Source organism: Chimaeribacter arupi, from assembly GCF_002858805.1.
Classification (GTDB): domain Bacteria; phylum Pseudomonadota; class Gammaproteobacteria; order Enterobacterales; family Enterobacteriaceae; genus Chimaeribacter; species Chimaeribacter arupi.
This window is the reverse complement of record NZ_PJZI01000035.1, coordinates 1-57519: the sequence shown is the minus strand read 5'-3', so window position 1 is coordinate 57519 and position 57519 is coordinate 1. Positions and strand designations below refer to the sequence as shown.

49 protein-coding genes are annotated in these 57519 nt (G+C 62.6%); 25 read left to right on the top strand and 24 right to left on the bottom strand.

Translation table 11 applies throughout. The annotated features are described in order from the left end of the window. The first annotated feature begins 92 nt into the window (after positions 1-92). Together fhuF and CYR52_RS18135 are read left to right on the top strand one after the other, a co-directional pair. Entirely contained in the window at positions 93-824 is a 732-nt protein-coding gene (fhuF, locus tag CYR52_RS18140; RefSeq protein ID WP_072931196.1) for a siderophore-iron reductase FhuF, read from the top strand. Between the two features lie 154 nt (positions 825-978). Further along, the gene (locus CYR52_RS18135) at positions 979-1338 is read left to right on the top strand and encodes a hypothetical protein (protein ID WP_072931198.1); all 360 of its coding nucleotides are present in this window, start codon (positions 979-981) and stop codon (positions 1336-1338) included. 62 nt (positions 1339-1400) lie between these two features. Here the strand turns inward: CYR52_RS18135 and CYR52_RS18130 are convergent, their stop codons facing one another. Together CYR52_RS18130 and CYR52_RS18125 are read right to left on the bottom strand one after the other, a co-directional pair. Continuing rightward, positions 1401-2369, bottom strand: a complete 969-nt coding sequence (locus CYR52_RS18130; protein WP_101829116.1) for a sensor domain-containing diguanylate cyclase — start codon at positions 2367-2369, stop codon at positions 1401-1403. A 226-nt stretch (positions 2370-2595) separates the two neighbouring features. Continuing rightward, complete coding sequence (locus tag CYR52_RS18125) at positions 2596-3651, bottom strand: NAD(P)-dependent alcohol dehydrogenase (RefSeq protein WP_101829115.1); 1056 nt, start codon at positions 3649-3651, stop codon at positions 2596-2598. A 438-nt stretch (positions 3652-4089) separates the two neighbouring features. Here CYR52_RS18125 and CYR52_RS18115 point away from each other — a divergent pair, with 438 nt between their 5' ends. From CYR52_RS18115 to CYR52_RS18105, 3 genes are all read left to right on the top strand, one after another. Continuing rightward, positions 4090-5301 (top strand): FAD-dependent oxidoreductase, encoded by a 1212-nt coding sequence (locus tag CYR52_RS18115; protein ID WP_101829113.1) that lies wholly within the window; start codon positions 4090-4092, stop codon positions 5299-5301. Between the two features lie 182 nt (positions 5302-5483). Then, positions 5484-5852, top strand: coding sequence for an NlpC/P60 family protein (locus CYR52_RS18110; RefSeq protein ID WP_101829112.1), 369 nt, complete (start codon positions 5484-5486; stop codon positions 5850-5852). After that, a complete protein-coding gene (locus CYR52_RS18105) occupies positions 5852-6364 on the top strand; it encodes a DUF3828 domain-containing protein (RefSeq protein WP_101829111.1) in 513 nt (170 codons plus the stop codon). Before CYR52_RS18110 ends, CYR52_RS18105 begins: the two co-directional genes overlap by 1 nt. Before the next feature lie 665 nt (positions 6365-7029). Here CYR52_RS18105 and CYR52_RS18100 read toward each other — a convergent pair. Genes CYR52_RS18100 through CYR52_RS18080 form a run of 5 tightly spaced genes read right to left on the bottom strand, consistent with a single transcriptional unit; the run spans position 7030 to position 11412 of the window. Next, positions 7030-8112, bottom strand: a complete 1083-nt coding sequence (locus tag CYR52_RS18100; protein ID WP_146001351.1) for a LacI family DNA-binding transcriptional regulator — start codon at positions 8110-8112, stop codon at positions 7030-7032. Continuing rightward, a complete protein-coding gene (locus CYR52_RS18095) occupies positions 8052-8873 on the bottom strand; it encodes an ABC transporter permease (RefSeq protein ID WP_101829109.1) in 822 nt (273 codons plus the stop codon). The genes CYR52_RS18100 and CYR52_RS18095 overlap by 61 nt, the downstream gene beginning before the upstream one ends. Next, positions 8863-9651 (bottom strand): ABC transporter ATP-binding protein, encoded by a 789-nt coding sequence (locus tag CYR52_RS18090; protein ID WP_072933823.1) that lies wholly within the window; start codon positions 9649-9651, stop codon positions 8863-8865. Before CYR52_RS18090 ends, CYR52_RS18095 begins: the two co-directional genes overlap by 11 nt. Before the next feature lie 28 nt (positions 9652-9679). Further along, positions 9680-10396: a M24 family metallopeptidase gene (locus CYR52_RS18085; protein ID WP_072933821.1), complete on the bottom strand. Its 717-nt coding sequence runs from the start codon at positions 10394-10396 to the stop codon at positions 9680-9682. 2 nt (positions 10397-10398) lie between these two features. Then, positions 10399-11412: an ABC transporter substrate-binding protein gene (locus CYR52_RS18080; protein WP_101829108.1), complete on the bottom strand. Its 1014-nt coding sequence runs from the start codon at positions 11410-11412 to the stop codon at positions 10399-10401. Positions 11413-11700: 288 nt separating this feature from the next. Here CYR52_RS18080 and CYR52_RS18075 point away from each other — a divergent pair, with 288 nt between their 5' ends. Both CYR52_RS18075 and CYR52_RS18070 read left to right on the top strand, forming a co-directional pair. After that, a complete protein-coding gene (locus CYR52_RS18075) occupies positions 11701-12477 on the top strand; it encodes a glutamine amidotransferase (RefSeq protein WP_101829107.1) in 777 nt (258 codons plus the stop codon). Positions 12478-12542: 65 nt separating this feature from the next. Next, on the top strand, positions 12543-13076 hold the full coding sequence (locus tag CYR52_RS18070) for a hypothetical protein (RefSeq protein ID WP_101829106.1): 534 nt from the start codon (positions 12543-12545) through the stop codon (positions 13074-13076). 5 nt (positions 13077-13081) lie between these two features. Here the strand turns inward: CYR52_RS18070 and CYR52_RS18065 are convergent, their stop codons facing one another. Next, on the bottom strand, positions 13082-14104 hold the full coding sequence (locus CYR52_RS18065; RefSeq protein WP_101829105.1) for a zinc-binding alcohol dehydrogenase family protein: 1023 nt from the start codon (positions 14102-14104) through the stop codon (positions 13082-13084). A 152-nt stretch (positions 14105-14256) separates the two neighbouring features. On the opposite strand from CYR52_RS18065, the gene CYR52_RS18060 reads away from it, so the two are divergent. Beyond that, on the top strand, positions 14257-15183 hold the full coding sequence (locus CYR52_RS18060) for a GntR family transcriptional regulator (RefSeq protein ID WP_101829104.1): 927 nt from the start codon (positions 14257-14259) through the stop codon (positions 15181-15183). A 272-nt stretch (positions 15184-15455) separates the two neighbouring features. Continuing rightward, positions 15456-16685, top strand: coding sequence for an MFS transporter (locus CYR52_RS18055; RefSeq protein ID WP_241506134.1), 1230 nt, complete (start codon positions 15456-15458; stop codon positions 16683-16685). 28 nt (positions 16686-16713) lie between these two features. Here the strand turns inward: CYR52_RS18055 and CYR52_RS18050 are convergent, their stop codons facing one another. Further along, a complete protein-coding gene (locus tag CYR52_RS18050; RefSeq protein ID WP_101829102.1) occupies positions 16714-17457 on the bottom strand; it encodes an ArsR/SmtB family transcription factor in 744 nt (247 codons plus the stop codon). Positions 17458-17534: 77 nt separating this feature from the next. Between CYR52_RS18050 and CYR52_RS18045 the strand changes: the two genes are divergently transcribed. Both CYR52_RS18045 and CYR52_RS18040 read left to right on the top strand, forming a co-directional pair. Further along, entirely contained in the window at positions 17535-18614 is a 1080-nt protein-coding gene (locus tag CYR52_RS18045) for a cytochrome P450 family protein (RefSeq protein WP_146001350.1), read from the top strand. Continuing rightward, a complete protein-coding gene (locus tag CYR52_RS18040; protein ID WP_101829100.1) occupies positions 18611-18955 on the top strand; it encodes an antibiotic biosynthesis monooxygenase family protein in 345 nt (114 codons plus the stop codon). Before CYR52_RS18045 ends, CYR52_RS18040 begins: the two co-directional genes overlap by 4 nt. 33 nt (positions 18956-18988) lie before the next feature. Here the strand turns inward: CYR52_RS18040 and CYR52_RS18035 are convergent, their stop codons facing one another. Then, positions 18989-20392, bottom strand: coding sequence for an aminotransferase-like domain-containing protein (locus CYR52_RS18035; RefSeq protein WP_101829099.1), 1404 nt, complete (start codon positions 20390-20392; stop codon positions 18989-18991). A gap of 332 nt (positions 20393-20724) precedes the next feature. Between CYR52_RS18035 and CYR52_RS18030 the strand changes: the two genes are divergently transcribed. The 4 genes from CYR52_RS18030 to spy all read left to right on the top strand — a co-directional run bounded on the left by CYR52_RS18030 (position 20725) and on the right by spy (position 24105). Continuing rightward, positions 20725-22164: a cytochrome ubiquinol oxidase subunit I gene (locus CYR52_RS18030; protein ID WP_072928575.1), complete on the top strand. Its 1440-nt coding sequence runs from the start codon at positions 20725-20727 to the stop codon at positions 22162-22164. Continuing rightward, on the top strand, positions 22164-23174 hold the full coding sequence (cydB, locus tag CYR52_RS18025) for a cytochrome d ubiquinol oxidase subunit II (RefSeq protein ID WP_072928574.1): 1011 nt from the start codon (positions 22164-22166) through the stop codon (positions 23172-23174). The genes CYR52_RS18030 and cydB overlap by 1 nt, the downstream gene beginning before the upstream one ends. 9 nt (positions 23175-23183) lie before the next feature. Next, positions 23184-23345, top strand: a complete 162-nt coding sequence (locus tag CYR52_RS18020) for a DUF2474 domain-containing protein (RefSeq protein WP_394854010.1) — start codon at positions 23184-23186, stop codon at positions 23343-23345. A gap of 250 nt (positions 23346-23595) precedes the next feature. Beyond that, on the top strand, positions 23596-24105 hold the full coding sequence (gene spy / locus CYR52_RS18015) for an ATP-independent periplasmic protein-refolding chaperone Spy (RefSeq protein ID WP_072928573.1): 510 nt from the start codon (positions 23596-23598) through the stop codon (positions 24103-24105). A 162-nt stretch (positions 24106-24267) separates the two neighbouring features. On the opposite strand, the gene CYR52_RS18010 is transcribed toward spy, so the two are convergent. The 6 genes from CYR52_RS18010 to CYR52_RS17985 all read right to left on the bottom strand — a co-directional run bounded on the left by CYR52_RS18010 (position 24268) and on the right by CYR52_RS17985 (position 32842). Beyond that, positions 24268-25014, bottom strand: coding sequence for a glycosyltransferase family 2 protein (locus CYR52_RS18010; RefSeq protein WP_072928572.1), 747 nt, complete (start codon positions 25012-25014; stop codon positions 24268-24270). 149 nt (positions 25015-25163) lie between these two features. Continuing rightward, complete coding sequence (locus CYR52_RS18005; protein ID WP_317456484.1) at positions 25164-25847, bottom strand: ATP-grasp fold amidoligase family protein; 684 nt, start codon at positions 25845-25847, stop codon at positions 25164-25166. Positions 25848-25992: 145 nt separating this feature from the next. Continuing rightward, the gene (locus tag CYR52_RS18000) at positions 25993-27294 is read right to left on the bottom strand and encodes a flippase (protein ID WP_101829098.1); all 1302 of its coding nucleotides are present in this window, start codon (positions 27292-27294) and stop codon (positions 25993-25995) included. Positions 27295-27557: 263 nt separating this feature from the next. Further along, the gene (locus CYR52_RS17995; protein WP_079205223.1) at positions 27558-28520 is read right to left on the bottom strand and encodes a winged helix-turn-helix domain-containing protein; all 963 of its coding nucleotides are present in this window, start codon (positions 28518-28520) and stop codon (positions 27558-27560) included. Between the two features lie 691 nt (positions 28521-29211). Further along, a complete protein-coding gene (locus CYR52_RS17990) occupies positions 29212-30912 on the bottom strand; it encodes a chloride channel protein (RefSeq protein ID WP_072928569.1) in 1701 nt (566 codons plus the stop codon). 484 nt (positions 30913-31396) lie between these two features. Further along, on the bottom strand, positions 31397-32842 hold the full coding sequence (locus CYR52_RS17985; protein WP_175558146.1) for a YchO/YchP family invasin: 1446 nt from the start codon (positions 32840-32842) through the stop codon (positions 31397-31399). A gap of 350 nt (positions 32843-33192) precedes the next feature. Between CYR52_RS17985 and CYR52_RS17980 the strand changes: the two genes are divergently transcribed. The 4 genes from CYR52_RS17980 (at position 33193) to CYR52_RS17965 (ending at position 37623) form a co-directional block, all read left to right on the top strand. After that, positions 33193-33942, top strand: a complete 750-nt coding sequence (locus CYR52_RS17980; RefSeq protein ID WP_072928568.1) for a gluconate 2-dehydrogenase subunit 3 family protein — start codon at positions 33193-33195, stop codon at positions 33940-33942. A 13-nt stretch (positions 33943-33955) separates the two neighbouring features. Continuing rightward, entirely contained in the window at positions 33956-35722 is a 1767-nt protein-coding gene (locus CYR52_RS17975) for a GMC family oxidoreductase (RefSeq protein ID WP_072928567.1), read from the top strand. Further along, positions 35719-36948: a cytochrome c gene (locus CYR52_RS17970; protein ID WP_101829096.1), complete on the top strand. Its 1230-nt coding sequence runs from the start codon at positions 35719-35721 to the stop codon at positions 36946-36948. The genes CYR52_RS17975 and CYR52_RS17970 overlap by 4 nt, the downstream gene beginning before the upstream one ends. Before the next feature lie 111 nt (positions 36949-37059). Next, complete coding sequence (locus CYR52_RS17965) at positions 37060-37623, top strand: YbhB/YbcL family Raf kinase inhibitor-like protein (protein WP_394854011.1); 564 nt, start codon at positions 37060-37062, stop codon at positions 37621-37623. 1 nt (position 37624) lies between these two features. Here the strand turns inward: CYR52_RS17965 and cobA are convergent, their stop codons facing one another. The 8 genes from cobA to cbl form a co-directional block, all read right to left on the bottom strand. Next, entirely contained in the window at positions 37625-38428 is an 804-nt protein-coding gene (cobA, locus tag CYR52_RS17960) for a uroporphyrinogen-III C-methyltransferase (RefSeq protein WP_101829117.1), read from the bottom strand. A gap of 46 nt (positions 38429-38474) precedes the next feature. Further along, complete coding sequence (locus tag CYR52_RS17955; protein ID WP_101829095.1) at positions 38475-41084, bottom strand: nitrate reductase; 2610 nt, start codon at positions 41082-41084, stop codon at positions 38475-38477. After that, positions 41081-45214 (bottom strand): nitrite reductase large subunit NirB, encoded by a 4134-nt coding sequence (gene nirB / locus CYR52_RS17950; protein ID WP_101829094.1) that lies wholly within the window; start codon positions 45212-45214, stop codon positions 41081-41083. Before nirB ends, CYR52_RS17955 begins: the two co-directional genes overlap by 4 nt. A gap of 14 nt (positions 45215-45228) precedes the next feature. Beyond that, entirely contained in the window at positions 45229-46023 is a 795-nt protein-coding gene (locus CYR52_RS17945) for an ABC transporter ATP-binding protein (protein WP_072928606.1), read from the bottom strand. A 10-nt stretch (positions 46024-46033) separates the two neighbouring features. Continuing rightward, positions 46034-46909: a nitrate ABC transporter permease gene (gene ntrB / locus CYR52_RS17940; protein WP_101829093.1), complete on the bottom strand. Its 876-nt coding sequence runs from the start codon at positions 46907-46909 to the stop codon at positions 46034-46036. 9 nt (positions 46910-46918) lie between these two features. Then, entirely contained in the window at positions 46919-48172 is a 1254-nt protein-coding gene (locus CYR52_RS17935) for a CmpA/NrtA family ABC transporter substrate-binding protein (RefSeq protein WP_101829092.1), read from the bottom strand. 252 nt (positions 48173-48424) lie between these two features. Next, complete coding sequence (locus tag CYR52_RS17930; RefSeq protein WP_241522429.1) at positions 48425-49705, bottom strand: nitrate regulatory protein; 1281 nt, start codon at positions 49703-49705, stop codon at positions 48425-48427. A 48-nt stretch (positions 49706-49753) separates the two neighbouring features. Continuing rightward, positions 49754-50707 carry an HTH-type transcriptional regulator Cbl gene (gene cbl / locus CYR52_RS17925; protein WP_072928560.1) on the bottom strand — a complete coding sequence of 318 codons (954 nt, stop codon included), beginning with the start codon at positions 50705-50707 and terminating at the stop codon, positions 49754-49756. A 253-nt stretch (positions 50708-50960) separates the two neighbouring features. Here cbl and CYR52_RS17920 point away from each other — a divergent pair, with 253 nt between their 5' ends. The 6 genes from CYR52_RS17920 to CYR52_RS17895 all read left to right on the top strand — a co-directional run bounded on the left by CYR52_RS17920 (position 50961) and on the right by CYR52_RS17895 (position 56844). Next, positions 50961-51452 (top strand): hypothetical protein, encoded by a 492-nt coding sequence (locus CYR52_RS17920; protein ID WP_079205222.1) that lies wholly within the window; start codon positions 50961-50963, stop codon positions 51450-51452. A gap of 89 nt (positions 51453-51541) precedes the next feature. Beyond that, complete coding sequence (locus CYR52_RS17915) at positions 51542-51964, top strand: hypothetical protein (protein WP_072928558.1); 423 nt, start codon at positions 51542-51544, stop codon at positions 51962-51964. Positions 51965-52072: 108 nt separating this feature from the next. Beyond that, positions 52073-53542 (top strand): type VI secretion system-associated FHA domain protein TagH, encoded by a 1470-nt coding sequence (gene tagH, locus CYR52_RS17910; protein WP_101829090.1) that lies wholly within the window; start codon positions 52073-52075, stop codon positions 53540-53542. Then, positions 53542-54399 carry a PP2C family protein-serine/threonine phosphatase gene (locus CYR52_RS17905; RefSeq protein WP_072928556.1) on the top strand — a complete coding sequence of 286 codons (858 nt, stop codon included), beginning with the start codon at positions 53542-53544 and terminating at the stop codon, positions 54397-54399. The genes tagH and CYR52_RS17905 overlap by 1 nt, the downstream gene beginning before the upstream one ends. 47 nt (positions 54400-54446) lie before the next feature. Then, positions 54447-55403 (top strand): type VI secretion system-associated protein, encoded by a 957-nt coding sequence (locus CYR52_RS17900; RefSeq protein WP_241506131.1) that lies wholly within the window; start codon positions 54447-54449, stop codon positions 55401-55403. Positions 55404-55416: 13 nt separating this feature from the next. Then, positions 55417-56844 (top strand): serine/threonine protein kinase, encoded by a 1428-nt coding sequence (locus tag CYR52_RS17895; RefSeq protein ID WP_101829089.1) that lies wholly within the window; start codon positions 55417-55419, stop codon positions 56842-56844. Positions 56845-57519 lie beyond the last annotated feature (675 nt).

Here is a 57519-nt window from a genome sequence, read left to right as displayed (position 1 = left end):
GGCTCGCTTACACTGACCGACAGAGGCCGTGCCGGGGTATCTGCCGGGGCGGGAGGACTGATAAAAAGATTTCTGGTGCCAGGCGCATGACGATGCTGACAATTTTAGACTCCTTTGCCGATGGCCCGCTGGATTGGGTCAAAACCATGTTTATCCCTTATGACGCCGACGCCCCGCGGACGGTGCCTGCCGGCCGCCTGTTGACGCCGGGAGGTGCACGTGATGTGCTCGCCGCCTACCTCGCCGCACACGATGCCTCTGAGCACCGCGCCCGTGTCTCCATGTGGTCACAATGGTATTTTGCCCGCTTGTTGCCGGTCTGGATGATTGTGAACCTCTCCCACCACTGGCAATTGCCGATTAACGCTGACCGCGTCTGGTTCCAGCTCAATGAAGATGGCCTGCCGCTGCAATTTATGTTGCAGGGCGACGGCGAGCCGGTCACCGAGCCCGACCCGCTTGTGCGGTTTGCAGGCATGGTGCAGCATATTGCGCCGGTCTGCGGGATACTGGCGGATCTCGCCGGGCTGAAGCCGGGGATCTTCTGGAATAACGCCGCCGTGCGCATCCAGTGGGGGATTGAACAGGCTGAGCTGGTGAACGCGGATGTCACGCCCGGCCAGGCCCTGCTGGCCGCCCGCACCCTGTGCGACGGCAGCAAGAATGCGCTGTTCGAGCCTACCCGCCATGAAATCCCGACCGATGCAGAAAGCCCCTCCTTCCGCCGCCAGTGCTGCCTGCGCTATGAGCTGTGCGACCACGAAATGTGCCCCTCCTGCCCGCTGCTGCTGGCAGAAAAACGCCGTCGCCCGGCCACGGTGTGAGCAGAAAAAAGCCTGTTTACTCAGCCTGCTGCGCGCCCGGCATAGCTTATACAGAAAAAGAGTTTGATCTTACCCGGTTATAACTATAAATATGAGGGCGACCCCGCAACCGTTTCCCTGCGCGCGGGCCGACTCTGACCACGAGGTAACGATCATGAAAACGAGCAGCTCTGCCCGCGTCTCTGCGTCGTTGAAGGGGCTGGCCACCCAGGCCGCCCTGCTCTCTGCTGCGCTGCGCGCCTCTCTGCTGGCGCCGGTCTCGCAGACCTGGCGTACCCTGACCGGCCAACAGGCGCCGCTGGCCGCCCGTGTTATCCGCCGTTATGCCCTGCCCTCCACGCGCACGTTCAGTGTGGCGGAAGGCTTTTTTGGCTTTATCCCGATTGAGTCTTTTGAGAGTGAACGTTATGTGCTGGAAGTGATGCACGCCGGCCGCTGTTACCAGGTGGAAGTGCCGCTGCATGTCTACCAGCAGGCCGCCATCGGCGGGCATATTGATATCCATACCCACTGACGCCGCCGCATAAAAACAAAAAAGGCGCCGGGAAGGCGCCTTTTTTTATGGCGGCAACGGCATTATGCCGTGGGGGTGCCGCCGCGTTTTTGCGCATACATCAGGGCATCCGCCTGTGCCAGCAAGTCAGCCACCGGCACCGCCTGCCTGCCGTCATACTCAATCTGCCCCACGCTGTAACGTAATGCGTACCCGCGCCCGCTCCGGGCGTTATACCCGGCAATATGGTCCTGCAAACGCGCCAGCGCCTGCTGAGTCTCCTGCTGCCCGGCATTGGTCAGCAACACCGCGAACTCATCGCCGCCAAGCCGCCCTACCACATCGCTGTCACGCAGGCTGTCGCGCATCAGTGCCGCGAACGTTTTCAATGCCTGGTCGCCTTCGGCATGGCCAAAGGTGTCATTGATGGCCTTGAAGCCGTTCATATCAAAAAACAGCAACGACGCAGGCAGCGCCAGCCGGTGGCAGACGTCCAGCGCATGCTGGCCCAGCGCCTCAAAACCGCGGCGGTTGGAGATCTGCGTCAGCTCATCCATCGTCGCCAACTGCATGGCGGTGATCTCCTGCTCCGCCATGGCGGCCAGATCGCGCAGCAGCATCCGGTCTTCTTCATTCAGCGCGCGCGGGGCAGTATCAATCAGGCAGAGGGTGCCGAGCTTGATGCCGTCCGGCACCATCAACGGGCAACCGGCATAAAAGCGGATGCCCGGCTCGCCGGTCACCAGCGGGTTATCATGAAACCGGCTGTCGTTTTGCGCATCCGGCACTTCCATGATGTCATCCGCCAGGATGGCATGGCCGCAAAAGGAGACATCACGCGGCATCTCCTGCACCTCCAGGCCCTGGCAGGACTTGAACCACTGGCGGTTCATGTCCACCAGCGACACCAGCGCAATCGGCACATCAAACAGACGCCGCGCCAGCCGGGTCAGGCGGTCAAAGCGTTCTTCCGGCAGCGTATCGAGGATATTGTAGGCACGGAGGGTGGACAGGCGTTGATGCTCGTCAGTCGGTTGGGCGGGCGGTTGCATAACACTCTCATTCTCTGGTGGGGCTAAAGATGGGTAAAAAGGCATCAATGTGCTGACATTGCAGCCGAAAGCGCTATTCAAACATGGATAAAAGTGAAAGTCACCTTTCGCAAGACCGCGTATTCATTAAGGAAATAAGGGGGCAGGAAGGGGATCCGGCGCGCCGTCCGCCTGTCCGCCCCGGCATTGCACCGGAGGCGGGAGGGCTACGACGGAGTGGGCAGGGTTATTCTGCCCGGAGGGAGTTCATATCAATCACAAAGCGGTACTTCACGTCGCCACGGCTCATGCGGGCAAACGCCTGCTCAATTTCATCCATGCGAATTACTTCGACATCAGCAGTGATGCCATGTTCCCCACAAAAATCGAGCATTTCCTGAGTTTCTTTCATGCTGCCGATCGAGGTGCCGGCAATGCTCAGGCGTTTGAACACCATCGGTGTGATGTCAGGGGCCTGATGCGGGCTGTCCGGGATGCCGACCAGGATCAGCTTACCGTTGCTTTTCAGCGTCGCCAGATAGGGGTTCAGGTCATGCGGGGCGGCCACGCAGTTCAGGATCATATCCAGGCGGTTCGCCTGGGCGGCCATCTGGCGCGCATCGGTGGAGACCACCACCTGTTTTGCGCCAAGGCGCAGCGCATCCTCACCTTTGCCCGGCGACGTGGTAAACAGCACCACCTCGGCCCCCATCGCGGTGGCCAGTTTCACCGCCATATGGCCCAGCCCGCCCAGCCCCACCACGCCGATGCGCTGGCCGGGCTGCACATTCCAGTGGCGGAGCGGTGACCAGGTGGTGACACCGGCGCACAGCAGCGGGGCCACTGCGGCAGGGTCGAGCTGTTCCGGCACGCGTACCACGAAATCCTGGGCGACCACGATGTCCGTGGCGTACCCGCCAAAGGTGGTTCCGCCTGTCACGCGCTCTTCACCGTTGTACGTGGCGGTGAAGCCGGTGTCGCAATACTGTTCTTCGCCCTCATGGCAGGCGGCACACTGGCCGCAGGAGCCGACCATCACCCCCACGCCGACGCGCTGGCCGACCTTGAAGCGGCTGACGTTTGCCCCGGTTTCGGTGACGTGGCCGACAATCTCATGGCCCGGCACCAGCGGGTAGCGGCTCATGTTCCACTCATTGCGGGCCATGTGCAGGTCGGAGTGGCAAACGCCACAAAACGCGATCTCAATGCGGACGTCATCCGGCCCGGTGTCACGACGGTCAAAATGGAAAGGTGCGAGTGCCGCCTGGGCGGACTGGGCGGCATAGCCAAAAGATCGTTTCATCGGAATCCCCGTTTTTGAAGGGGGCGAACCCTAAAGCCTGCGGCATTTCACATCAAGTTTTCTGCCTGGGGAAATGTGCCAAAATGTGGCAGCAGCGAAAAGGCCTGCGGCCGCCGGGTGAACGCGGCACAACGCGCGCAAGCCCCCGGTTCACCCGCCCTGCACGGCCCGGCGCACACCGCGCCATCCGGGCATCTGGATGGCTGATCTCGTTACATCTTTTTACAAGCTTGTTGCTTTATCCGCCAGAAACCCGCCCTGACCTGGCCGGGGCACCGCGCTGCTTTTGCCTTATTTTTCAACTGCTGCCGTGGCCGGAAGGCGGGTTTGCCGCCGCTGCTGACGGGCAAACGGCGTGCTGAATGGCAGCGATAGTTTGACTCCCCGGTGCGGCGATGATAATCGTTATCACTCTTATTTAAAGCAGACGAGACCGTGATGACAGAGACTTTCCCCCTGCGCCGCACCCAGTGCTGTATTTCCGGCGGCGGCCCGGCAGGCATGATGCTGGGTTATTTGCTGGCACGCCGCGGCATTGAGGTCGTGGTGCTGGAGAAGCACGCCGATTTCCTGCGTGATTTCCGCGGTGACACCCTGCACCCCTCGACGCTGGAGGTGATTCACCAATTGGGCTGGCTGGAGGAGTTTTTGCAGCTGCCGCACCAGCGCATGGAACGCTTACAGGCGGAGATGGGCGGGCAGGAGATGACCATTGCGGATTTCACCCGGTTGCCGACCCGCTGCAAATTCATGGCCTTTATGCCGCAGTGGGATTTCCTCGACTTTCTCCAGCGTAAAGCCGCCGCCCTGCCCACCTTCACGCTGTTGATGGAAAGCCGCGTGACCGGCCTGCGGGTTGACGCCCAACAACGCGTCATTGGCGTGGACGCGATGACACCGCAGGGCGCGCTACAGATTGAGAGCGATCTGGTGGTGGGGTGTGACGGCCGCCACTCCACGGTGCGCGCCCTGGCCGGGTTACAGAGCCGGGGTTTTGGTGCACCGCGTGATGTGCTGTGGCTGAAAATCCCGAAACACGCGGATGACCCGGCGTGGTCGACCGGCCACCGCGGGCCGCGCAAGAATTTCATTATGATTGATCGGGGTGACTACTGGCAGTGCGGCGTGTCAATCGACAAAGGCAGCCTGCCGGCCTTACAGCAGGCGGGTTTACCGGCCTTCCTGCATCAGGTGGCGGCCGGCGCGCCGTTTGACGCCGACCGGCTGGCGTCGGCCATCACGGACTGGGAACAGGTGAAGTTGCTGAGCATCCGCATTGACCGGCTGGACCACTGGGCGCGGCCGGGGCTGCTGTGCATCGGCGACGCGGCGCACGCCATGTCCCCGATTGGGGGTGTCGGGGTAAACCTGGCGATTCAGGACGCCGTCGCCACCGCCAACCTGCTGGCCGCGCCGTTACAACGCGGCGTCCCGACGTTGCGCCAGCTCAGCCGCGTACAGCGCCGCCGCACCTTCCCCACCAAAGCCACGCAATTTTTGCAGGTGATGATGACGCGCCGGTCAGGCAGCAACAAACGCCCGCCGGCGATGATCCGCGCCCTCGGCCGCTGGTTGCGCCAACGCCCCTGGCTGCCGTTCCTGTTCGGCCGCCTCATCGGCGTCGGGTTCCGGCAAGAATTGCCGAAGTAACCCACGTTTCTCTGATGCTGCGGCCCGCGCAGCATCCCCCTGCACCCGCCCGCTAATCATCAATTTTTTATCTTTTAAATCATAAAACTATATCAATTTTCTATAGCCTATTTTGTCTACCCGCCTCCTTTCCCACGTGCTGGAATAGCCGCCGTTAATGGGCCACTTAAAAGGGAAAAACGATGGGATGGAATAAACACACTGCGGCGGTTTATATCAGACAACATGCAACATCATCCTCACAAGGAAGATGCGCAGCCTTTACCCGCCGGGCTATTAATGCAGGCGGCGTAAATATAGGACAGACGTTGCATGCAAAAGATTATGGTCGTTTACTCAGCAACGCAGGTTTTACGGTGATTGGTACAGGAGAAATGTTGCAAGAGGGTGATGTCGTCGTAATCCAGCCCTATCCGGGCGGTAACGAAAGCGGGCATATGGCGATGTATGATGGGCAGAATTGGTATTCCGATTTTCGCCAACGTGACATGTGGGGTGGCCCGGGTTACCGGTCAGCACGGCCCGCGTATAAAATTTACAGGAGACGCTGATGCGTGCACTTTTCCTGTTTGTGTTGCTGTTTGTGTTGCTGTTATCCGGCTGTGCTGCCTCTACGGCCACACCTGAGCAGCAGGTTGATGCGTTCTACCGGTTCTATCTGGATGCCTTTGTCAGCGGCAGCGTTGAGAGCACCTACAGTTCGCCCACCCTGCGACGTTATGTGGCGGCGGAGACGTTGGATCGGTTGAGTGTCATTGAAAAGATCGAGGAGCAGCAGATAGTCGGTTCTGATTATTTTATCTATGGTCAGGATTATGCCCCGGAATGGATTGCCGGGTTACAGGTGGGGCCTGCCGCAGACTACCTGGGCGGCAAAGTGCTGGACGTCCGGCTTGGTCGGGAAGCGGGGAAAACGCAGCGCCTGCGCGTCTACCTCCGGCGCGAACAGGGCCTCTGGAAACTTTACCGGGTCAGAAACCTCAGCGATCAGTATGAACAACCGATTTTTGACGACCACGCCCTCGCCGCCGCCCAAGCCCAGGCGGCGACGTTAGTGCAGTAAATACCCCCCTACTTTGTCTTTACATACCCAAAGATTTGCAGTCTGGTGGGGGTATTAAATTATTGCCGAACGAAGACACAGGGCCGGGTGAGCGCACAGAGCAGATAAAAATCGTCCCCTACTCTTTCCTTACATACCAAAAGATAGGCAGTCTGGTGGGGGCATTAAAATTATTGCCGACGAAGACGCAGGGCCGGGTGAGCGGGCAGGACGCCCTACTTTGTCCTTACATACCGACAGATTTGCAGTCTGGTAGGGGCGTAAAAAGCATTGCCGAATGGAGCCGCAGGGCCGGGTGAGCACACAGGACAAATTGGCCGGGAGCCAATTTGAACAACGCGCAGCGTTGGCCCCGAAGGGGTGAGCCCCAGGGATGGGGCGAATAATTCCGCGAGAGTCGCAGCCACGCTGGGAGCGTGTCTGCGGCGGCCCGGTTAGCCCGGAGGCGGAGTGAGGGCACCCGCGAGAGCGGGCAATGATTCAGCCAGGGTGCCCAAGGCGCGGGGATGCAAGGGGCGGGCGCCTACGCGCCCCTTGCGCGGTGGCGGCAGCGGGGTAACAAAGAGGCGCATATCGTATGCCAACGCAACCACCTCGATCTAAGTGGATAGTTCACCAACGCACCAACCCCGATCTAAAAAGAGGGCTTCCGCATGCCAATGCGATCATTCCATCTCCCTCACACTCCCCCTCAACATCACCGTCGCCGGGAACGCCTCCTGCGCCGGCGGCTCCGCCAGATACCCGAGGCGGTGCAGCAACAGATGGGCCGCAGCAGCGCCCATCTCGTGCCCCGGCTGGCGCACGGTGGTGAGCGGCGGTGAGATGCGCGACGCCGCTGAAATATCATCAAACCCGGTGACGCTGAGCACCTCCGGCACGGCGATGCCCTGTTGCTGGCAGGCACGGATCAGGCCAATCGCCATCAGGTCATTGGCGCAGAGCACCGCCGTCGGCCACTGGTCGCGCGGCTGCGCCAGGATCTGTTGCGCCGCGTGCTCGCCGCTCCGTTCGGTGTAATCACCTTCAATCAGCGGCAGGTGCGCCGGGTCCAGCCCCTGCTCACGGCAGGCGTCATGGTAACCGGCCAGCCGCTGCTCGCTGGTCCACAGCCCCGGCGGGCCGCCGAGCAACAACAGCTTCCGGTGGCCGCAGGCCAGCACGTGGCGGGCAATCGCCGCCGCGCCCTGCCGGTTCTGCGCGCTGATAAAGGGCGCCTCAATCCCCGGCAGGCACTCATCCACAAACACCATGGCACCGCGGCTGGCCAGTGCCTGCAACGAGGGGCTGGGGCGGCCGGTGCCGGAGAGGTAGATAACCCCGTCCAGCCGCTGGGTACGCAGCACCTGCGCATAATGCTCTTCACGGGCGGTGTCAGACCAGGTCAAACAGAGCACCAGCAGGAAATCGGACTGATCCAGCACCAGCTGGATGCCCTCCGCCACATCGGCGAAAAAGGCGTTCCCGAGATCCGGCACGATAAAGCCAATCGAGGAGATGCGGCGGCTCTTGAGGCTGCGGGCGGCATTGCTCGGCTCAAAGCCGAGATCGGCAATGGCCTGCAATACCCGTTCGCGGGTGCGGGCCGCCACCGGCCGCCCGCTGTTGTTGATTACCGCGCTGACCGTGCCGATCGACACCTCAGCGCGGCGCGCCACGTCACGGATGGTCGGGCGCGGCGTGTCTGTCATGGTGCATCGCGCCAGTAGCGGCGTGACCAGCGGCGGGCTTTCGACCCGTTGCGCCACGGCGTCATCAGGTACTCCGCACCGACCACCAGCAGGAAGCTCACCACCCCCAGCAGCGCCAGGAACACAATCGCGGAAAACGTCCCTGCCGTGTTCAGGCGCGAGTTGGCCTGAAGCAGGTAGGCCCCCAGGCCGCCGCTGGTGGAGGCTGTCCACTCCCCAATCACCGCGCCGGTGACGCTGAAGGTCGCCGACAGCTTGAGGGCGGAAAACAGCGGCGTGTAGGTGGCAGGCAGCTTCACATAGCGGAAGATTTTGGCGCGCGACGCGCCCATCGACTTCACCAGGTTGAGCATGTCACGGTCTACGGAGTTGAGGCCGTCCAGCACGTTCACCACCACCGGGAAGAACACCACCAGCGCCACAATCACCAGTTTCGGGGCCAGCCCGAAACCGAGCCAGATGGTCAGCGCCGCCGAGATGGCGATCACCGGCACCGCCTGGCTGGCGATCAGGATCGGGTAAAGCACGCTGCGCACCCAGCCGGACATATCCATCAGCACGGCGAAGGCAAACCCGCTGACCGCGCCGAGCAAAAAGCCCATCAGGAAGGTCAGGAAGGTGATGCGGAAGCCCTCCCACAGCGTGTCCCAGTCGGAGAGCGTGTGCTCGAGGGTGCGTTCCGGCGAGGGCAGCACGTAGGCCGGGATGTCAAACCAGCGGACGGCCAGGTCCCACGCGAGGACAACCAGCACCAGTGCCACCACCGGCCCGCCGAGGCGCAGCATCCAGCCGCGCCAGCCAAAGGGTTCAGTGTACATGGGCCTGATCCTCCGCCGTGGGTTGGGTCTCATCCTGGTAAATCAGGCTGAGGATCTGCTTTTTCAGCGCCATAAAGGGTTCACTGGTCAGGCAGGAGAGCGGGCGCGGGCGCGCCAGTTCCACCGGGAAGATGGCGTTCACCCGGCCGGGGCGCGGCGTCATGACCACCACGCGGTCCGCCAGGAAGATCGCCTCGTCAATATCGTGGGTGACGAACACCACGGTGCGCTTTTGCTCCTGCCACACCGTGAGCAGCCACTGCTGCATCGACAGGCGCGTCTGGGAATCGAGCGCGCCGAACGGCTCATCCAGCAGCATCACGTCATGCTGCATCGCCAGCGTGCGCATCAGCGCCACCCGCTGGCGCATCCCGCCGGAGAGGGCCGCCGGGTAGTGGTTGATAAAATCGCCGATGCCGTAACGGCGCGCCAGCTCGACCCCGGCGCGGCGTTGTTCGGCGGTGGCGCGCCCTTTGAGCGTCGCCCCCAGCACGATGTTATCGATCACCGTGAGCCACGGCAGCAGCAGATCTTTTTGCAGCATATAGCCGACGTGGCCGGTTTTGCCGGTCACGTCGTCGTTGTCGATCAGGATGCGGCCGGAACTCGGCGTGAGCACGCCGGAGATCAGGTTAAACAAGGTACTTTTGCCGCAGCCGGACGGGCCGACCACAGAAATGAACTCCCCCTCGGCGACCTGAAGATCGGTAGGGGCCAGCGCGGTCAGGTCACCAAACCGGCGCGACACCTGCTCGATCCTGAGTTTTGCTTGGGACATCGGGTATTCCTTTCATCATCAGCGGGCGTTACAGGATTTCACACCGCTCGCGGCCAAACCAGACCAGATCCTCAACTTTCACGGCAATATCACCGCGGGCGGCAAACGGCTCCACCGCCCACGCGCCCCACATCGGCGTGCTGTTACCGGCATCAATGAAATTGTGCAGGTACGCCGCGCCGGGGGTCAGCGAGTGGCCGATGTTCGCCAGCAGGTCGAGCAGCACAAAGCCCTCGGCCTCCAGCCGGCTATGGCACAGGCCGAACAGTTCGTTGGCCGGCATACCGGGGCGGCACTGCGCCAGCACCTCGTAGTGCAACGCCTCGAGATCGCGCAGCGCCTCGGTGGCCAGCGGATGGTCGCCGATCACCTTGCAGCGGGTGCAGTCGCCCCAGAACCCTTGCTGGGTAATCGGGTGCACATCAATCATCAGCACATCCTGCGCAGCGGCCGCACGGGTGGTCGGCGCATGGGTCGGGAAGCAGATGCGCGCATTCTCCCCCAGCCCCACGGTGGTGATTGTCCAGATCCCGGCTGCGCCCTGCTGTTCCAGCGCCTCACACACGGCCAGCTCAATCTGCTGTTCGGTGATGCCGGGCGCGGCGGCCGCCAACCCGGCGTCGGCGACGGCTTTCGCCATCTTTTGTGCATGGCGAAGACCGGCCGGTGCCTCAAAAGCGACATCCGGGCCGGGCTTGTAGCGCCACTCAGGCACCCAACGGGTGCCCGGTTCGCGTGTGCTCATCCTCAGTTCCCCTGCGGCAGGTAATCGTTGGTGTAGTACTGGTTCGCCGGCAGGGTCTCTTTCACGATCCCTTCCGCTTTCACTGCGTTCAGCAGATCAGTCCAGGCGGTGTCGCTGAGTTTCAGCTGATCCGCGCCGGGGTTGCCCAGCAGGGTGATGGTGTCCGCCCATTGCTGTTTGATGAACGCCGGGTCATAGGCTTTGCTGTAGAGTTTGGTGAAGGCCGCGGTGCCTTCGTCCGGGTGGGCGATGGCGTAAGCGATACTCTTCTCGGTGGCGCGCATAAAGGCTTTGGCCTTCTCCGGGTTGGCCTTCAGCCAGCGCTCGTTACCGGCCAGCATAAAGATCGGGGTGTTCGGCACGCCGTGTTCAACCGCCGGCAGGAATTCCGGTTTCTGTTTGCCGGTGGTGACGACGCCGGTGCCTTCCGCGTTGGTGATGCCGGTGATGGCGTCTACGCGTTTTTGCAGCAGCAGCGGCACGGTGTCATCGGCGGCGGCCACCATGGTGATGTCTTTCAGCGTCAGGTTGGCGCTTTTCAGCATCAAGGCCAGCTGGGCTTTGGTCCAGGCGTCATTGTAGATGCCGATGGTTTTGCCTTTCAGCTCAGCCACGGTGAATTTTTCGCCCTGGCGGGAGACGATGCCCCAGTTGTTGCCCTGGCCGTAACGGCCGATGGCGGTGACCGGCGCGCCCTGCTCTTTGGCGAAGATGATGTCCATCACGGTGGTGAAGGCGAGGTCTGCACGGCCGGTGCCGAGGAATTTCATGGTATCGGCCACGGTCGGCGGTGCCACGATGTTCAGGTCAATGCCTTCTGCCGCATAGAAGCCCTTCTCTTTCCCCAAAATCCACGGGATCCAGAAGCCGTCCGCCACCGGCCACTCCTGCACAAAGGTAATTTTGGTCAGTTCAGCAGCCTGGGCCTGCGGGGTCGCCATGCCGGCACCCAGCCACGGGGCCAGCGCCACAGCACCGGCCAGCAAGGCCCCTTTCAGGATTGAACGTCGTTGCATCGGTATTCTCCATTTGCCTAAGTGAATAAAGGGGGGCTTCTTCACGTGCTTTCCTGCCACGCGCTAAGCCAAATCAACCGCACGAATTATCAGCAATCCGCAGATAGTGAAACGGTTTGATGAATTATGTCAATAACTTACATAAATATTATTTATTTGTTGAATGCATAGGCGATTAATGACACATTTTTTCCCGTTGAAACGGTTCAACTTTGACTATTATTTACCCTGTCAAGAGACATGCGCATTTCGTGCACTTGGCCGGGCGAGCCCGGAGGGAGAGCAAGGGTGGAAAAAACCAAACAGGTATTGCTGGTCGGTGAAACGTGGGTCAGTGCGGCCACACATTATAAGGGATTTGACCAGTTCGGCAGCGTGACGTTCCACAGCGGCGCGGGGCCGCTGAGCGCCGCGCTGGCAAAGACAGAATTCCAGCTGACGCACCTGCCCGCCCATCAGGCGGTGGAGCAGTTGCCGTTTACCGCAGAGGCGCTGGCCGCGTATGACGCCATTTTGCTGTCAGATATCGGCGCAAGCTCACTGCAACTGCACCCGGACGTCTGGCTGCACGGTAAACCGGTTCCCGACCGGCTGAAATTGCTGCGCAGTTATGTGGAGCAAGGCGGCGCACTGGCGATGTTTGGCGGTTACCTGAGTTTTCAGGGCATTGACGGCAAGGCGCGCTGGCGGCGTACCCCGGTGGAAGAGGTATTGCCGGTGAACTGCCTGCCGTATGACGACCGGCTGGAAGTGCCGGAAGGGTTTTCCGCCGCGGTAGAGCCGTGGGCCGCCGACCACCCAATCCTTGCGGGCGTCCCGGCGGCGTGGCCGTTGCTGCTGGGGGCGAATGAGGTGGAGGTGAAACCGGGCGCGGACGTGCTGGCGCGCCTGCCGGCCGGCCAGGGCGGCCACCCGCTGCTGGTGACGGGCCGCTATGGCCGGGGCCGCACACTGGCCTGGACGTCCGATGTCAGCCCGCACTGGCTGCCGCAATCCTTCATTGACTGGCCCGGTTATGCGACGCTGTTCACCAATATGCTGCGCTGGCTGACGGCCGCGGAGTAACCGCAGCGGCAGAAATTCAACTATCCTTGATGTTTCGGACGTGCTGTTTATCAGGAGTAGTGTGAATGAATATTGCCTGTCTGGGTTGGGGATCGCTGATATGGAAACCGGGTCCGGTGCCGGTAGCAGGCGAATGGTACACGGATGGCCCCGAGGTACCGATTGAGTTTTCACGGGTGGGGGATGGCGGCGAGCTGGCCACGGCAGTCTGTTTTACCGCGCCGCCGGTGCCGGTGTTCTGGTCGCTGCTGACTACCTCTTCCCTGGCAGAAGCGTGTGACGCCCTGCGCGAACGGGAGCAGATCCCCGCTGCCCGGCGTGACGGCATCGGGCTGATGTTCACCGCCGGTGACCCGGAAGGGCTGCTGCCCGCCTGGGCGGCCGCACGCAACATTGACGCCGTGATCTGGACGGCCCTGCCGCCGAAAATCGACGGGAGCGAAGGGCGCATCCCGTCGCGTGACGAGGCCCTCGCCTACCTCAGCAGCCTGACGGGCGAGACGCGCGACCACGCCATGAACTACATTGAGCAGGTGCCGCCGCAACTCGACACCCCCTACCGGCGGGCGATCCGCCGCCAACTGGGCTGGGGCGGCTGACCGGCTCAGAACCGCACGATCCCTTTAATCAGCGCGCGGTTGCCGATCACGCGCGTGTCAAACTCCTCCGCCAGGGTGGAAAACTGGAAATGGTGGGTCAGCATGATGCCGGGGTGCAGTGTGCCGGCCGCCATTAACGCGCTGACGTTGGCAAAATCCTCCCGCGTGGCGTTACGGCTGCCCATCACTGTCGCTTCCCGCTTATGGAATTCCGGGTCGGCTATCTCCAGCATGCCTTTGTGCAACCCGACAAACACCACGCTGCCGCCGTGGCGGATTAGCGTGACCGCCCCGTTCATCGCCTGCGGGCTGCCGGTGGCATCAATCACCGTTTCCGGCAGCAGGCCGCCCAATGCACCCCGCAGGTGCGCCTGAAACGCGGCGTCCATCGGGTTGAGGGCCGGTAACCCCAGCACCTGCGTGACATGCGCCCGCCGTTCTGCGCTGGTGTCACTGACCACCACCTGCGCGCCGTCTGCGTCGGCAATCGCCGCCACCCCCAGCCCGATCGGCCCCGCCCCGCTCACCAGCACCGCCTGCCCAGGCCGCAGCGCCGCCCGCCGCACCGCATGGGCGCTGATGGCAAACGGCTCCAGCAGGGCGGCGGCTTCCGGGTTGAGATCGCCCACCGGCAGCAGGTTGCTCACCGGCACGCTGATAAACTCGCAAAATGCGCCGTCCTGATGCACGCCAATCACCGAAATACGTTCACAACAGTTAGGCTTGCCGCCGGAACAGGCCGGGCAGGTGCCGCAGGCCAGATAGGGGATCAGCGCCACGCGCTGGCCGGGGCGGAATCCCGTGACGTTGTCACCTGTTTCAACAATCTCCCCGCACACTTCGTGGCCGAGCACCCGCGGGTAACTGAAAAACGGCTGGTTACCGGCCCAGGCGTGGATGTCCGTGCCGCAAATGCCGACAGCCAGCACCCGCAGCAGGGCCTCACCGGGTGCCGGGCGTGGGACATCGCGCCGGCTATAGCACAGGGCTTTGGGTTCGGGGCAAATCAGGGCAGTCATCTGGTGCATGGTGTCTCTCTCCATTACGGCGTGTTATGTTTCCTTTTAGTGAAATTCAGCATTAATTTGTTACATAAGCTCGGCAAATGTGAAATAGCGCCGACTATTGTGTTTTAAAGTGGGTTTTAATGGGCGGCCGTACCCTGCACCGAGGTGCCGCCATGAGCCGACCGCAACACCTGCGACAGAGTGTCATCAACCAGATGCTTGACGGCATCACCAAGGGCCACCTGCCCTCCCCGCTGCCCTCCCAGGCGGCATTGGCCGAACTCTATAACATCAGCCGCACCACCGTGCGCCATACGCTGGACTACCTGCAACAGCGCGGCATCCTGGCGCGGCGTGCCGGGCAGTTCTGCATTGCGCGCGCACCGGCCGGGGATGAAGGCTTCCAGCCGGGGCCGACGCCGGATGCTGAACAGGCCGGGCGGGTGGAAGCCGCGTTCCATGAGATGATCCGCCAGCGGCAGTTGCGCCCCGGCGACGCGGTCAGTGAAGTCCAGCTGGCCAAAAGCGCCGCGGTAAGTGCCGGCACGGTGCATGATTTTCTGCTGCGTTTCAGCCGCTACGGCCTGCTGGAGGCCGCCGGGCGCGGCGAATGGCTGATGAAACCCTTCGACCAGGCGTACGCCGAGAACCTGTTTGAATTGCGCGAGATGCTGGAAACCCACGCGCTGCAACGTTTCCTGACGTTACCGGCCGACGACCCGCGCTGGATGCAGGCGCGGGACCTGCTGACCCGCCACCGCCAACTGCACACCATGATGGACGATCACTACCGCCGCTTTGCCGGGCTGGACCGCGAACTGCACGCGCTGATCATGTCCGCTGCCGATAACCCCTTCTTTAACCAGACGCTGGAGATCATCTCGGTGATTTTCCACTTCCACTACCAGTGGGATGAGCACCACCTGAAACAGCGCAATATCGTCGCCACCGAGGAGCATATGGCGCTGCTGCTGGCGCTGATCTGCCGCAATGACCAGGAGGCGATGCGTGAGCTGCGCGCCCATCTGGCCACGGCCCGCCGCACCATGAGCGAGGCGATCCGCGGCCAGCGCACGCTGGATCAGCGAAAAACCGGCTAGCGGCGGCGGAATAAAACCCGGTTAAAAACCGAAAACGTTTACCCGCTGCACGGTTTGGCACCAAACCGCAGCGGCCTGTGTGCGGCGCTGGCTAGGCTCTGGGGGTCTGCTGCCTGACCGGCAGCCTTTCCCCTCAGGAGCCTGCAATGGAAAAAACCCGTGAGTTAACCGGTGACGCGGTGCGCGGTGCGCGCCCGGCAATTACCCTGCCCCCGCTTGATGCCGCTGCGCCGCCGCGCAGCACCCGCCTCAAACGCATCCAGACCACGGCGATGGTGATGCTGTTTCTGGCGGCGGTGATCAACTACCTCGACCGCAGCTCGCTGTCGGTGGCGAACATGACCATCCGCGGTGAGATGGGGCTGAGCGGCACCGAGATCGGCGTGCTGCTCTCCGCCTTTTCGCTGGCCTATGGGCTGGCGCAACTGCCGTGCGGCCCGCTGCTGGATCGCAAAGGGCCGCGCATTATGCTCGGGCTGGGCATGTTTGTCTGGTCACTGTTCCAGGCACTCTCCGGGCTGGTGAACAGCTTCACCCAGTTTGTGCTGGTGCGCATCGGGCTGGGGATTGGCGAAGCGCCGATGAACCCGTGCGGCGTGAAAGTGATCAATGACTGGTTCAACATCCGCCACCGCGGCACGCCGATGGGCATTTTCAATGCGGCGTCCACCATCGGGCTGGCCATCAGCCCGCCGATCCTTGCGGCCATGATGCTGCTGATTGGCTGGCGCGGCATGTTTATCACCATCGGCGTGCTGGGGATCGCGCTCTCGCTCGGCTGGTATGCGCTCTACCGCAACCGCCCGTCGGTCTCCCTCACGGCTGACGAGCAGGCGTACCTCAATGACGGCAGCATCAGCACCCGGCAGGATCCGCTGAGCATGGCCGAATGGCGCGGGCTGTTCCGCAACCGCACCATGTGGGGCATGATGCTCGGCTTCAGCGGCATCAACTACACCGCCTGGCTCTACCTCGCCTGGCTGCCGGGGTATTTGCAGAATACCTACCAGCTTGACCTGAAAAGCACCGGCCTGTACGCCGCCATCCCGTTCCTGTTCGGTGCGGCCGGGATGCTGTGCAACGGCGTGGTCACCGATTTCCTGGTGCGGCGCGGCATGGCCCCGGTCAAAAGCCGGAAAATCTGCATCGCCTCCGGCATGTTCCTCTCAGCCGCGTTCACCGCCGTGGTGGTACAGGCGGAGACTACCGGCGTGGCGGTGCTGCTGATCGGCATGGCGCTGTTCTGCATCCACTTTGCCGGCACCTCCTGCTGGGGGCTGATTCATGTCGCGGTGGCCTCACGCATGACCGCCTCAGTCGGCAGTATCCAGAACTTCGCCAGCTTTATCTTTGCCTCGTTCGCCCCGGTGGTGACCGGCTGGATCCTCGACACCACCCACTCCTTCAGCCTGGCGCTCAGCATCTGTGCCGGGGTAACGGTGCTCGGTGCGCTCTCCTACCTGTTTATCGTGCGCGACCCGATCACCGACGCCCAGCCGTAAACGGGCGCGGCCGCCACGCGCGCTGCGTTTACCGGTGCGCGGATGCCGGAAGCGCGCCCAGGTGGCGGGCCACCGCCTGCCGCCCGGCGGCGGTCAGCGTCAATGCCCGGCTGTCGAGGTGCCGCTGCACCCAGCGCCGCTGCTCAAAAAGCTGCAACAGTTGCGCGCCCAGTGCGCCTGCCAGGTGGCCGCGGCGCTCGCTCCAGTCCAGGCAGTAACAGGCCGTTGGCAGAGGCGGCGGCGTCAGGGCAAGGCCCATCCGCTGTAACCCTGCCTGCCCGGCCTCACTCAGTTGGTAGTGCCCGTCCCCCGTCAGCCAGCCCAGCGCCAGAAACCGGTCATGCAGATGCACCCCCAGCGTGCCGGCCATGTGGTGGTAACAGGTGCGGGCGAAACGCAGGGCGGGCGGCGTGGAGGAGCGCACCGTGGCACCGCCGCCGGCCAGCCCCATCAGCCCTTCCAGCATCCGGGCCACCGGCGCCCCGGCCAGCCGGAAGTAGCGGTAGCGGCCCTGCTTTACCATGGTCACCAGATGCTGTTCCGTGAGCCGGGCCAGGTGCGCACTGGCGGTGGAGGCGGCAATACCGGCGACCGTGCCGAGCTCCGTGGCCGTATAGGCGCGGCCGTCCATCAGCAGGCAGAGCATCGCCGCCCGGCTGCTGTCGGCCACCGCCGCGGCCAGCGCGGCCAGATGGTGCTCCAGCGGCAGCGCATCCGCCTGGGGCGAAGCGGGGTCAGCTGCTGTTTCATAAGGTATCGTTTCATAAGGCATAGTTCGGTTCCTGACGAAGTATGGCGGTCGGCACTACTTTACGCTGGGTTTCTCCTTGCTGACCAATGGAAATCATCATGACACGTTGCCCTTTTCTCCCTTCAGACCCGGTCGCGGCGGTAACGCACCCTGACCCCCTCACGGTGTACCGGCAACTGGCCGGAACCGGGCCGCTGGGCGCTTTCCCGCCGTTTGCGGCAGTGACCCTGTCACCGGCACTGGCCGCGGCGGCGCTGACCCACCCGCTGCTGGGCGTACGCCCGCCGGATGCACCGGTGCCCCCGGCTTTGCAGGACAGCGCCGCCGGTATGGTATTTGCTGCGCTGGTGAGAATGCGTGACGGCGCGGCCCACGCCCCGCTGAAAGCGGCCCTCTCCGCTGCACTGGAGAGTATCCCGGCAGAGAGTGTCGCCGCCACGGCCCAGCGGCTGGCCGGGCAACTGGCCAGGGATCTGCCGCTGCTGCCCGCCGCCCTGACCCGCTTCTGTTATGCCTTGCCGGTGTGCGTGATCGCGGACTTCATCGGCCTGCCGCCGGTGTGCCGGACGGCACTGGTGGACGAGGTGCTGGCGCTGGTGCGCTGCATTGCGCCGGGCGGCACGCCGGAACAGCTGGCGGCAGGAAGCCGGGCCGCAGAGGCTCTGCTGGCACGCATGGCGCACTGCACACCCGGCCCGCTGTGGCAGGCGCTGGCAACGGCCTGTGAACGGGAAGGCATCACTGACCGCGCGCAGGTGCCGCTCAATCTGGTCGGGCTGCTGTTTCAGGCGTGCGAAGGCACCGCCGGGCTGATTGGCCAGAGTATGCAGGGGGAAGGCACACCCGCCGCCCGGCTCGCCCAGGTATTGCGGGACACCCCGCCGATCCAGAACACCCGGCGGGTGGCGCAGGCGGATACCGTGCTGGGCGGCGCGTTGCTGAGCAAAGGCGATCAGGTACTGGTGGTGCTGGGCGCGCCGGACGCCGCCGGCACGCTGGCGTTTGGGGCGGGTGCACACGCCTGCCCCGGCCGCCACTGGGCAATGGCGATTGCCGAAGCCGCCGTGGCGCACCTGCTGGCGTGCCCGGCGCAGCGCCTGCATACCGCAGCCTGTCACTGGCGGGTTTCCGCCAATGCGCGCGTACCTGAATTTATTGCCCTGGGAGATGCACCATGATTGCCGTGATTTTTGAACTTTACGCCATGCCGGGCAAAACCGACGCCTATCTGCACCGGGCAGCCCAACTGAAGCCGCTGCTGGCGGACATTGACGGGTTTATTTCGATTGAGCGCTTCCAGAGCCTCGCTGACCCCGGCAAACTGCTGGCGCTCTCGTTCTGGCGTGATGAGGAAGCGGTACGGCAGTGGCGTAACCTGGAGGCGCACCGGCAGGCGCAGGCCGCCGGGCGGCACGCGCTGCTGGCGGATTACCGGCTGCGCGTGGCGGAGGTGATACGCGACTACGGCAAAACGGCACGCAGCGAGGCCCCCACAGACAGCCGCGGCCGCCACGGCTGAGCACCCTGCCCGCGCGCGGCCCCTTTGCCCCCCTTACAGTGCCCGCACCAGCGCCCCGAGGGTGTCAATCGCCTGCTGGTGGCGGGCATCCCAGGCAAAAGAGCTGTTGAGGCGCAGGCCGTCACGGAACTGGTCGCCGGTGGTGAACATATGCCCCGGCGCAATGCTGATGCCCTGGGCCAGCGCCCGGCGGTACAGCGTCCCGGCGTCGCGGCCGTTGCCGAGCGTCAGCCAGAGGAAATAGCCGCCTTCCGGGCGGCTGATGCTCACCTCGTCCGGGAACGCCTGCTGGATGCCGCGGTACATCGCCATCTGGCGCAGCTCAAGCTGGCGGCGCAGCCGCCGGAGGTGGGTTTCATAGCCGCTCTGGTGCAGGTAATCCGCCAGCGCCAGTTGGGTCGGTACGCTGGCCGAGAGGGTGCTCATCAGTTGCAGGCGCTGGATTTTGGCGGCATAGGGGCCGGCCGCCACCCAACCGACGCGGAAACCGGGTGCCAGGCACTTGGAGAATGAGGAGCAGTGCAGCACCGTGCGGCCGTCCGGGTCAAAGGCGCGCAGCGGCGGCGGGCGCGACGGGCCAAAATAGAGCTCGCTGTAGACGTCATCCTCGATCAGCGCGATCTCCCGTTCCGCCAGCATCGCCACCAGCTGCTGCTTTTTGGCACGCGGCAGCGTGGCCCCCAACGGGTTCTGGAAATTCGACATCAGCCAGCAGGCGCGGATCGGGTAGCGCGCCAGCGCATCCGCCAGCGCGTCGAGGTCGATGCCGGTCTGCACATCCGTCGGGATCGCCACTGCTTTCAGTTGCCGCCGCTCAATCGCCTGTAACACCCCGTAAAACGCCGGGGACTCGATGGCCACCCAGTCGCCCGGTTCCGTCACCGCCTGCAGGCTCAGCCCCAGTGACTCCATCGCCCCGGAGGTGATCACGATGTCATCCGGGGCGACCGCAATCCCCTGCTGGGCGTAGCGCTGGGCGATGCTGCGGCGCAGATCCTCATTACCGGGCGGCAGGTTGGCCACGGCGCTGGAGGCGGACATCCGCCGCACTGCGCTGGCCAGGGAGCGCGCCAGCCGCGGCTGCGGGAACAGGGTGGCGTCCGGGAAGGCGGAACCAAACGGCACGATCGCCGGGTCCTGCGCGGCCTGCAACATATCAAAAATCGCGTCGTTGATATCGACCTGCTCCGACAGGTGCAGCGTGCGGCCGCTTTCCGGCAAGGTGCTGGGCCGGACGGCCACGTAATAGCCGGACTGCGGGCGCGCCACCACCCAGCCCTGGCTCTCCAGCAACTGGTACGCCTGCAACACCGTCATCAGGCTCAGGCCGGACTGGGCGCAGCTTTCACGCAGCGAGGGGAGCTTGTCACCCGGCAGCCAGACCTGGGATTGGATCTGGCGGCGCAGGCGTTGGGCGAGGTCTTCATAGCGGGTCATGGCGGCATCCTGAAACTGTTATAGGCTTTTTATACCAAACTGTGACTATTATAGTCACCCCCTCCCTGTTTTACTGCTTACCCCGCCCAGGCGTTCCCGCTTTGCCGCAGGAATGCCTGGGGTGTGCTATACCTGTTGCAGGTTAACGGAGATTAACTCTTTCCTTTGCGGGGAGATCGTTCCCTGCTTACGCATATTTTTGCACTATCATGCCGGGATATTTACCGTCAGCACGCTGCTGTGGCGCTCTCGCACGGATGGCCGCACCCTCCCCAGGCAGCCCTGCGGTTCCGGTTTTTCAGGCGTTTTTTGTTGGGCAATACGAGGTGGCTATGTTGGGTTTAGATGCATTCGAACTGGCCCGTATCCAGTTCGCGTTTACCGTGTCATTCCATATTATTTTTCCGGCGATCACCATTGGGCTGGCCAGTTTCCTGGCTGTGCTGGAAGCCTGCTGGCTGAAAACCCATAACACGACTTACCGTGACCTTTATCACTTCTGGCTGAAGATTTTTGCGGTTAACTTCGGCATGGGCGTGGTCTCCGGGCTGGTGATGGCCTATCAGTTCGGGACCAACTGGAGCGGCTTCTCCGCCTATGCCGGCAGCATCACCGGGCCGCTGCTCACCTATGAGGTGCTCACCGCCTTCTTCCTGGAAGCGGGCTTCCTCGGGGTGATGATGTTCGGCTGGAACCGCGTCGGGCCGGGGCTGCACTTCTTCTCTACCTGCATGGTGGCGCTCGGCACGCTGATGTCCACCTTCTGGATCCTCGCCTCCAACAGTTTTATGCATACCCCGCAAGGGTATGAGATTGTGGATGGCCAGCTTATCCCGGTGGACTGGTTCAAAGTGGTGTTTAACCCGTCATTCCCTTACCGCCTGCTGCATATGGCGACGGCGGCCTTCCTGGCGTCGGCGTTCTTTGTCGGTGCGTCCGGCGCGTGGCACCTGCTGCGCGGCAACAACACCCCGACCGTGCGCAAAATGTTCTCCATGGCGATGTGGATGGCGCTGATTGTCGCGCCGATCCAGGCGGTGATTGGCGATGCCCACGGGCTGAATACCCTGAAGTACCAGCCGGCGAAAATTGCCGCGATAGAGGGCCACTGGGAAAACCCGAAAGATGAGGCGACGCCGCTGATTCTGTTTGGCCTGCCGGACATGGAAGAGGAGCGCACCAAATACGCGGTGGAAATCCCCTACCTCGGCAGCCTGATTCTGACCCACAGCCTGACTGAGCAGATCCCGGCGCTGAAATCCTTCCCGCCGGACCAGCGCCCCAACTCCACCATTATTTTCTGGTCATTCCGCATCATGGTGGCGATGGGGCTGCTGATGATCACCGCCGGGGTGTGGAGCCTGTGGCTGCGCTGGCGCGGCAAGCTGTTTTTGACCCGCCCCTTCCACCGCTTTGTGCTGCTGATGGGCCCGTCCGGGCTGATTGCGATCCTCGCCGGCTGGTTTACCACGGAGATCGGCCGCCAGCCCTGGGTGGTGTATGGCCTGCTGCGCACCCGTGACGCGGTTTCCGGCCACGGCACGCTGCATATGTCATTAAGCCTGCTGGCCTTCCTGCTGGTCTACTGCTCGGTGTTCGGCATTGGGCTGGTGTACCTGCTGAAGCTGATTGGCCGCGGGCCGCAACCGTTTGTTGCCCATACCCCGCCGGAAGGCGGGCCGGGCCAGCCACGCACCCCGGCGCGGCCGTTGTCGGCGGCGGATGAGTCGCTGGAACACCCCAGCAAAGACGCCCTGCGGAGGAACAAATAATGGGTATCGATCTCTCTTTGATCTGGTTTGTGATCATCGTCTTCAGCATCCTGATGTATGTGGTGATGGATGGCTTTGACCTCGGTATCGGTTTGCTCTACCCGATGGTGCCGGCCAGCCATGACCGTGACGTGATGATGAATACCGTGGCCCCGGTGTGGGACGGCAACGAAACCTGGCTGGTGATGGGCGGGGCCGGGCTGTTCGGCGCGTTTCCGCTGGCCTACGCGGTGATCCTCGACGCGCTGGCGATCCCGCTGACGATTATGCTGATCGGGCTGATTTTCCGCGGCGTGGCGTTTGAGTTCCGCTTTAAGGCGTCAGAGTCGCACCGCGCCTTCTGGGACAAATCCTTTATCGCCGGCTCCTTTATCGCCACCTTCTCGCAGGGGGTGGTGCTGGGGGCGTTTTTAAACGGCTTCCCGGTAGAGAACCGCACCTGGGTCGGCAGCGTGTTTGACTGGATAACGCCGTTCTCGCTGTTCTGCGGCGTCGGGCTGGTGGTGGCCTATGCGCTGCTGGGGTGCAGCTGGCTGATTATCAAAACCGAAGGGCCGCTGCTGGGCACCATGCGCCGCCTCTCCCGGCCGTTGCTGATTGCGCTGCTGGTGGTGATCGCGATTGTCAGTGTCTGGACGCCGCTCAGCTACCCGGCGATTTCAGAACGCTGGTTCACGCTGCCGGATCTCTTCTTCTTCCTGCCGGTGCCGGTGCTGGTGGTGCTGGCCGCCTGGGGGCTGTGGCATACCGCACATAACCCCAACGCCCACTACGCGCCCTTTATCCTGACGCTGGCGCTGGTGTTCCTGGGCTTCAGCGGCCTGGGCATCAGCATCTGGCCGAACCTGATCCCGCCGGACATCAGCTTCCGCGCCGCGGCCTCCCCGCCGCAGAGCCAGGGCTTTATGCTGGTGGGCGCGCTGTTTATCATCCCGCTGATCCTGGTCTACACCTTCTGGAGCTACTATGTGTTCCGCGGCAAAATCAAACCGGAACACGGCTATCATTAAGGAGCCTTCATGCCGAGAATTGAACGCATGACCGAAAAAAGCCCGCCCCAGCCGCTGTGGCGGCGGGTGCTGTGGCTGGTGATCATCTGGGGCGGCAGTGTGCTGGCGCTGTTTGTGGTCGCCTCGCTGTTCCGCCTGCTGATGACGGCGGCCGGGATGCGCAGCCACTGATTTCTCTTTCTGCCCGGCGGCGCACATGGTAATGTGGCGCCGCCCTTCTCCACACTTCCTCCTTGATTCCCTTTTCCTCACACTTTGTTAGCGCTCTCTCCATAATCCCTTCATTTTCGTTCATTTTTTGCGTTTTCCGCTTTAACAGTTTTACAGTAACTCGCAGTACTATGCATTCAGGCGCGTAGACTTACCTTCGTCAACACAACGGCGCTGACCCGCCGACCGAACAATAAATGAGGTATGAATTATGCGTAAACTTACTGCCCTGGCTTTAGCGTCTACCCTGGCTTTTGGTTCTGTGTCTCTGGCATTCGCGGCGGACAGTACCCCCGCCGCGGCCGCGCCGGCTGAGCACGGTAAGATGTTGCAGCATAAAGGCCCGCGCCACGCTGACCCGTTTGCCGGCCTGAACCTGACCGAGCAGCAGCGCACCCAGATGCGTGACCTGATGAAACAGGAGCGTGCAGCGCACCCTCGCGGCGAGGGCAAAGCCCACATGGAGCAACTGCATACGCTGGTGGCGTCTGACAGCTTCGACGAAGCCAAGGCCAAAGCGGAAATTGATGCCCTGACCAAAGCGCGCGCCGACCAGATGCTGTCGCGGATGCGTATTGAGAACAAGATGTACAACCTGCTGACCCCGGAGCAGAAAAAGCAGTTCAACGAGAACCATCAGAAACGCGTTGAAAAAATGGCCGAGCGCCATGCCCAGCGCGCCGCACAGCATGACCAGGCAAAGACACACACAGCTGAGTAAGCGGTATTGCGGGGCGGCCGTCTTGGCTGCCCCTTCCGCGCGCCGGGCATGGCAACATGCCCGGTTTTTTTATGCCTGTTACCCGCCCCCACCATGCAAAACGCCCCGCAGGTTTCCCGGCGGGGCGTTTTTCGCGGCAGCACCAGGCTGCCCGCGTTAAGACTAGACGCTGCGCTTCATGGCATGAGCCAGAGAAGAGAGGTAGTAATAAAAAGACTTATAATAAGGCAGACGCAGGTAGTCACGGTAAATCCGCCACTGCCAGCCGGTAAAATTGTTTTTGCTGAGAAAGCTCTGGCGCGGTGAAATACGGCAATAGGCCAGGGTTTCCGGCACACAATAGGCCATCGTGCCTTTGGCACGTTTCAGCAGGGAGAGCCACATCAGGTACTCCTGGTGCGGCACATTCTCCAGGTAGACTTTACCCAGCTTGGCCTGGTTATACATACCGGTGATATCGGCGATGCGGTGGCCCCGCAGCAGATCACGGTAGGTAATAATCTCCTGGCTTTTATAGGTTTTAGCCAGTTTCGTCACGCTGGTGAGGAAGGTGGCGTAGTGTGAGCACACCATGTCATAGCGTTTGGTTTGCAGGATATTGACCTGGGTGAACAATTTGTTCTTTTCCCAGATGGCATCGCTGTCACAGAAGGCAATAAATTCCCCTGCTGCCATATCAATACCCATATTAATCGTTTCAGCACGACCCAGGCGACGCTCATTACGGTAATAGGTGACCCGCGGATCATTGGTGAAACGCTGAACTATTTCCCCGGTCGCGTCAGTTGACGCATCATCAATAATATAAAGATGAAAATTGGTATACGTCTGGGACAATACGCTGGCAATCGCGTATTCGATATAATCTGCTGTGTTAAAGGCAGGCATTACCACTGATACTTTTTCCATATATCCTCACTTATTACCTGATAACGACACCAACCTGCCCCCGGACCGGCATCAGACAGCACAGCCCTTGGTTATACGCCGTCAGTTATCTGGTTTAATTTGAAACGGTTTTTTGTTATCTGTTATGTTTCAACCCCCCGTGCTTCGCATTAATCCGTAAAATAACTCCCCCATTCACGTTGTACTGTACGCGGCCAGATACGGCAGAGGCCGGCTCCCGGAGTAAACGTCAGCTCGCCGAAATAGATTTTGCTGCCGACGGAATAAAAATCGATACGCACATAAGAGAACTGGCTGGCAATGGTTTTCGCCAGAACGAGCATCTCGTCGAGCTTTTCCGGGCGCGGCATCGGCTCCGGGTTGTTCTTCAGCCCCATACGGATCTCGGTGCGGTTCCACTCTTCGTCGAACACATCGCGGCGGTGCAGGCCATAACGCTGATAATCCACCTGGATAAAGATGCGCATCTGCCCGTCTTTATTAAAGCAGTGGAATTTCAGGTCGTTAGGCACCTGGCCGTCAACCTGCAACAGTTCTTCGAAGATCAGGCCCGGCTTAATCCCCTGGTAGTGGCGCTCTTTGTTGGAGAGATACCAGTTGGAATCCATCCAGGTTGAGGCCTGCTCATACAGGGTTTCGTAGGTGATCTTGCTCTTGTCAAACACGATACTGTTGAACCCGCACCCGTGGTTTGCTTTCATCACAAAGGAGTTCGGCAAACTTTTGTAGAGTTCATAGGTCATTTCCGTGGTGGTGGCATACACCGGGATCAGGTACTGCTCCCCCAGCACCGCGGCGATGTAATCACGCACCTTAATTTTGTCGGCCAGCAAGGTATAAATCTTCTTCGGCCAGATATTCCGAATCAGAATTTTTTCACTAAACAGTTCCGGACGCGTTATGTTGGCCTGCTTCTTAAACACCCGCGCATAATTCAGCTGGTGAAAAATTGGGTCAGGCAGATTGCGATAAATTCTCTTAGCTAAATTTCTTAACATAACTTTTCACCTTTCTGTTTACTACAGGAATACTTTGGTAGCACGTCAGCTGCAGTACAGTAATTTTCCCTTTACGGAAGAAGATATTAAACAAAAAGAACGATAAAAATTCCGCAACCAGCGTCGACATCGCCGCACCGGCGATGCCATAACGTGGAATCAGCATCCAGTTGAGTGCAATATTGACCAACGCTACCAGCGGCATTTTAAAAGCAATAAAACGATAACCGGAATACAGCACCATGACCCGCATGGACAATGTCCCCAATACCGAGCAGAGCGCGGTAAAGGTACAGAGCGGCACAATGGCCGAGGCTTCGCTGAAGCCCGCGCCGAACAGCATGGTCAGCAGCTGTCCGCCGAAGAGTAAATAAAACCCGACAATCGGCAGCATGACGATAAGAATAATCAGGAAAAGCATCCGGATCATGTCAGCCTGCTCGTCGGCGTCACGTGCACCGACGACGGTGGCCATCAGCGAGGTGATCAGCGCCATCGGCACAAAAGTCCAGGCGTAGCAGAGCGTGGTCGCCGCGCTGTAAAGTCCTACCGCGTGGGCGCCGACCATACTCTCCAGCATCACCTGGTCAATACGGGTATAAATCACAATCGACAACGCCGAGAGTGAGAGCGGCAGCCCCACCACCATCAGGTAACGGGAGTAGCGATCGGTCAGCGCGCGGGACGCAGGCATCTGCGCCGGGGCCGGGTGCTCACGCATAAACATCGCACGGCGGATCAGGTAAGGCACGGCGCTGCTGAGGATGTACGGCATGACGAACCACACCAGCGACAACTCATACTTCACCATCGCCACCCGCACCAGAATGGCCAGCAGCAGCACCCCGTTATTGATAAAGGTGTTGCGTTTGGAGTTCAGGGTCGCGTCGTAATAGATTTTGAAGACGTCCTGGATCTGGAAATAGGAGCTTATCAGCACCAGTACCAGCATCACGAAAGGCGTCCATTCCAGATACCACCAGCCCCATATCAGCAGGATGGCACTGGTGACGGTAAACCAGCGTGCACGCAGGCGCGCAGAGGCCAGCATCAGCCGGATGCCGCTTTGCGGGTTACGCGCAATGCGGTTAAACAGGATATTGTCGGCACCCATCTGAATCAGGGGAACGGTGATAGCGACAATAGAGAGTAAATAACTGATGGTACCAAATTGTGCCGGTTGCAAATAACGCGCCACATAAATGGAAATAAATACACCCGAGAAGCCAAACAACACTCGTTCCGCGATTAGCCAACACGCATTAATGATTACAGGCTTCATGTCATTTCCTAACGGAAGTCACGCCACGCCAATTATTGGCAGTTACTTGATTTAGCGAAAGATATTATCCGGCAGGATGGGCCGGATAATATCCAGATTCATCGCTATTTTTCCAGCCGGCATCCATTCCTGAGAGGCCGAAAACCCATAGGGTTATCTGCCTCTTAACGCAAATTCATCATCAACAGGTCATACCTTCATTGCAAATAACAATTAATAAAACAACCAGGTGAAAAAATGAAATCCGTTCAGATGCCGTCAGGTTACAGAGGTGTGCCCGGATCCACCGTCAGCGCGGAAGAATCCTGGTTCACCAGGCAGCCTTTTTTTACATGGTCCATCAGCCAGACCGGCGTCAGTGAATGCTGGTCAGGAATATTGACCATGCAAATCACGCTGCCGGGATGGGCGGGTTGGTGAACGCTGCGCGGCGCGCTGGCGTCGCGGTTAACCAGCAGACCAATGCTCGACGGATTAACCCGCAGAATCAAAACAACATTTTTACCGTTACTATCAAATCCGGACGTGTGTGTAGTTTCATAAAAAAGCTGACCAACAATGATCAAAGATAAAGCAACCAGCGTGAGGTATCTCCAGCTTGCACCGAAGTTAATCAGATCACGCATACGGGTGAACGGCCCTTTTTTAACATCCGTCGCTGCGTCAGCAGAGGCGGTGTGTGCTTGTTGCACGTCAGGTTCAGCGTTCCCGGTGGTATTTGCCTGTGGCGCTTCGCGGACATCAGGCACAGTTTCCGTCACCGGAACCGGTTCATTAATTACCGGTAACCCGGTTTCATGACCATTTTCGGCGGCTTTTTGCGCGGTTTTCTCAGTGACGGAAATAACAGCCGGCTGTACCGCAGGAGACTCTTTTTTATTGGTAACCGGTTTAGTATTAAAATCCAGCGCTTCATCTTCATTCAGGAAGTGAAATAACTCTTTGCGATCTATCTTATAACCAACGCGTGGGATGGTCTTAATCAAAACGTGATCATCATCACCGATTTTCTGGCGGATAGACTTAATGGTCTGGTTAATGGTGGAGTCAGAGCAGTAAGTCCCTTTCCAAATATTTTCAATGATTTCCGTACGGGTAACCAGCTCCGGAGACCGTGAAAATAATAGTGAAAGGATCTGATATTCTTTCCAGCGCAAATGAGAAATTTCATTTGGCGGGATGAATACATCCAGATTCTTTATGGTTAATTTATTATAGTCACTCATGTTCTCTTCCTTCATCTTTGCTCAAATCCTGTAAGCTTAAGAAATATAGTGTCATTTCCGTACCCAATCCCTTGTGGGCTCTGGTGTGTGTCGAAATAAAATGGTTAGCGGCGCTGCTGTTTTCTGCTTCCTTTTTGAGCGTTTTCACCCGAAATACTGATAATTCATTAAAATAATTATGCGCAATAGTAATAGCGTACTAATAATTCCCGGACATGGGAAAAGTCGCATTTTGCCGCGCAATTGCCAATATCAGAATTTATGACGGGGGCGGAACAACAATCTGTTCACAAATCAGATACTATCCGAATGGTTCCTAATGTAAAACGCCCCTTCCATAAATAGGATTTATCCCACTAACCGAAATCGCAATCATTTAAAATAATTAACCTCCGGGCACGGTAGTTAACCGGGATTTATAAATACAAAGTGTGGATGCTTGCTCAAATTTTGTTGTGAAACTTAAATAAAGTCATTACGTTAGCTTATGTTTCTCCTTGATTTATAAAGATTTTTTAATTCACATCACAAGTGAAATGATGTTATTCAAGTGAAATCACATAAAATGGATTTCACTTATTAAAAGATATTAGCTTTGCTAATTTTAGATATAGGCTACCCGGGGCAATTTTAACCACACAGAAAATAGGTGTACGGTTTCAGGCCCTTGTAAAAGAGAGTAATTATCAATTCAGAGAAATTCTTTCGCTTTGTGCAGCAGTGATGCTTTGGTAATTACGCCTAATAAGTGACGATTTGCCGCATTATCCAACACCGGCAGCCGTTCAAGCGGTGACGCGGATAATAGCTCCCACGCCTGCTCGTACAATGCATCCTGGTAGACCGTGGTGAATTCCGTGATGATAAACGGGGTAATCGCAGCGTCAGCCGCCACCCGCCCCTCTATAATCCCGGACGCCAGCTCGCTGGTGGCGACCACGCCCAGAAAACGCCCCTGATTGTTCACCACATAGACAAAACGCGTCCGCTGCTTCAGCCCTTCCTGCATCGCTTCTGCCGCCGTGGCGTGCTCCGGCACATGGGAGCAGTGGCGGATAATCAGCGGCCCGATGGTACCGGTCTCAAATTCATTTTTGGCCACAAAGCGCGCCTGGTGCCGGTTCAGCACCGGATATGTCCCGGCGGCCCTGAACATGGTGGCGACCATATAAGAGATGGCAGTCGCCAGCATCAGCGGAAACAGCAGCGAACTGTTCAGCGTCATTTCAAACGCCATCATGATCGACATCAGCGGCGCATGGCTGGTGGCGGCGAGCGTGGCGCTCATGCCGATGGCGGCGTACAGGCCCACCGGGCCGGGGTCCAGCCCCAGTGCCTGCAAGCAGGTGCACACCAGCGCACCGGCCGCCGCGCCAACCAGCAGCGAGGGGGTAAACAGCCCGCCCACCGCGCCGGAGCCTACCGTCAGTGCCGTCGCCAGCACCTTGAGCAGCAACAGCACTAATAAAGAAGTGTGCAGATCGCCGTTATTCAGCAGCAGGTCAATCACTTCAAAGCCGTTGCCCAGGACCAGCGGTGAGATCATCGCAACGAACCCCACCAGCACCCCGCCCAGCCCAAGCCGCCATACCGGGTGGGCTATCGGGCTGAAGGCGCGCCGGGCCAGGGTAATCACCTGCAAAAACAGCGGCCCGGCGACCCCGGCGGCCACGCCGATCAGCAACACGGTGACCAGCGCCCCGGCACCCGGCGTAAAGCTGGCATCGGCATACAGGTAGAGCGGCGCATCCCCGCTGATTGACCGCACTGTCAGCACAGCCACCGCGGCAGAGATAAAGAGCGGGATCAGGCGTTGCACGGCCGTTACGCCAAAGGCAATTTCTGCAATAAACAGTGCCCCGGCCAGCGGCGCATGGTATACCGCGGCCAGGCCACCGGCGGCGGCCATCGCGACAATGTCGCCGCGCCGCACCGTGGGCAGCCGCGCGCCCTGCGCCAGCAGGCTGCCGCTCAGGGCGGAGAGTTGTACCATCGCCCCTTCCCGGCCAATCGATCCGCCGCTGGCAATACTCGCCAGGGACGAAAGCCCGCGCAGCAGGGTACTTTTCGGCGGAATGCCCGGTAACCGCCGGTCAATCACATCCAGGTAATCCGGTGCACTGCCATGGCGGGCTTCTACCCGTTGGGCCTGCCAGAGCAACCCGCCGGCCAGCAAGCCGCCGACGCCGGTGATCACCGGCCAGACCCAGCGCGGGTATTCCAGAAACGCACGGGTGATATCGGTACCATTGGTAAACAGCAGGCCGTCAATTGCGGCAATGGCCTCGCGGAACAGCACTGTCACCAGGGCCGCAGCAATCCCGGCCGGGATCGCCAGCGCCAGATTGACAACATCTCCTTTCTGCCACGAATCAAAGGCTTTCACTGTCATGTACGCCCGTCAGATGTAGGATTTTTAGTAGATATCGTCCGGCATGATGCCATAAAAAGCAGTGAGAATGTGTATCGCTATCCGGGCATGTACAACTTTCGGATTTGATGAAGGCGGGTTTGCGCGGGCGTGTCCGGCCCCTTTGTATCCGCTCAGATACACACATTCACTGTTTTTGGTGCAACTACCGCACGGCATGTCACACAGCGCCCTTACAGGGTAATGCGAATATTCTGGAAGTAAAATAGCTGGGCGCAGTTCAACAGAGCCTAACGACGTGGGTGAAATTTTAAGGTGAAGCCTGCGGTGACTTCACTTAAGTCCAGATGAAATATCGGTGAAATGCGGGATATCATTTTGCAATTTCACCTTTTCATCTGTTTTTTGTGCTGGAGATACCCCTATAAAAAGAAAGGGATAACCTCCGCTGCGGCGGGCCGCAGTGGCCCGCACGCAGAGGGAAAAGGCATTGCCGGGGGAAAAGTCAGAACGTGGGGTCAGGCAACGGCAGTGAGGCCGTCAGCGGCGGCTCGACGGTCAGGGTTATCCAGTTTGAGGTCACGCGCTGCTGCTTTTCGTCCTGCAGCGTCACCGAGAGGCGGTAGCTGTTGGTCGCGCCGGGGCTGTTGTCCCAGGCAGGCATGATGATGCTCCAGCCGTGCGGATTATCATTGTCGGCCGGTGGGGTCAGGCTCAGCGCCTGGGTGTCGCCCTGCCAGCTCAGGCCGGTGATGCGGTAATCCGCCCGGATTTGCAGTTTCAACGGCAGGGTTTCGCCGGGGTGCAGCGTCCAGGGCGGTGTGGCGAGGAATACGCTCAGGGTTTTGCGCTGCTCAAACTCCAGCACCGGCGTGCTGTTGCGTTCTACGGCGTCAAACCGGCTGCCGCGCAGGGAGTGCGCCTCGCTGACATAGGCGGCGGAGAGCTGCTGTTTCAGCGGCACGCCCAGCCGGTAGTTCAGCGACAGCCCGACCTGGTCCTGATTCTCCCCACTTTCGCCCTCTTTGTGTGACGCGGTCAGCGTCACCAGCGGCACCGGCGTGTAGTTAACCCCCAGCGACACCGCCACCGGGTTGGACTGGCGCACGCCATCCCCCAGCAAATCGACATTGTTGCCGAGATACTGCTCATAGCTCAGGGTGGCCCCCAACTGGCGGTAGAACGGCAGATAGCCCTTGGTGGTGATGTCATACCCGCGCGCCTGCCGCCGGAACTCGGTGGCGCTGTCCGCCACTGCCACCATGCCGGACAGCGGATGGTAGTAGTTGGCTGACAAGTGCAGGTAATCCGTCCAGGCTTCGGCACCCACGCTGGCGCGCATCTGCTCCTGTTCAAAATCGCGGTCCAGGAAAGCGTTATACCCAAACAGCCAGTCGCCCTGCGCCCAGCGCTGCCCTACCCCAATGTTACCCAGCGTCATATCAGACTGGTCAATCACGCCGACCTGGCTGTAAGTCACCCGGTTGCCGCTCTCATGCAGCGGGCTGAACAGCTGGCTGTTGGTGCCGGTAAAGCGGCCGTCGTTGACCGTCAGGCCGATGGTGGCCGTGCCGAGCGGCGACAGGATATTCTGCGCATCTTTCTGCACCAGCTTGGCGGCCTGGGTCAGCGCCAGGTTACCCGCCTGCTCGCCCAGCGACTGGTTACTGCTGTCGCTGTACTGCTCGCCGAAGGTTTTGGCCAGCGTCGCCAGCTGCTTTTCGGTGTAGCGCGGGGTACTGGCGGTGCTGCCCAGCTCCGGCAGGTTTTGCTCCAGCGAGGTCGCAGGCAGGGTATTAAACGGCGAGTTACTCTCCCCGGCCGGGGCGGTTTCATCGGCATGGGCTGCGGGCTGCTGGGAGGTTACCGTCAATGCGGCAGCACTGCCCGCATAAGACAGGATCAACAGGGCCAGATAATGGCGGCTGAAAAGGGAAAGGAAAAAATTCATTGCAGTCTTCATCATCAACACGCGAACTATCCTACCGGAAGTGAGCAAAAAAACAACTATCGCTGTGACAGTCATCACAGTTTTCCCCGGCGGCGCGGTATGTCAAAAACTGTTATGGAAATGTCAATTTTTGTATGCAAATAAACCAAATAAAACAATTAATTAACAATTCCCTTAACATTTGTTAAATATTTTTTAATTTCAACCCTACCTCCTCTGTGACTACTCTCAACGGGCAACCGCGTGGGCGCCCTGCCTGCACCGGTATTTTTTCCTTTCGCGCCGGCCTGTCTCTGCTTCGCGCCTCCGGCATGACGCCTGCGTTTACGCCTACTTAACAGGGAACTTTGATGAGCAAGAAAACCTTGCCCGGTGTGACGCGCCGGCAAATTTTAACCTTTACCGCCGCCTCCGCCGGGCTGGCCGCCGCCAGGGTGGCCGGTGCCGTGACCTTGCAGGATACGCCGGTCTGGTCACCGTTCGATGACAGCCCGCCGCCCCAGGTGGACACCCAGGGCTGGGCCTTTTTCACCGCCGAAGAAGCGGCGACCGTGGAAGCGATTGCCGACCGGCTGATCCCGGCCGACGACCTGAGCATCGGCGGCAAAGAGGCCGGGTGCGCGGTGTTTATTGACCGGCAACTGGCCGGGTTCTACGGCACCTTTTCCCGCCTCTACATGCAGGGGCCGTTCCAGCCGGGCACGCCGGAACAGGGTGACCAGTCCCCGCTGGTGCCGCAGCAGCGTTACCGCCTCGGGCTGGCGGCGCTGGATGCCCACTGCCGGGCGCAGCACCAGAAACCGTTCCGGGCGCTGGACGCCGCGCAGCAGGACGCGCTGCTGCACGATCTGGAAAGCGGGAAAATCGCCCTGGACGGCATCGACGCCACGCTGTTTTTCACCACGCTGTTGCAAAACACCATGGAAGGCTTCTTTGCCGACCCGATTTACGGCGGCAACCGTGACATGGTGTCGTGGAAGATGCTGGGCTTCCCCGGCGCGCGTTACGACTACCGTGATTACGTCAGCAAACACAATCAAACGCTGGATCTGGTGCCGCTGAGCATCCAGGGCAGTGCCGCATGGAAAATGAAAGGCTGAGGGACAGGGCATTATGGCAAAGAAATTACCCAGGACAGACGTGGTGGTGATTGGCCTCGGCTGGGCCGGCGCGATCATCGCCAATGAGCTGGTGGACGAGGGGCTGAACGTGGTCGGCATTGAGCGCGGCCCGTGGCGTGACACCGCCCGTGATTTTAACGTCGCGACCGTGCCGGATGAGCTGCGTTATGTCTCCCGCCAGGAGCTGATGCTGCGCACCGCGCAAAACACCATCACCATCCGCAATGACCCGTCGCAAACCGCGCTGCCGATGCGCAGCTGGGGCTCCTTCCACCCCGGCAACGGCACCGGCGGGGCCGGTAACCACTGGGCGGGCATCACCTTCCGCTTCCAGCCGCATGAATTCCGGTTGCGCAGCCACCTGCTGGAGCGCTACGGCGCAGACGCGATGCCGCCGGAACTGACCTTACAGGACTGGGGCACCGACTGGGCAGAGATGGAGCCACACTATGCGGCGTTCGAGCGGCTGGCGGGCATTTCCGGCAAAGCCGCCAATGTGAACGGCGAGCACCGCGAGGGCGGCAACCCGTTCGAGGGGATGCGCTCCACCGACTACCCGACCCCGCCGATGGCCCAACCCTACGCGCCGACGCTGTTTGCCGGGGCGGCGCGCAACCTGGGCTACAAACCCTTCCCGGTGCCCTCGGCCCTGCTCTCGCAGGCCTACACCAACCCGCTGGGCGTCACGATGGGGCCGTGCACCTTCTGCGGCTTCTGCACCAACTTCGGCTGCGCCAACTACTCCAAGGCCAGCGCCATCACCACCGTGTTACCGGCACTGATCCGCAAAGAGGGGTTTGAGGCGCGCACCAGTTGTGAAGTGCTGGAAGTGCTCACCGACAGCCGCGGCGGCCGCGCCACCGGCGTGCGCTACATCGACTCCTCCGGCGACGAGTGGGAGCAACCGGCCGACCTGGTGATCGTCAGCGCCTTCACCTTTGAGAACGTGCGCCTGATGCTGCTGTCACGCATCGGCACGCCGTACGATCCGGTGACCCAGCGCGGCACCACCGGCCGCAACTACGCCTACCAGACCGCCAACAGCGTGCAGATGTTTTTCAGTGACAAAAACTTCAACCCCTTTATCGGTGCCGGTGCCGTGGGCATGGGGATTGACGAGTACAACAACGACAACTTTGACCACAGCGGCCTCGGCTTCTTCGGCGGCGGCAGCATCCGCGTCACGCCCATCGGTGCCGCGCCGATCAACACCCGCCCGGTGCCGCCCGGCACGCCCAAATGGGGCAGCGAGTGGAAAAAAGCCACGGTGGCCAACTACCTCAGCACCATGTCAATTGGTTGCGAGGCCAGCAGCTACGCCACCCGCACCAACTACCTCTCCCTGGACCCGACCTACAAAGACCGGCTGGGGCGGCCGTTGCTGCGCGTCACCTTCGACTTCCCGGCCAATGATTTGAAGATGGCGAAATATTGCACCGGCAAAGTGGCCGAGATCGCCCGCAGCATGAACCCGCGCCAGATTGTCGAACAGCCGATGCACGGCCACTGGAACGGCACGCCTTACCAGTCTTCGCATGTGGTGGGCGGGTTTGTGATGGGGGCCGACCCGGCCACCAGCTCGGTGAACAAACACCTGCAGGTGTGGGGGGTGCCGAACCTGTTTGTGGTCGGTGCCTCGGCGTTCCCGCAAAACCCCGGCTACAACCCCACCGGCACCGTGGGCGCGCTGGCGTTCAAGGCGGCGCACGCCATCCGCCATTACTACCTGAAAAACCCAGGGGAGATGATTACCGCATGAAAACCTTACTCTCCCTCTGCATCGGCCTCAGCGTGCTGGCGGCCGGAAACAGTGAGGCCGCCGGTGACGGCTCCTTTGAAACCGTGGACAAAGGCCGCTACCTGGCGGTGCTGGGCGATTGTGCCGCCTGCCACACCGCCAAAGCGGACCAGCCCTACGCGGGCGGCGTGCCGATTGAGACGCCGTTCGGCCGGCTGGTCGGGGCCAACATCACGCCGGATCGCGAAACCGGCATCGGTGCCTGGACGTTCGAAGAGTTTGACCGCGCCATGTCAGAAGGCATCGGCAAAGGCGGCGTGCACCTCTACGGCGCGATGCCGTTCACGGCTTTTACCCGCGTGACGCGGGAAGACAACCGGGCGCTGTGGGCCTACCTCCAGACGCTGCAACCGATCCACAGCGACGTAAAGACCAACCAGTTGCCGTTCCCGTTCAACCAGCGCGCCAGTTTGATTGGCTGGAACTGGCTGAATTTCGACAAAGGCGAATACCGCCCGAGGCTGGACAAATCCGCGCAGTGGAACCGCGGCGCGTACCTGGTGGAGGGGCTGGGGCACTGCGGCACCTGCCATACGCCGAAAAACCTGATCGGCGGGGATAAAACCAGCCAGGCGTTGCAGGGCGCGGTGGTGCAGGAGTGGATGGCGCCGGACATCACCCCTGACCCGCACACCGGCATCGGCCGCTGGACGGAGCAGGAGCTGATGGATTACCTGAAAACCGGGGCCAACCGTTATGACATCGCCTCCGGCCCGATGGCGGAAGAAGTTGACCACTCGTCCCGCCACTGGACAGAGGAGGATCTCCGGGCGGTGGCGGTTTACCTGAAACAGAGCGGGCTAAGCAGCCATACCGCGACAGTGCCTGCGCCGCTGAAGCCGGACGATGCGCGGATGGTGGCGGGCCGGGCCGTCTACGCCGATCGCTGCTCCGCCTGCCACACGCCGGACGGCCAGGGCATTCCCGGCCTGTTCCCCCGGCTGGCCGACGCGCCGCTGGTCAACAGCGTGAATGCCACCTCGATGATCCGCGTGGTGCTGGCCGGTTCCCGCGCCGGGGCCACCACGGCGGTGCCGACCGCGCCGTCGATGCCGTCGTTTGACCGCTACCTCAGCGATCAGGACATCGCCAACGTACTGACCTACGTGCGCAACAGCTGGAACAACGCCGCCGCGCCGGTAGCGCCGGACGACGTCAGGGATCTGCGCGAGCCGCTCCGCCGGTAAATTTCCTGCCGCGACCGCCAGGCCGCGGCGGGCTACCCCGCCCCCTTTCCGCCAATCTCGCCTATGCTTTTGATGTGCCCCTGATTTTTTAACCGTATGTAAGGAGAGACTATGTCTGTGATGTTCCGGCGCGGCCTGCTGGCCGGGTTGTTTGCTGTGGCGGTGGCCGCCGCTGTACCCGCTGTCGCGGCCCCCTTTGCCCTGACCTCGCCGGATTTCGATGATAACCGGCTGCTGGCGCAGAAATTTGCCGGGGCGGCCCAGGGCAATACCGCCTGCACCGGCGAAAACCTCTCCCCGACGTTGCACTGGCACAACGTGCCGCCCGACACCAAAAGCCTGGCACTGCTGGTGTTTGACCCGGAAGGCCGCAAAGGGCTGGGGGTCAGCCATCTGGTGGCCTATAACATCCCGCCGACGGCCAAAGGTTTTGCCGCAGGCGAACTGACGCAGGGCAAAGGGTTCACCGGCGGCAAAAACAGCGCCGGGACCCAGGTATGGCACGGCCCCTGCCCGCCGCCCGGTTCCGGCTTCCACCATTATGTGTTTACGCTGATCGCCACCGACCTGCCGCCGGACGCCCTGCCCGCCGGGCTGACGCGCGAACAGCTGCTGGAAAAACTCGACGGCCACGCCGCCGCCGCGACCGGCCTGATCGGCCGCTTCGGGCAGTGAATTACGTCACTGCCGCCCCCTGCCGCGCCGCACGCGCTGCGTGGTCAGCCTGGTAGTAACGCACCACCTCACCGACGATAAGCAGGCTCGGTGAGGCGGGTTTTTCGCGTGCCACCGTCCCGGCCAGCATGGCGAGCGTGCAGGTGAACACCTGCTGGTCGGCACGGGTGCCGCGGGCAATCACTGCCGCGGGCATCGCCCCCGCCATGCCGTGGGCCATCAGCTGTTCGCTCAGCGCGGCACAGTGGGTCAGCCCCATATAGAACACCAGCGTCTGGCCTTCCGCCACCAGCGACGGCCAGTCAAGATCCGGCTCGCCGTCGCGGCCGTGGCCGGTCACCAGCCGCACCGACTGGGCACAGGCGCGGTGCGTCAGCGGAATGCCGACGGCCGCCGCGCAGCCCAGCGCGGCGGTGATGCCGGGCACCACGTGGCAACGCAACCCGGCCTGCTGCACGGCCTCCTGCTCCTCACCGCCGCGGCCGAACACAAAGGGGTCACCGCCCTTCAGCCGCACCACCCGCTGCCCGGCCTGTGCCAGCGACACCAGCAACGCATTGATCGCCGGTTGCGGCAGCGTATGGTGCTGCGGGGTTTTGCCGACATCGATTTTCAGCGCGCCCGGCGGCACCAGCGCCATGATCTCCTCTGACACCAGCCGGTCATACACCACCACCTCCGCCTGTTGCAGCACCCGCAACGCTTTCAGCGTCAGCAGCTCCACATCGCCCGGCCCGGCGCCCACCAGCCACACCTCGCCCGCCCCGGTGCGGCTGCGGCAAAGGCCGCCCAGCAGTGCGGCCATACGGGCCGCGTTATCGGTCATTTTGGAATAGATCATGGTTTTGCTCCTAAGCGGGGTGTGTCGCCGCCTGTTGGATCAGTTTTTTCAGCTCCGGTCGGCAGGAGCCACAATGGGTACCACATTTCAGCGCCGCGCCCAGCGCCTCGACGGAATCACAGCCGCCCGCCAGCGCCCGGCGGATCTCCAGTTCACCCACGCCGAAGCAGCTACAGACAATCGCCCCGCGCGGCGCCTGCTCACCGGCGGCCCGCCCGGCCAGCAGCGCCCGGCGGGCGGCCGCATCGGGCGGCGGCACATGGAACGCCGCGACAATCGCCTCGCGATCCAGCCCCGGCAGCCGCTGCGGATGCAGGTAGAACGCGGCCTGCAATTCGCCGTCACGCCAGCCGAGCAGATGCCGCGCCGCGCCCATGAAAGCCTGCTGGAGCAACAGCCCGCCGCCGCATAACGCCTGGAGCCAGGCTTCTGCGTCCGCCGGCGGCGTGCAATCCGCCAGGATGAAATCACTGACGCCCGGCTGGGTTACCCGGCTCCAGTAGCCTACGGCGGGCGGCGGTGCGCCTTCGCCGCGCAAAAACAGCTCGCCCTGCCAGGCCACCGGCCAGCGGGCGACGCGCACCGGCGTCTGTTTGCTCTGCGGCTGGCCGGAAACCGGGTCCACCCGCGCCTCCACCAGCGCATTCACCCGCGCCTGCGCGCTGAACTGCCGGTTCCAGTGCATCGGCACAAACACGCTGCCGCGCGGCTGGCCGTGATCCGCGGTGGCCCGCGCCAGCAACCAGCCGCGCGGCGAGGTGACGCGCACGATGTCGCCTTCCGCGATGTCAGCCATGTCAGTGGGGTGGAGCACGCAGACCGGCTCCGGCGTGTGGCGCATCAGCGCGGCGGCTTTGCCGGTGCGCGTCATGGTGTGCCACTGGTCGCGGATGCGCCCGCTGTTCATGGTCAGCGGGTAACCGGCGGCTTCCGGCAAGTGCGGCGGGGCCACCGCCAGCAGCCGCGCTTTGTTATCGGGGTGCCAGAAGGCACGTCCCGGGCGCGGCAGCGCAGGCAGCGGCCAGCGCTGCGGGGTGAGTTGCTGATACTGTTCCTGCGTCAGCGTCGCCAGTGCGCTGATGTCAAAGGCGCGCTGCCCCCGGTTCTCAAAGCCGGAGAGCGCCGCATGTTCGCAGAAAATCTGATGCGGATGGGTGTAGGCAAATGCCGCGCCGAAGCCCAGCCGCTGCGCCACCTGGCTGACTATCCACCAGTCGCCCCGCGCCTCGCCCGGCGGCGGCAAAAAGGCGCGCTGGCGCGAGAGGCAGCGCTCTGAGTTGGTCACCGTGCCCTCTTTTTCGCCCCACGCCAGCGCCGGCAAGCGGATATGCGCCAGCGCGGCGGTGTCGGTCTCCTGCATCACCTCAGAGACGATCACCAGCGGGCAACCGGCCAGCGCCTGCCGCGCCCGGTCGGCATCCGGCAGGGAGACCAGCGGGTTGGTGCCCATAATCCAGACCGCTTTAATGCGGCCGTCGGCCAGGGCATCAAACAGTGCGGTGGCATTCAGCCCCGGTTCCTGTGTGACGTTGTCACTGCCCCAGAAACGCCCGACGCGGTCGACCTCTTCGGCGCTGAAGCCCATATGCGCCGCCAGTTGGTTCGCCAGCCCGCCCACCTCGCGCCCGCCCATCGCATTCGGCTGGCCGGTGAGTGAAAACGGGCCGTTGCCCGGCGTGTTAATGCGCCCGGTCGCCAGGTGCAGATTGGTGATGGCATTGACCTGATCGGTACCCGCTGAGGACTGGTTAATCCCCATCGAGAACAGCGTCATCATGCGCGGTGCCTGCGCCACCTGCCGGAAGAACGCGGTTAGCGCCCCGGTGCTCAGCCCGGTCTCAGCACTTGCCCGCGCCAGATCCCACGCCGCGGCGGCGGCCAGTGCCGCGTCCGCGCCGGTGGTGTGCTGCTGCAAAAAGGCCTGGTCCAGCGCACCGTGCTGATGCAGCCAGTGCAGCAGGCCATTGAACAGCGCAATGTCACTGCCCGGCCGCAACGCCAGATGGCAGTCAGCCAGATCGGCGCTGGCGGTGGCGCGCGGGTCAATCAGTACCACCTGCATCTGCGGCCGCTGCCGTTTCGCTTCTGCCAGCCGCTGGTAGAGCACCGGATGCGCCCAGGCGGCATTGCTGCCCACCAGCAGCACCAGGTCGGTCTGTTCCAGATCGCGGTAGCGGCACGGCACCCAGTCCGCACCCAGCGCCCGCTTATGCCCCGCCACCGCCGACGCCATGCAGAGGCGCGAGTTGGTGTCCATGTTGCCTGCGCCGATGAACCCCTTCATCAGTTTGTTGGCGACGTAGTAATCCTCGGTGAGCAGCTGGCCGGAGCCATAAAACGCCACCGCCTGCGGGCCGTGGGTGCGGATCACCTGTTGCAGCCCCGCGGCCGCCGCGTCCAGCGCCTGTTCCCAACTGACGCGTTGGTCGCCCAGCATCGGGTACAGCAGCCGCCCGCTGAGATCCAGCGTGTCGCCGAGGCGGCTGCCCTTGATGCAGAGCCGCCCGAGGTTAGCCGGGTGTTGCGGGTCGCCGCTGACCGTGACGCCCGCGCCCTGCACCTCCGCCCGCACGCCGCAGCCGACGCCGCAATAGGGGCAGGTCGTGTTGACGGCCGTCATGACACCGTCTCCAGCGCGTTTTCCGTCACCGGCTGGCGGCAGACCCAGATGCGCCCCTGCTCCACGCGCACCGGCCAGCACAGCAGGCGTACGCCCGGCTTGTCGAGGCTGGTGCCGTCACGCAGGCGGAAACGCTGTTTATACAGCGGGGAAATCACTATCGGCTCGCCGCCCGCGTCGCCGGTCAGGCCGCGCGCCAGCACATTGGCCTGGCTGCCCGGCTCGTGGTTCTCCAGCGCAAACACTTTTTCCGCGGTGTGCGGCAGGTGGAACAGCGCAATCTGCCGGTCGCCCAGCCGCGCGGCCAGCCCACTGTCGGCCGGGATGGCAGAGAGCAGACCGACCTCTTCCCAGCCGTCGCCCGGCTGTGCGTGAGCCATGACAGGCGGCAGCCCGGCCGGGCGCGGCTGGCCGCGCTCCAGCACCTGCAACACCGCCTCGTCCGGCTGGTCGCTGTTGAGGAACGGGCGGAACAGCGCCTGCTGTTCCGGCGAGGCCAGCGTGGTCTGCCATTCGCACTGGTAGCTCTCCACCACGGCCTGCATCTCCTGCTCCAGCTCCGCACCCAGCCCGAGCGAGTCATGCAGCACCACGTCGCGCAGCGTCTCCAGCCCGCCCTCCAGGTTGTCACGCCAGACGCTGGTGCGTTGCAGGCGGTCAGCGGTGCGGATGTAGAACATCAGGAAACGGTCAATGGTGCGGATCAGCGTCTCGCGATCGAGGTCTGCCGCCAGCAGTTCGGCATGGCGCGGCTTCATGCCGCCGTTACCGCAGACGTAAAGGTTCCAGCCTTTGTCGGTGGCGATCACCCCGACATCTTTGCTCTGTGCCTCGGCGCACTCGCGGGTGCAGCCGGAGACCGCCATTTTAATCTTGTGCGGCGAACGCAACCCCTTGTAACGGTGCTCCAGCTCAATCGCCAGCCCGGTGGAGTCCTGCACGCCGTAGCGGCACCAGGTGGAGCCGACGCAGGATTTCACCGTGCGCAGCGATTTGCCGTAGGCATGGCCGGTTTCGAACCCGGCGTCCACCAGCCGCTGCCAGATCGCGGGCAACTGCTCCAGCCGCGCGCCGAACAGGTCAACGCGCTGGCCGCCGGTGATTTTGGTGTAGAGGTTGAACGTTTTCGCCACCGCACCAATCGCCAGCAGGCCATCGGGGGTGATCTCCCCGGCCGGGATGCGCGGCACCACCGAGTAAGTGCCGTCTTTCTGGATATTGGCGAAGTAGCGGTCGTTGGTGTCCTGCAACGGGCGGTGCGCCGGTTCCAGCAGGTAGTCATTCCAGCAGGAGGCGAGCAGCGAGCCTGCCAGCGGCTTGCAGATTTCACAGCCGTGGCCGCGGCCATGTTTCGCCAGCAACTCGCCAAAGGTGCGGATCTTGCCCGCACGGATCAGCAGGTAGAGTTCCTGACGTGAATAGGCAAAATGCTCGCAGATGTCGCGTTTTACCTCGACGCCGTGCGCCGCCAGCCCGGCTTCCATCACCTGTTTCACCAGGGCGGCACAGCCGCCGCAGCCGGTGGCCGCTTTGGTACAGGCTTTGATGCCCGCCATGTCGGTGCAGCCGCCGTCGACCGCCGCCAGGATCGCGCCTTTGCTGACGTTATGGCAGGAGCAGACCTGCGCGCTGTCGGGCAGTGCCGCCACACCCAGCGCCGGGGCAGCACCGGCGGCGGCCGGCAGAATCAGCCCGGCGGGCTGGGCGGGCAGCGGCAGATCGTTGAGCATCATCTGATGCAGCGTCGGGTAGTCGCTGCTGTCGCCCACCAGCACCGCGCCGAGCAGGCGTTTGCCGTCAGCGGAGACCACGATTTTCTTGTACACCTCAGACGGGCCATCCTCCCAGCGGTAGCTCTGGCTGCCGGGGGTGCTGCCGTGGGCGTCGCCGAGCGAAGCCACCTCCACGCCGAGCAGTTTCAGCTTGGTGCTCATGTCCGCGCCGGTAAAGGCCGCCTCCTCACCCGCCAGCGTGGCGGCCAGCGTGCGCGCCATCTGGTAGCCGGGGGCCACCAGCCCGAAAATCCGGCCGTCCCACAGCGCGCACTCACCGAGGGCGAAAATCGCCGGGTCGGAGGTGCGGCACTGGTTATCAATCACGATGCCGCCGCGCGGGCCGACGGCGAGGTCACTCTCACGCGCCAGGGCATCACGCGGGCGGATGCCGGCGGAGAACAGCACCAGATCGCTCTCCAGCGTGCTGCCGTCGGCGAACGTCAGGCAGTGGCGCGCGCTGCTGCCGTCGGTGATGCTTTTGGTCTCATGGCCGGTGTGCACCGTCACGCCGAGGGCGTCGATTTTGCGGCGCAGCATCGCTGCGCCGCCGTCATCCAGTTGCACCGCCATCAGGCGCGGCGCGAACTCCACCACATGCGTCTCCAGCCCAAGCTGTTTCAGCGCGTGCGCTGCCTCCAGCCCCAGCAGGCCGCCGCCAATCACCACGCCGCGCGCGGCCCCCCCGGCGCTGGCGGCAATCGCCTCCAGATCGCTCAACGTGCGGTAGACCAGGCAGTGCGGACGGTCAGCACCGGGGATCGGCGGCACAAAGGGCGCGGAACCGGTCGCCAGCACCAGGTGGTCATACGGCGTTTCGCGCCCGGCGTTGTCCACCACGCAGCGGCGCACGCGGTCAATCGCCGTCAGCGTGCAGCCGAGGCGCAGCTCGATGCCGTGGCGGTCAAAAAAGCCGTCGGCCACCAGGCTCAGGGATGCCGCGCTGCGGCCGCCGAAAAATTCGGAGAGGTGGACGCGGTCATAGGCCGCGACCGGCTCCTCCGCACAGACGATGATCTGGTAACGCCGGTGCAGGTTGCGCTCGACCAGTTGTTCCAGAAAATAGTGGCCGACCATGCCGTGACCGGCCAGCAGCAGTACCGGGCGGACGCCGGAAAAAAGTGCATCGCTCATCGTGGTGCTCCTCCGGGGCGCAGCCGCAGCCGCGCCCGATTGTTCAGAATGTAGGCCGAGCAGCAGGTCATCACTGACCGGTTGCCCCAGCAGGTGGCTATAGGCGGCGGCATCCGTGGTGTCGCCGTAAAACATCACGCCGCGCAAACAGCCGTTACGCAGCAGCAGGCGGCGGTAGTGGCCGGACAGCGGGTCAAAGGTGTGGTGGATCTCATCCTGTGGCGCGGCCTGCACCTCCCCGGCGGAGAACGCGGCGATGCCGGTGACTTTCAGCCGGGTCGGCAACGGTGACGGCTGCCAGGCGGCCCCCGGTTGCCCGGCCAGCCGCTGCGCCAGCACCTCCGCCTGTTCCCGGCACGGGGCCACCAGCCCGGCGGTGAAGGTGCCGGGTTGCGCGCATTCACCGACAGCGGAGATCGCCGGGTCTGCGGTGGCCAGCCGGCCATCCACCAGAATGCCGCGATCGCACGCCAGCCCGGCAGCGGCGGCCAGGGAGGTCTCCGGCCGGGTGCCGATGCAGGCCACCGCCAGCACCGCGGGCAGCCGCGTACCGTCGCCCAGCGTTACCGCCTCCAGCGTGCCGTGGCCGTGGAAAGCGGCCACTTCGCAGCCGGTCAGGATGCGCAGGCCGCGCCGGTGCAGATCGGCTTTCAGCAACTGCCCGGCCTGGTTATCAAGCTGGCGCTCCATCAACCCGGCGTGACGGTGTAACAACGTGACGCGCATCCCGCGCTGCGCCAGCGCGCAGGCCGCCTCAATGCCGAGGATGCCGCCGCCGAGAACCACCGCCGGTGCGCCGGGGCGGCAGCGCGCCAGCATCCGCTCTACATCCGCCAGCGTGCGAAAGCCGAGCACGCCGTCCAGTTCCACGCCCGGTACCTGGGGCAACAGCGGCCGTGCGCCGGTCGCCAGCACCAGCTGGTCATACGGCAGGCTGCGTTGGCCGGTGTGCAGCACCCGGCGCGCCCGGTCGATGCGCAGCGCGGTTTCGCCATGATAGAAAGTGACGTTGTCACCCATTGCGCTATCCGGCAGCGGCAGCAGCGTCTCTTCCGGCCGCTGCTCCCCCGCCAGCACCGGCGAAAGCAGAATGCGGTTGTAGCTGCCGTGCGGCTCCGCACCTATCACGCTGACGGCAAAACGCCCCGGTGCCAGGCGGCAGAGCGTTTCCACACAGTGCATCCCGGCGATGCCGTTGCCCACCACGATCAGCCTTTGGGTCATGCTTCTCTCCCGGTTCAGGCCGCGCTGGGCTGTTTGGCGTACAGGAAGTGCAGGATCTGCTGGCGGCAGTGGCTGTAGACCGGGTCCTGCGCCAGTGCGACGCGGTGACGCGGGCGGTCAAGCGGCACCGGCAGGATCTGCCCGACATGGGCCGCCGGGCCGTTGGTCATCATCAGCACCCGGTCGGAGAGCAGCACCGCCTCATCCACATCGTGGGTGATCAGCACAATGGTGGTGTGCAGCCGCTGCTGGATCGCCATCACCGCGTCCTGCAGGTGGGCGCGCGTCAGGGCATCGAGCGCGCCGAACGGCTCATCCATCAGCAGCACTTTGGGTTTCATCGCCAGCGCGCGGGCGATGCCGATGCGCTGCTTCATGCCGCCGGAGATCTCCCCCGGCCGTTTGTCGCGGGCGTGGCTCATCTGCACCAGCGCCAGGTTGTGCTCAATCCAGTCACGGCGTTCACCCTTGCCCATCTCGCGGCGGAACACCTGATCCACCGCCAGCGCCACGTTGTCGTAGCAGGTGAGCCACGGCAGCAGCGAATGGTTCTGGAACACCACCCCGCGCTCCGGGCCGGGGCCGTCGATTTCGCGGTTATCGCACAGCAGCACGCCCTCACTGGGGCGCGTCAGCCCGGCGATCAGGTTCAGCAGCGTGGATTTGCCGCAGCCGGAGTGGCCGATCAGGCTCACGGTTTCCCCGGCGGCGATGGTGAAACTGACGTTGTCCAGCGCCAGGAAACTGCCTTGCGGCGTGGTGAAGCGCTGGCTGACATTCTGGACGGCAATAATCGGATGGTCAGGCATGGTCGGCTCCTCAGCGTGCGTCATAGGTAAAGCGGCGGGCGATGGCCATCAGCCCCTGCTCAAGCAGCAGGCCGACCACCCCAATCACCCCGATGGCGATGATGATGTTTTCCACATTCAGGTTGTTCCACTCGTTCCAGATCCAGAAGCCGATGCCGACCCCGCCGGTGAGCATCTCGGCGGCGACAATCACCAGCCAGGCGATGCCGATCGAGAGGCGCACGCCGGTAAGCACATGCGGCAGCACCGCCGGGAACAGGATGCGGCGCATCACGGTGAGTTCACTGAGCTTCAGCACCCGCGCCACGTTGAGGTAGTCCTGCGGGATGCGCATCACCCCTTCGGCGGTGTTGAGGATCATCGGCCAGATCGAACAGATAAAAATCGTCCAGGTGGAAGCCGGTTCGGCGCGCTGGAACAGCAGCAGGCCAATCGGCAGCCAGGCCAGCGGGCTGACCGGGCGCAGCAGTGAAATCACCGGGTTGAGCATCTGCGCCAGGAAGGTGAAGCGGCCAATCAAAAACCCGGCCGGGATGCCCACCAGCGCCGCCAGCCCGAAGCCGGTGCCGACCCGTTGCAGCGAGGCCAGCACATTCCAGCCGATGCCCTGATCGTTCGGCCCGGCGTTGTAGAACGGCTCGGCAAAGATAATTCTGGCGGCGTCCCAGGTGGTGAGCGGCGTCGGGAAGCCGTGGCTGTTGAGTGCCGCCACCTGCCAGACCACCAGCAGCACGGCGAGGCCGAGCAGGCCGGGGATCAGCCGTTGCAGCAGCGGGCGCAGGCGCGGCGGCGTGAAGCGGCGGCGCACCGGCACTGTGTTAAGCGGGATCACCCTGGCCGGGGCGGCAGACGGGGCGGCGGGCTGGGTTTTCAGGTTGGTTTTCATCGGGAACCCCTATCGGTTGAGGGTGAAACTGCGGGCATAGCCCGCCGGGTTGCTGCCGTCCCAGACGCTGCCGTTCATCAGCGTGCTGCGGCGCATCTCATTGGCGGGCACACTGACATGGGCGGCGGTGGCGGCGTCACGGTACAGGGCGCTGCGGTTAATCTGCCGCGCCACGGCGGCGTAATCCGGTTCGGTTTTCGCCAGATTCCAGCGGTGGAACTGGGTTAAAAACCACATGCCGTCAGAGAGCCACGGGTAACTCACCTCGCCGTCGGCGAAGAAACGCATGGCGTGGGCGTCCTGCCACTGCTTGCCGAGGCCGTTTTCGTACCGGCCGAGCATCCGGCCCTCAATCCGCTCCAGCCGGGTGTTGAGGTAGGCGCGCCCGGCGAGGATGGCGGCGGTTTCGCGCCGGTTGGCCTCGGAGGCGTCAATCCAGCGGGCCGCCTCCAGCACCGCCGCGGTCAGGGCGCGAGCGCTGTTCGGGTGGGCGCTGACCCACTCGTCGCGGCTGCCGAGCACTTTTTCCGGGTGATCGGGCCAGATCTGCTGGCTGGTGGCGGCAGTGAAGCCGAGGCGGTCGGTGATCGCCCGCTGGTTCCACGGCTCGCCCACGCAAAAACCGCTCATGTTGCCGATGCGCATGTTCATCACCATCTGCGGCGGCGGCACCACCACCGTGCGCACGTCGTTAAACGGGTGGATGCCCGCCTCCGCCAGCCAGTAGTAGAGCCACATGGCGTGGGTGCCGGTCGGGAAGGTATGGGCAAAAGTGACGCTGCCCGGCGCGCTGCGGCTGATGTGCTGTTTCAGCGACGCCGCATCCGTGACGCCCGCCTCCTGTAACGCACCGGCGAGGCTGATGGCCTGGCCGTTCTGGTTCAGGGTCATCAGCACCGCCATCGGGTGGCGCGGCCCGGCGAGGCCGAGTTGCAGGCCGTAGATCAGGCCATACAGCACGTGGGCGGCGTCCAGCTCGCCGGAAACCAGCTTGTCACGCACCCCGGCCCAGCCCGCCTCTTTGCTCGGGATAATGTGGATGCCGTATTTCTTGTCGAACTGTTTGACTGAGGCGATCACCACCGGCGCGCAGTCGGTCAGCGGGATAAACCCGACGCGGATGTCGCGCTGCTCCGGCGCATCACTGCCTGCGGCCCAGGCCGCATTCAGCAGGCCGGGGAGCAGCAAACTGCCGCCCAGTGCCGCACTGCCGGCCAGAAAACGGCGGCGGGACAGGCCGGGGCGGGAAATCTCTCGCGTCATGGTGCTTCCTTCTCAAGGGACAAAAACAAAAAAGGCGTCCGGTTACTGCACAACCTGCGCTGTGCAATAACGGACGCCTTTATCCGGGATGCCTCGTGTTCGCCGCCGTTGGCGAATGGGACAGGAGAAATAATGCAAGGGGTGTGCCAATAACAAAAAACCGCCGTTCAGGGCGGTTCAGGGAGACAGGCGCCGGGAAATCCCCGCCAGAGGCCGGGGGTATTGCCCCATCAGGCAGCAACCTTTGCCCAATTAGCGGGCAATATCCTCGTTGGCGGCCAGCACACTTTCCACCGCCAGCAGCGCATGGGCGATCTCAATCAGTTTCTTGTTCTGCGCCATCGCCAGTGACCGCAGCGCCTTGTGCGCCTCCGGCTCACTCAGGCCGCGGTGCTGCATCAGCAACGCTTTGGCGCGCTCGATCTGTTGCCGCTCGCTGAGGCTGGCGCGCAGGGTGGCCAGTTCCGCCGACAGCTGTTGCAGGTGTTGCGCCTGTTGCTGGATGACGTCGAGGATCGCCCGGCCGAGCGGCGCGCCCAGCTCCCCGGCGCGGTAGTGCGCGGCCTCCCCGCCCGGCGTGGCGGTAAGCAGCACGCTGTAGCCGGCGTCCGGCGGGGCAAGGCTGAGCTGCTGGCCCGCCAGCGCCTGCTGCGCCCCGGCCAGCGCCGCCCGGCAACAGGCATTGAGCGCCGCGGCGGACTGGTCTTCCACGCTTTTCATTGCATCCATGCGCGCGCTGGTGATGTCAAACCACGCCTGAACCTGATCGCCGCCCGGCGGCAACCGCCCGGCACAGAGGATGCGCCGCAGCCGCTCAAACGCCGGGTTGCCCTGCCCCGGCCCGGCCTGCCACGCCGCCTGCGAGGCGGGGTCAGCAAAGGTGAGGAACGTCTGGATGCAGCGCTCCTGCCCGTCGATCAGGTCCAGCTGCTGCTGTTGCGCCCCGGCCTCCATCTCCCCGGCGGCAAACCCCGCCGCGCCGATCGCCCGCTCTTGCCCGGCCAGCTCTTTGCCCTGCATCACGCTGAACATCGCGATCAGCGCCCGTGAAATCGCCGGGTCACCGCAGCCGTCCGCCGCCTCAAACACCACCCCCAGCAGCCGGGCGATGATGCCGCTGTAGCAGCCCATTGAGGCGGCGCGGGAGGCTGCGGGCGCGCGGTTGGCTTCCCGCTGCGCCGGCAGGGCTTCCAGCGCATGCAGCGCCCCGGCCACCCGGTTGAACAGGCGGCTGAGGTTACCGGCCTGCGGGTGCGCCCGGTCAAGCTGCGCCAGCGGCCGGTGCCAGGCCGCCAGCGCGGCATCGGTGTCCTGAATCGCCCGGGAAAGGTGGCGCGCCGCGGGGCTTTCGCGATTGGAGAGCAGAATATTGCTGAGGCCGCGTTCGCGTTGCAGGCAGTGCACCAGTGCGCTGACGGCCGTCACCAGTTCGCCGGTGTGCAGCAACTGGTGCAGACCGGCAATTTCGCTCTGTTTTGAAGCCAGGATGAAATCCTGCGCCCGTAACCGGGCCGGGGGAAGCGTCATAGCCATGCCTGTTTCTGGGGGACATGGCCAGGGTTTTGCAAAATACGTACCGGATCAGATCTGGTAGTCGTCCACCGTGTCCAGTTGGGCGGCAAACACTTTCTCTTTGATCTCCGTCAGGGAGAGCGCCGGGTTGCAGAGCTGGATAAACTGCCAGGCGAAGTTGCGCTGCAACTGGCTGCGCTTCAGGCCGAGCCACACGGTGTTGGCCTCAAACAGGTGTTCGGCGTTCAGGTAGACCAGCCCCTGGTCGCGCCGGTCTTCCGACATGTCCGCCACCAGCCCGACGCCCAGCCCCAGCTCGACGTAGGTTTTGATCACGTCAGAGTCCTGCGCGCTCAGGGTGACGTCCGGCGTCAGCCCCGCCAGCTGGAAGGCGGCATCAATTTTGCCGCGCCCGGTGATGCCGTGGCGGTAGGTAATCAGCGGCAGGGTGCTGAGCTGCTCCAGCGTTACCGGTTCGGCCTGGGCCGCCAGCGGGTGGCCGGCAGGCACTACCACCGCATGGTGCCAGCGGAAATAGGGAAAGGCCGCCACCGCCTCATCACTCATCAGCCGTTCGCTGGCGATGCCGATATCCGCCTCCCCGGCGTGCAGCATGGCGACAATCTCCTCGGGGCTGGCCTGGTTCAGCGTCAGGCGCACCCGCGGGTAGAGGGCGCGGAACTCCTTGATCACACGCGGCAGGCTGTAACGCGCCTGGGTGTGGGTGGTGGCGATGTGCAGCTCGCCGTTGTCATTGTTGCTGAACACATCCGCCAGGCGGCGGATATTGCCCGCGTCATTCAGGATACGCTCCGCCACCACCAGCAGCTCTTTGCCCGGCTCCGTCATCCCCAGCAGGCGCTTGCCGCGCCGGATGAAAATCTCAATGCCCAGCTCCTCTTCCAGCTCACGGATGTGTCGCGACACGCCGGATTGTGACGTGTACAGCGCATTGGCCACATCCGTGAGGTTGAAGCGGCAGCGGGCCGACTCACGGATAATTTTCAGCTGCTGGAAATTCATTGCCTTATCTCCTTATCTCTCATTCAGATAAGGGTAGTGATACGGGGGAATGCGGCGAATGCAAAAGAAGAAAATGGCAGTCCTTATGCCTTTCGGCACTAAAGGGAATCTGAGTTTTTAACCTTAGGGCTTTTTTCCAGTACAATCAGCAAAATGAGCAGATATTATTTTGCTCAATGGATTCACAACTGCGTTATTTTGACGCTAAATAGTTCTGTCCAAGAATTGATACCCGGAAAGCAAAGAGGATATTGTGAAAATACGCATCATGCTGGTACTGCTGACCACGCTGGCGCTGAGCGCCTGTAAATCCGGCCCGCTGCATAAGGATGGCCCGGATGATATTATCACCAGCCAGGTAGGGGAACTGACCCTGAAACACCGCCGCGCCATTGAGCCGCCGGAAAGCCTGAAACTCATTAACCAGCAATATACCAGTCTGTATGCGGCCAGTATCATGACCCGCCCTGACTACAGCGGCACCCTGGTGGGCCACCTCACCAATGCCAAACCCTTCTATGTGATCGGCCAGCCGAATAACCGCTGGCTGGCCATCAGTGAAGAGAAAGACGGCAACCTGGTCGGCTATGTGCCGTTCAATGCCGGGGTGCCGAGCACCCAGTACCAGGCCACCCTGCGCCAGGACCGCCCGCGCCGCACCAAGGCAAAAAGTGATTGCGTGGCAGTCGGCGGTGACAGCAAAGCCTGCAAAGATGCGGCGTCCGAAACCTGGATCATCGACTGACCCGGTGCCGGGGTGGCAGAATACTGCCCCGGCGTCACTGCCGTTCTGGTTAATAAATTGCGTTATTTTGTGAATAAGTAAAAATTCTAATGAAAAGCAGTAAAATCTCTATTGGTAATTGTTTAAAATCGTTAGTGGTCCTACTGGCGATACATTTTGCCCCGGCGGCCGGGGCGTCAGACAACGCAGCGACACTCGCGATCCACCCTGCACAACCGGTTCAGGAAGCCCTTTTCCGCAACTGGCTGCTCAGCCGCTGTATTGCCAGGTCAGACAATGTCGGCGCATTACCGGCGGATGCCCACCGCGCCGCGGCACTCTATGCCGGGAAAAGCCGGCTGCCGGCCGCGGCCTTTACCGCAGGTGATGCCTTAATTGATCGCTTCCTTGACCGCCCCTTCCGGGGGCCGGTAGAGGGCAGCTATCACACCGTTGCCTGTATCGACCTATATCAAAGTGGAGAGGCCCGCCGCCTGTTTGACCGCTTTGCCGCTCAGCTTGAAGACCAGTAACCCGTAACCGGCGGGCCTGCCGCCTGCCGCGATGCAACACCGCGCAGCCCGGCTTCCCCGCCGTGACGCGCCGGGTCTGGGCGTCGGAAACCATTGCAGGAACACGTTATGCGATTCACGATTGTTAAGAGTAAACAGGGCCATTTTCCCCCGCAAAGCAGCTTTGACTTCCTGCCTCCGGGCGGGACCATCGGCCGCAGCGTGGACAATAACCTGGTGTTGCCCGATGAAGACCGGGCAATCTCACGCCTCCAGGCCATCGTGCATATTTCGGCAGACGGTGAGTGCCGGATAACCAACCGCGGCAACGTTACGCGCGTGGTGCTGAATGATATTCCGCTGGAGCGTGGCCGGCAGGTCGAGTTGCAGGACGGCGATCTGCTCGACATTGATGATTACCAGCTCCAGGTCACTGACCTGAGCCAGTCCGCGCCGCCGCCCTCCTACACCACCCCGCCCGTTGAGGCCCCGCGCCCCAGGGAAGCCCCGCGCCTGACCGGCGTGCCGCGCCTGGCTGAAGTGCCGCGCCCGGCAGAACCGGCTGCCGTGATCGTCACCCCGCCGCCGGCGCAGCCGCTCGCCTCCCCGCAGGCCCACGCCGCGCCGGATCGCTATGCTGCCCCGGAGCCGTACAGCGCCCCGGAACAGTACAGTGCACCGGAACAGTACAACGCACCGGAACCGGCGGCGTTGGTGCAACCGGCCGCCCCGTATGACGCCCAGGCGCAACAGCGTGCGGAACAGGCGCTGCTGGCGCGCCAGCAGGCGATGCAGGATGCGCCGCTGCCCGCAGCTGAACCGGCGCAGGCGGCCCCGGCCGCTGACCCGCAACCCCTGCCGCTGACCCCGCCGGAACCGCCGCGTGCCGCGCCGCGCTCCGGCCGCCTCGGCATTGACCCGGTGGGTTACACCGCGCCGCCGGTGCCGCGCCACAGCAACCTGCTGCACGGCAGCCCGCAGGCGCTGGACGGCAACATGCTGGACGCGCTGCTGGAAGGCATCGGCTTAAACGATCTCCAGCCGCCGCCGCGCTTTGATGAGCACCAGTTGCGGGAAGTCGGCCGCCTGCTGAGCCTGTTCTCGCAGGGCACCGTGGCGCTGCTCTCGTCGCGCTCGATTCTCAAGCGCGGGGTCAAGGCAGAGATGACCATGATCCTGGACGAGGCCAATAACCCGTTCAAGCTGCTGCCGTCGGGCAAAACCGTGCTGATGCAGATGTTCGGCAGCAAAATGCCGGGCTTTATGCCGCCGGAACAGGCGGTGCGTGACGCGCTGATCGATTTGCAGGCCCACCAGTTGGGGATGATTGCCGGTATCCGGGCGATCATTTCCGCGATGCTGCAATCCTTCAACCCGGACCGGCTGGAAGAAGAGGCGCGCCGCGAGGGGAATGCCCCGCGCTTCTCGCTGTCATCCAACCGCAAGGCCGCGCTGTGGGACCACTTCGCCAAAACCTACCAGAAGACCGCCGGTGAAGTAGAGAACGATTTCCACACCCTGTTCGGTGAGGCGTTCCTGCGCGCCTATGATGCCGAAGTCAATCAGTACAAAGATTCGCAAATCAAACCGGACGAATAATGAATATTACCATTGCCACCACCTCCCACCAGGGCACCCGCGCCACCAACCAGGACCAGACCGGCGAGATCATCGGCCGCCGTTCGGCCTGTTTTGTGGTCTGCGACGGCATCGCCGGGTTGCCGGGGGGCGAGGTGGCGGCAAAAATTGCGCGTGACACCATCCTGGAAAATTTTGACGGTGAGCAACACCTGGATGCCCAGAGCATCCGCCAGTATGTGACCGGCGCGAATGCGGCGATCCGGGCGCGCCAGCGGCAGGAGGCCGCGCTGGCGAAAATGGGCACCACGCTGGTCAGCCTGTTTATTGACCGGGATTATTCGCTGGCGTACTGGGCACACGCCGGTGACAGCCGCCTCTACCTGTTCCGCCGCGGCTACCTGTTTGACGTCACCACCGACCACAGCCTGGTGCAGCAGATGAAAGATGCCGGGTTTTCGACCCAGGGCATCAACAGTAACCTGCTCTACTTTGCGCTGGGGCTGGATGAGGCGCGCGACGCCAGCTACAGCGATGTGCTGCAACTGGAGGACGGCGATGTGTTTTTGCTCTGCACCGACGGCTTCTGGCACAGTTTCAGCGAGGCGGAGCTGGAGCAGTCGCTGCATATGGTAAATTCACCGGATGAATGGATTGCCCTGATGGAACGTGCCTGGCTGAACCAGGCACCGGTGCACACCGCCAACGGCACTGAGTGCGCGGCGGTGCCTGACCCGCACGCGGATAACCGCCACACTGATAACCGTAATATTGATAACTACAGCGCCATTGCCGTATGGGTCGGCTCTCCGCAGGAGACCACCCTGATGCACTCCTTGCCGGACGCCGGGCGTTTTATGCCATCAAAACTGGGCTGAGGCTGATGTCTACTTTTACACACACAAGGTACGCTATGAAAATATGGATGTCCGGACTCCTTGCGTTGTTGGCCGTGCCCGCCGCGCAGGCGCAGGATTACCGCCTGGCTTATTCGCCCAGCCTGAAACTTGAAATTTATATTGATGACGTCAAAAGCAGCCAGCCGGAAGACTGGTGCCGTGAAACCCTGCCGCTGCGTATTGTGGCCGGTGGGGAGAAAGACCCGGCGGTGCTGGACACCTTCCTGCCGCGCGTCGGTAACCTGATTCAGAAGCAGTGTGACACCACCACCCGCCTGCCGTTTACCCTGACCGACAAGGCCGGGGCGACACTGGCGCAGGGCGAGGCGCTGAAAAGCACCCGCTGGCAGCCGACGGTGCTGCCGCCGGCTGAAGCGGCCGCGCCGGCCGCCACCGCAGACGGCCCGGCCGTGCCGCTGGCGCCGGAACAGGCGGGCGGCAACAAGCCCACCACGTTCTCCCTGCCGAACGGCTGCCATTTCCGCACCTACTGGGACGCCACGCGTGACGGCAGCGCGCTGTTTGTGCCGAGCGGTGACAGCGTGACCTGCACGCCGGACGGCTGGATGACCGACCGCAGTGACGTCAGCGTGACGCCGTCAGCCAGCGCTGCGCCGACCGCCCTGACCTTCTACCGCGGGTTCCCGCTGGCCAACCTCAACCCGACCAGCGCCGCGCTGGCGGTGATCAGCGCCGATGAGCGGCAGATGCTGCTGAGCAACCACGACAAAGCGCCGGACAGCTTCCTGCTGCTGCCGTTTGACCGCTCACTGCACGCCTGGCGCTTTGACGGCCGGGTGATTTTACAGATTGGCCGGGATGAGGCGGACAACGCCGCCACCCTGAAACAGGCGATTGAACAGGCACAGGCGGCGTACCTGCCGCTGCTGCCGGCCGCCAGCACCGCCCTGACCTTCCTGCTGGTGGAAAAGGTCAGCCCCGAGACTGACCCGGCCGCCGCGGCTTACCGCACGGTCAATTAACAGAGAAGCCACTATGTCGGGAATTGAACAGCGTCATCCTCCCTCTAACAGCCTGCCGGTAGGTTACCGTTTCCGGGAATTTGAGATCCTGGAGGTGATTGGCGAAGGGGGCTTCGGCATTGTTTACCGTGCCTACGATCACCAGCTTGAGCGCACTATTGCTATCAAAGAATACATGCCGACCAAACTGGCCCAGCGCAATGAAGACTTAAGCGTGGGGGTGCGCAGTGACCGTTTCACCAAAACGTTCCAGGCCGGGTTGCACAGTTTTATCCAGGAGGCGCGGCTGCTGGCGCGTTTCTCCCACCCCGGCCTGCTGCACGTGCTGCGTTTCTGGGAGGAGAACGGCACCGCCTATATGGGCACCCAGTTTTACACCGGCAATACGCTGAAAAACCTGAAGCTGTCGCAGCCGGCGCTGATTGACGAGGCGTGGATCCGTAACCTGCTGCCGCCGTTGTTCAGCGCGATCCATACCATCCATCAGGAAGGGTATCTGCACCGCGATATCTCGCTGGACAATATCCAGATTCAGGAGAACCAGTTGCCGGTACTGCTCGACTTCGGCTCTGCGCGCAAGGAGATCGGCAATCTTTCGGATGAGACCGAGATTATGCTGAAGCCGGGGTTCGCGCCGATCGAGCAGTATATGGAGAACAGCGACGGCGAACAGGGGCCGTGGACGGACATTTACGCGCTGGGTGCGGTGCTGCATACGCTGATCACCGGTGCGCCGCCGCCGGTCAGCGTGGTGCGCAGCATTGAAGACAGTTATGTGCCGCTGGTGCAGCGCCGCCCGGCCGGCTACTCCCTGGGGCTGTTGCAGGTGGTGGATCACGCGCTGGCGCTGAAACCAGAGGATCGCCCGCAGTCGATTGAGCAGCTGGCAGCGGAGTTGCAGTTGCCGGTGTCGGATGTCAGCGAGATTATCAGCTCACCGATGGCCGCCCCGGCGGCGGTGCTGGTTGCCGCCAACCCGGCGGCCGGTGCGCCGGTGGCGGATGCGGTGGCCGCCGGGCAGACGCGCATCAGCCGCCCGGTGCTGGCCCTGGCCGCCGTGGCGGTAGTGGCGGTGCTCGGCGTGGTGGTGTGGCTCTCGACCGGCCCCGGCGATCGCGAGAGCACGCATACCGTCGCCAACAATACGCCGGAGAACGCCCCGGCCGCGGTGGCCGACCCGGATGCCGGTGCCGCGGCAGACGCCGCCACGCCGGTGCCGGGCGCGCCGCTGGCGCAGGTCTATTTCCGCCTGAACCCCGGCGAGCAGGTCTTGCTGGACGGCCAGCCGCAGACGGTCAAGATCAGCACCAGCGGGTTTGCGATGCTCAGCCTGGCAGCGGGTGAATACCAGCTTGAGATCCGGGAGAACGGGCAGCGGCGCGGGCTTCAGGCGCTGAAGATTGACCGGGCGGGGACATGGGTGGTGGCACCAGGGGGGTGACCGGTATTGCATACCGGGGGGCTTTCTTTTTTAGGAAGGTGGGTTGTTTCGGTTGTTTATATGCTGTGGCATGTTTCGGTTGCTCATGTGTCTTTGTCTGCCGAGCTCTTGCAGAGCCTAAACATAGATGAAGTGGCATGTTTCGGTTGCTCATGTGTCTTTATCTACCCGGCTCACTGAGCCTCAACCGAGCAGGGCGCGCCAGTGCGCTCGCCCTGCACCCGCGCACTTTCGGTGATCCGGCAGAATTATTGCCCGCGTAGCGGGTTCCCTCCAGCGTCCTCCGGGCTTATCGGGCCGGTACAGACACGCTCCCAGCGTGGCTGTACCTCTCGCACACATCCCTGTGTGCTCACCCGGCCCTGCGTCCTCGTCGGCAATAATTTAATGCCCCCACCCCTCTGCAAATTCTTGGCTATGTAAGGAAAGAGTAGATAAGACATGTTTTAGTTTTTGGTGCAGATATAAAAATTGCAGCCACATGAAAATGCAAAGCAGAAAAAGCACACATCATGCCCAAAAACCTCCCCTACTATTTCCTTACATACTTACGGGTTTGCAAAGGGGTGGGGGCGTAAAAATCATTGCCGAGTGGAGGCGCAGGGCCGGGTGAGCGGGCATGGATGCCCGCGAGAGCCGCCCATGACAGGGACTGTCATTAGCGGCGGCCCGGAA

Bases quoted from the DNA above. Each gene is read 5' to 3' on its own strand.
- cobA (WP_101829117.1), bottom strand. From the start codon at position 38,428: ATGGCCGCACTGCTGGGCGGCCTTTGCCGCAGCCGCACCGGGGCGGGC.
- CYR52_RS18040 (WP_101829100.1), top strand. From the start codon at position 18,611: ATGATTGCCGTGATTTTTGAACTTTACGCCATGCCGGGCAAAACCGAC.
- CYR52_RS17970 (WP_101829096.1), top strand. From the start codon at position 35,719: ATGAAAACCTTACTCTCCCTCTGCATCGGCCTCAGCGTGCTGGCGGCC.
- CYR52_RS18105 (WP_101829111.1), top strand. From the start codon at position 5,852: ATGCGTGCACTTTTCCTGTTTGTGTTGCTGTTTGTGTTGCTGTTATCC.
- CYR52_RS18020 (WP_394854010.1), top strand. From the start codon at position 23,184: ATGCCGAGAATTGAACGCATGACCGAAAAAAGCCCGCCCCAGCCGCTG.
- CYR52_RS18115 (WP_101829113.1), top strand. From the start codon at position 4,090: ATGACAGAGACTTTCCCCCTGCGCCGCACCCAGTGCTGTATTTCCGGC.
- cydB (WP_072928574.1), top strand. From the start codon at position 22,164: ATGGGTATCGATCTCTCTTTGATCTGGTTTGTGATCATCGTCTTCAGC.
- CYR52_RS17990 (WP_072928569.1), bottom strand. From the start codon at position 30,912: ATGACAGTGAAAGCCTTTGATTCGTGGCAGAAAGGAGATGTTGTCAAT.
- CYR52_RS18135 (WP_072931198.1), top strand. From the start codon at position 979: ATGAAAACGAGCAGCTCTGCCCGCGTCTCTGCGTCGTTGAAGGGGCTG.
- CYR52_RS17915 (WP_072928558.1), top strand. From the start codon at position 51,542: ATGAAAAGCAGTAAAATCTCTATTGGTAATTGTTTAAAATCGTTAGTG.
- CYR52_RS17930 (WP_241522429.1), bottom strand. From the start codon at position 49,705: ATGGCTATGACGCTTCCCCCGGCCCGGTTACGGGCGCAGGATTTCATC.
- CYR52_RS18035 (WP_101829099.1), bottom strand. From the start codon at position 20,392: ATGACCCGCTATGAAGACCTCGCCCAACGCCTGCGCCGCCAGATCCAA.
- CYR52_RS17945 (WP_072928606.1), bottom strand. From the start codon at position 46,023: ATGCCTGACCATCCGATTATTGCCGTCCAGAATGTCAGCCAGCGCTTC.
- CYR52_RS18130 (WP_101829116.1), bottom strand. From the start codon at position 2,369: ATGCAACCGCCCGCCCAACCGACTGACGAGCATCAACGCCTGTCCACC.
- CYR52_RS17935 (WP_101829092.1), bottom strand. From the start codon at position 48,172: ATGACGCGAGAGATTTCCCGCCCCGGCCTGTCCCGCCGCCGTTTTCTG.
- nirB (WP_101829094.1), bottom strand. From the start codon at position 45,214: ATGACCCAAAGGCTGATCGTGGTGGGCAACGGCATCGCCGGGATGCAC.
- tagH (WP_101829090.1), top strand. From the start codon at position 52,073: ATGCGATTCACGATTGTTAAGAGTAAACAGGGCCATTTTCCCCCGCAA.
- CYR52_RS17900 (WP_241506131.1), top strand. From the start codon at position 54,447: ATGTCCGGACTCCTTGCGTTGTTGGCCGTGCCCGCCGCGCAGGCGCAG.
- CYR52_RS18110 (WP_101829112.1), top strand. From the start codon at position 5,484: ATGGGATGGAATAAACACACTGCGGCGGTTTATATCAGACAACATGCA.
- CYR52_RS18090 (WP_072933823.1), bottom strand. From the start codon at position 9,651: ATGTCCCAAGCAAAACTCAGGATCGAGCAGGTGTCGCGCCGGTTTGGT.
- CYR52_RS17895 (WP_101829089.1), top strand. From the start codon at position 55,417: ATGTCGGGAATTGAACAGCGTCATCCTCCCTCTAACAGCCTGCCGGTA.
- CYR52_RS17905 (WP_072928556.1), top strand. From the start codon at position 53,542: ATGAATATTACCATTGCCACCACCTCCCACCAGGGCACCCGCGCCACC.
- CYR52_RS17965 (WP_394854011.1), top strand. From the start codon at position 37,060: ATGTCTGTGATGTTCCGGCGCGGCCTGCTGGCCGGGTTGTTTGCTGTG.
- CYR52_RS18095 (WP_101829109.1), bottom strand. From the start codon at position 8,873: ATGTACACTGAACCCTTTGGCTGGCGCGGCTGGATGCTGCGCCTCGGC.
- CYR52_RS18045 (WP_146001350.1), top strand. From the start codon at position 17,535: ATGACACGTTGCCCTTTTCTCCCTTCAGACCCGGTCGCGGCGGTAACG.
- fhuF (WP_072931196.1), top strand. From the start codon at position 93: ATGCTGACAATTTTAGACTCCTTTGCCGATGGCCCGCTGGATTGGGTC.
- CYR52_RS18070 (WP_101829106.1), top strand. From the start codon at position 12,543: ATGAATATTGCCTGTCTGGGTTGGGGATCGCTGATATGGAAACCGGGT.
- CYR52_RS18050 (WP_101829102.1), bottom strand. From the start codon at position 17,457: ATGCCTTATGAAACGATACCTTATGAAACAGCAGCTGACCCCGCTTCG.
- CYR52_RS17980 (WP_072928568.1), top strand. From the start codon at position 33,193: ATGAGCAAGAAAACCTTGCCCGGTGTGACGCGCCGGCAAATTTTAACC.
- CYR52_RS18055 (WP_241506134.1), top strand. From the start codon at position 15,456: ATGGTGATGCTGTTTCTGGCGGCGGTGATCAACTACCTCGACCGCAGC.
- CYR52_RS18060 (WP_101829104.1), top strand. From the start codon at position 14,257: ATGAGCCGACCGCAACACCTGCGACAGAGTGTCATCAACCAGATGCTT.
- CYR52_RS17985 (WP_175558146.1), bottom strand. From the start codon at position 32,842: ATGAATTTTTTCCTTTCCCTTTTCAGCCGCCATTATCTGGCCCTGTTG.
- CYR52_RS18065 (WP_101829105.1), bottom strand. From the start codon at position 14,104: ATGCACCAGATGACTGCCCTGATTTGCCCCGAACCCAAAGCCCTGTGC.
- CYR52_RS18080 (WP_101829108.1), bottom strand. From the start codon at position 11,412: ATGCAACGACGTTCAATCCTGAAAGGGGCCTTGCTGGCCGGTGCTGTG.
- ntrB (WP_101829093.1), bottom strand. From the start codon at position 46,909: ATGAAAACCAACCTGAAAACCCAGCCCGCCGCCCCGTCTGCCGCCCCG.
- CYR52_RS18000 (WP_101829098.1), bottom strand. From the start codon at position 27,294: ATGAAGCCTGTAATCATTAATGCGTGTTGGCTAATCGCGGAACGAGTG.
- CYR52_RS17995 (WP_079205223.1), bottom strand. From the start codon at position 28,520: ATGAGTGACTATAATAAATTAACCATAAAGAATCTGGATGTATTCATC.
- CYR52_RS17955 (WP_101829095.1), bottom strand. From the start codon at position 41,084: ATGACGGCCGTCAACACGACCTGCCCCTATTGCGGCGTCGGCTGCGGC.
- spy (WP_072928573.1), top strand. From the start codon at position 23,596: ATGCGTAAACTTACTGCCCTGGCTTTAGCGTCTACCCTGGCTTTTGGT.
- cbl (WP_072928560.1), bottom strand. From the start codon at position 50,707: ATGAATTTCCAGCAGCTGAAAATTATCCGTGAGTCGGCCCGCTGCCGC.
- CYR52_RS18010 (WP_072928572.1), bottom strand. From the start codon at position 25,014: ATGGAAAAAGTATCAGTGGTAATGCCTGCCTTTAACACAGCAGATTAT.
- CYR52_RS18125 (WP_101829115.1), bottom strand. From the start codon at position 3,651: ATGAAACGATCTTTTGGCTATGCCGCCCAGTCCGCCCAGGCGGCACTC.
- CYR52_RS17975 (WP_072928567.1), top strand. From the start codon at position 33,956: ATGGCAAAGAAATTACCCAGGACAGACGTGGTGGTGATTGGCCTCGGC.
- CYR52_RS18030 (WP_072928575.1), top strand. From the start codon at position 20,725: ATGTTGGGTTTAGATGCATTCGAACTGGCCCGTATCCAGTTCGCGTTT.
- CYR52_RS18085 (WP_072933821.1), bottom strand. From the start codon at position 10,396: ATGAGCACACGCGAACCGGGCACCCGTTGGGTGCCTGAGTGGCGCTAC.